The sequence below is a fragment of the Ewingella allii genome, assembly GCF_044430645.1.
Lineage (GTDB): Bacteria > Pseudomonadota > Gammaproteobacteria > Enterobacterales > Enterobacteriaceae > Ewingella > Ewingella allii.
This window is the reverse complement of record NZ_JAWUDN010000007.1, coordinates 113,346-171,016: the sequence shown is the minus strand read 5'-3', so window position 1 is coordinate 171,016 and position 57,671 is coordinate 113,346. Positions and strand designations below refer to the sequence as shown.

Below are 57,671 nucleotides of genomic sequence, written 5' to 3'. Positions count from 1 at the left end.
CAGTCCAGAGTTATCAACAGGAAATTGCTCCACATAAGTAAGATCATGATATCCCTAAAGTTATCCACAGGAAATTACTCCACATGGAACAGGAAAAGGATCCACATTCAACAGGAATGATCTCCACATGAAGCATGAAATCACTCCACATATAGGCGCGTAACTGGTTGATACTAAAAATGAAAAAGGCGCTCTAAAGAGAAAGGTTTAAAGTTAAAAAGAAACAAAAGAGTTATTAGATCTTTGGATCCTTCCCTTAAAACAGGCGTCTGGCGGGGGTTTGGCAAAAAGCGGGAAGATCATGCTGACCATCGCTGATCAGCATGCAGACCGAAGATTAAACGCGTTCGTTGTGGATCAACCAGCCTTCGATAAGCTCTGTTAGAACATCTTTCATTTCACGATCCTGCAAAAAGCAGCTGGTCTTAAAGCGCTTATGCAGATCTTCGTCGATATTGGTTTGCAGTTTTTTGACGCTTGATGGCGGTTTAGATACAGCTTCCAGAGCCGTATTGAGTTGTCGATGCTGGCCTAATTTCATTTTCATTTCAGCAACTCCATGATCTCTTTGGTCATAATTTCAATCTCCCCTTTCGCATTCCCGTCAGTAGTATCAAATACCGTGCCGCCATCCATCATGGTGCGGACATAAACTTGACGCTGAGAGGTGCCTGTTCTGAGTGCTGGAACGCCAGTATCTGCAATCGACTCTTTCAACACTTCTAACATTTTAGCGGAAGCGACCTTCTTGGTGATCAGAAAACGCGCAATCACGGGTTGCAGGTTTTCACGCGCTTCTACGACCGCCAGGATAGCGCCACAGGCCGCAAAGTCCAAAGGTGAGGGAGTAACCGGAATTAACACCAAATCGCTTACCATGACCGCTGCGGAGGAAATAGCCGATATGGCGGCAGCTCCGTCGATCACTACGTAGTCATATTCCTTCAGCTGTTTTCTGACGGTGTAGACTTCTTTCTCCGACGCCGCTTCTGCAAGGTCGAACTGGCACTTGCTTTCGTCATACCAGTTGCTGATGCTGCCCTGAGGGTCTGTATCGACCATCACAACTTTGTGTCCTTGTCTGGCGAGACAGGTTGCGATGTTAATGGACGTTGTGGTCTTCCCTACCCCGCCCTTCCCGTTCAGGAAGGAAATTATTTTCGCTGCCATTGCAACCTCTTAGTGATGGATTATGGAATCATAAGATTTCACCATCTTTGAATCCTAGGATTATAAGATTATCCAAGTATGGCATCGTATAATCTCAGGATTCTGTGATTATAAAATCCACGAATCTCATGAGTATGGGATACTATAATGTCCAACACCTAGGATTTCAATATCTCAGGATTTGTAAATCATATAATTCCCTAATCCTAGGATTCTGAGATTGCCACGTCTGATGTTCCCATTATCTTAGGATTGTGGAATCTTGGGATGACTGAATCTTTGAATCTTGGGTGGTTAGGATTTGAGGATTGCATCATCATGTTCACCTCGCAGTGCTAGGATTCTATAATCTCAAAATCTCATGATTCCACTATTACTTGGATAGTGAATGGAGTTTTCCATTTGAGGAAAGCCAAGAGGCGTGGCACCGTTGCCGCGGCGTTATATTCATAATCCTAGGATTTAAAAATCCTGAAATCCTGAGATATTGTTTATTGTAATCCTGAGATTTTGTGATTACAGGATGCAGAAATCTCCAAACGTAACTTGCCAAATCCTATCATTACAAAATCCTGAGATCCCATAATTCCATAATCATATAATTTTAATCAATGAGTTACATATTATGGTGGGACCACTTAACGACGGGGGAGGGGAGTGCCAGGTTTTATCTAAAGGGGATTCTAAATCTTAGAATCCTATGATTTTGTGCCTCTAGTATCTCGGGATTCTATAATCTTGTAATCCCATAATCTTAAATTAGTGGATCCTAAAACGCGTAGTTAGAAGATTAAAATCATGGGATTGTGCAATCCTGTGGTTATGGGATTTAACAATCCTCTGCTTGCCACTGACGCAGCCTATTTATTTCTCTGCATAAAGTTTGCCCATTAACTGCCGATAAGTTGTTCTCTGGGCCGTGACATCATGGGGGTTCACGATGTCGATAGTCTGCGGATTCATTGCTTTTATCTTTGGTTATGGAGTGAGTTATGCGATTCACCATTCGCGCGCGACTGATAGGCATCGTCGGTTTGTTGTGCATTTTGCTAGCAATCACCACAGGTTGGGGGATCATCGGATTACGCGCAGCCGACCAGAGAGCCATATCTACTTACCGCACTGAACTGCTTCCTCTACAGCACTCCGCCAAACTTTATCGACTGACCCAACTTCAGTCCGCCACGCTTTTTGAAACATTGCGCTATTGGACTGACAGCGACGAAGTGAGCCAGCGGATGCAGCAAATCGACACTTACCGCAAACAAATCGTCGCTGAACAACAAGCCTATCAGGCGACGTCCATAGTTTCAGGCAGTGCTGCTTTGCGCCAGAATTTCCTCAATGATTTAGCAAAATATCAGGTCGCGCTGCGTGACGCCGGTTCTTTACTGGCATCGGGTAACCCTTCAGGAGCCTTAGTCATTATTGAAACTCGCCTTCGTTCCGGCAGTCTTGCTCTACAAAAAGATATCGACGCCTTGGATAACCTGATGCGTCAGCAGGCTGAAGCCAACTACAGCGCCAGTTCTAATGCTTTTAATATTATGCGTAACAGCATGTTAGGCATTCTCGCCGCCGGCATTTTCATCGCGCTGATTGCCGGGGGCCTGCTTATTCGCTCTTTAACTGCGGCTATCAGTCGGGCAAAACGTCTGGCCGAATCCATATCAGCGGGTGGCTTGAATCATCACATCGGCGATATTCCAAGGGATGAGATGGGGGGATTGATGCAAGCGCTGGCACAAATGGACGCGCGGCTGTCATCCATCGTTCGCGATGTTGGCGAAAGTGCCAAGGCTTTAAGCCAGGCGGCGGAGAAAATGGCAGATGGCAATAATGATTTAGCTGCGCGCACTCACTCTCAGGCAAGCTCCCTCGAACAGACCGCCGCCAGCATGGAACAGATGACGGCCACCGTGAAATTCAATGCGGACAACGCCTCGCAGGCCAGCCAACTGGTGCAAACCGTGCGACAGCATGCGCAAAAGGGAAGTTCAGTGCTAAGTGACGCTGTCACGGCAATGCAAGATATTGAACAGTCGAGTAAGAAGATTGGCGATATCAACCGCGTCATTGATGAGATTGCCTTCCAGACAAACCTACTGGCGCTCAATGCGGCGGTCGAAGCGGCTCGCGCAGGCGAGCAGGGCAGGGGGTTTGCCGTGGTCGCTGCTGAAGTTCGACAGTTGGCGCAGCGCTCAGCTAAAGCGGCGCAGGAGATCAAGACCCTGATTCAGGCTAGCGTCAGCAAGGTAGATGTGGGCAGCAAACTGGTTCTGCGTTCCGGTGAAACCCTCAATGTAATCAACGAGGGTTTGGTGAAAGTGGTGGATTTTGTGGCTGAGATAGCCGTTGCCAGCAACCAGCAGTCGAGCGGTATTACTCAGGTTAATGCTGCAATCGTGCAGATGGAGAGCGCGATTCAGCAAAACGAGGGGTTGGTTGAAGAAGCCACCGCTGCCAGCCAGACGGTAAATGCCCACGCCGGTAAATTGGTGGAGAGAATGGCCTTCTTCCATTTGAAAAAAACACCGCCTGCCGCTGCTGACAAAGTAACTAAGCAACCCGTGGCAGAAGCCTATCAGCCCGCGACGGCTTCAACGCTGGAGCCGGTTAATGTCTGATTTAAAAGGACTAAAATGGCTTTTTCCTGTGGCGATGGCGGCGTTAAGCCTGAATGCTCATGCCGTGACCACCTTGAAGATTGCCACCATCGCGAATGGCGATATGACCATTATGCAGCAGCTTTCCACCAGTTATGAACAGGCTCACCCTGATATCAAACTCGAGTGGCAAGTAATGGATGATGGCGAACTGCGCAAGCAGGTTCTCAGTGATATGAGCAGCGGAAAAACGAACTTCGACGTCATCACCGTAGGCACTTATGAAGTCCCGCTGTGGGGCCAAAAAGGCTGGCTCACGCCGCTGGATAATCTGCCGGCTGACTATCAGGTTGATGACTTGCTGAAACCCATTCGTAGTGCTCTTTCCTGGCAGAACAAGCTCTATGCTTTACCTTTCTATGGTGAAAGCAGCATGACTTATTATCGCAAAGACCTGTTCGCTGCTAAGCACCTGACAATGCCAGAAAACCCAAGCTGGGATGAAATCAAAAATCTTGCCGCTGAACTGACTGATAAGTCGCAGGGGATTTACGGTCTCTGCCTGCGTGGGTTAGCTGGCTGGGGTGACAACGTCGCGTTAGTCACCACCATGGCCAATGCGTATGGGGCCGAATGGTTCGACGCCGACTGGAAGCCTCATTTGGACAGCGACGAATGGCGTAACGTCTTAAAAGATTATGTGTTTATGCTGCAAAACTATGGGCCGCCGGACGCAAAATCGAACAGTTTTGGGCAAAACCTCAAGCTCTTCTCCCAAGGTAAATGTGCAATGTGGGTCGATAGCACGGTGGCGGCTGGGATGGTGACTAATCCGCAGATCTCGATGGTGGCGGACAAGGTTGACTTTGCGCCAGCGCCGGTAGCCATTTCCTCTAACGGATCGCACTGGCTTTGGGCCTGGTCACTCGCTGTGCCGCGAAGTAGCAGTCAAAAGGCTCAGGCACAGGCTTTTATCACCTGGGCGACGTCGCCGGCCTATATCCAGCAAGTTGCGCAGACAGTAGGCTGGGGCGCAATTCCTCCCGGCAGCCGCTATTCCTCTTATGCTGAACCTCATTATCAGAAGCTGGCGCCTTACGCGGCGCGGGTGAAACAGGCATTAGAAACCGCCACGCCCGAGCAGCCAACGCTGTTCCCTGTGCCTTATCAGGGCGTGCAGTATGTCAGTATTCCGGGCTTTGACCAGATGGGTGACGCCGTGGGTAAAAATATCTCTGCACTTCTGGACGGTAAGATGACGTTGGAGGAGGTGTTGAGTGCTAACCAGCAGGCCGTGACGACCCTGTATCAGTCGGGGAATCATTGAATCTTTAGGTTTTATGATTCAGTGATTTCATGATTTTGAAATCCCATAATCCTGTGATTGTATAATTATTGGATTATGGGATTAATCGATATGTTTTTAGCTATCAGCGACTTGCAGAATAACCTGCCAGTCCAGAGCTAATTTTAACAATAAGCAGGCGGAGCAAACGAAGATGATGGTTTTGTACATTGGTGCTTCATAAGTGTGATGGATGTCTCATTTTATCAGTCAGCTAAAAATTTAGAACAACCATTTTCTGATTTTTGTCCTGCTTTGGTGAAAAGCGCATTTATTGCTTTCCAGCCTGTCGCCAGTGCCAACTTGCTCGGCACAGGAAAATGCAAACTCAGCGAATCCCCACCCCAGCAACAACCTTAGCCGTAGTAAGCCATTTGTGCGTTTATCGCTCGATGCCACGAAAGCGCCAACTTGTCATCCTTTAGCCTGAATTAACAATGACTACTGTATAGAAGTTATGCGTGCCTTTGGGGTAAAAACGTCTGAAACATAGTCTATCTGTGCGCTCCGAGGGTGCTGAACTTCAATATTGCAGCAGTGTTTGTTATATTATTGTCCAATTGACGTTCAGGATTTTGGCGTATTTCACTAAAGCCAATATACTTTTAGAACTTCGTCGCTCAGGACAATGACATGTTAGATTTTCGCTTTCCGACTGCAATGCAAATGGTACTCAGCGTCGCCGTGGCCGAAAAAACCGGCGTACGTGCAACCAGTGCGGTTTTGGCTAAGGTTCTGGAAGCTAACCCAAGTTTTATTCGTAAGTTGATGGTTCCGCTGACGCGTAACGGCATTATTGTGTCTACGCTTGGCCGAACAGGCTGCATTACGCTCGGCCGCCCGACAGATCAAATCACGCTGCGTGACATTTACACCGCGGTGATTGATGACAAACGTATTTGGGCGTCGCGCCCCGAGGTGGAAGCCAAGTGTCTGGTCAGCGCTAACGCCTGCTGGTATTTCAAATCGGTCGTTAGCGAAGCTGAAGAAGCCTCGCTGGCCGTGCTCGCTCGCCACACCGTGGCTGATGCGTTAAGTGAGTTTGAATGTAATGACACCCGCACCTGGTGCAGCGATAAGAAAAACGCCTGCACGGAACAGGATGAAGAAACTTCCGCCGAGAAATAAGCACAAGACAGCTTTCATTTAGAACCAGTGCTTAGTGTTGATTGAAACTGAGCCATAAAAAAGGCCGGGTTATTAACCCGGCCTTTTTGCTTTCCGCTACTTACGGTTAGACCGCCACGGTTTCCTGACGCTCTTTACGCGTCACCAGTCGGCGCAACGCCACGTAGAACACCGGCGTGAGGAACAGGCCGAACAGCGTTACCCCCAGCATGCCGGAGAACACCGTAATACCGGTGACGCCGCGTACTTCGGCACCCGCGCCGTGGCCTAGAATCAGCGGGATAGTCCCGGCGATAAAGGCAATCGACGTCATAACGATAGGGCGCAGACGCAGGCGACATGCCTCGAGCGCGGCTTCAACAATCCCTCTGCCTTGCATTTCCAGTTCACGAGCGAACTCGACGATAAGAATGGCGTTCTTACAAGCCAGCCCCATCAGCACCACCAGCCCGACCTGCACGAAGACGTTGTTATCCCCGCCGGTGAGCCACACCCCGAACAGCGCGGAGAGCATAGTCATCGGCACGATAAGAATGACCGCCAGTGGCAATGTCCAGCTTTCATACAGCGCCGCCAGCACCAGGAATGCCAACAGAATGGCCACCGGGAAGACGATCAGCGCCGCGTGGCCCTGAGTTGATTGCTGATAGCTCAGGTCAGTCCACTGGATATTCATGCCGTTCGGCAAGACTTTATCCGCCAGCTCGCTCACCTTGGTCATAGCCTCGGTCGAAGACAACATGCGCGGATCGGCATCACCAATGATGTCCGCCGCCGGGAAGCCGTTATAACGAATTACCGGGTCTGGACCGTAGGTGGTGGTGATGTTCACCATACTGCCAATCGGCACCATCTCGCCTTTATCGTTGCGGGTTCTCAGATTGGAGATATCTTCAATGGTTTGACGATAGGGGCCATCGGCCTGTGCCATGACTTTATAAGTACGGCCGTAACGGTTGAAATCGTTAACGTAGGTCGAACCGAGATAGGTCTGCAGCGTGCTGAATAAATCATCCAGCGACACGCCCTGGGCCTTGGCTTTATCGCGATCGATCTTGGCATCAAGCTGTGGCACGTTGGCCTGATAAGATGAAATCGGGAAGCCCATGCCCGGGGTCTGCATGATGCCGCCGGACATGGTGTTGATCGCGGTTTGCAATGCGCCGTAGCCCAGACCCGCGCGGTCCTGAATATACAGCGAATAGCCGGAACCCTGACCTAAACCAAGGATTGGCGGTGGCATGATTGAGAAGGCAAAACCTTCCTGCAGCTGTGAAATCTTGGCGTTGATTTCCGCATTGATCGCCGCCGCGGTGCGGGTACGCTCATTCAGCGGTTTTAGGGCAAAGAACACCGTGCCGGTATTCGGCGTATTGGTGAATTGCAGCGCGTTCAGGCCGGGGAAGGCAACGGAATCACTTACGCCGTCCACGCTCAACCCAATCTCACTCATCTTGCGGATCATCGCATCCGTACGTTCAAGGGAGGCACCTTCTGGCATCTTCACGCCGCCAATCAGGTACATCTTGTCTTGGGTCGGAATAAAACCACCCGGCACCAGTTTGAACATAAAGGCTGCGCCACAAAGCAGCAGCAGATAGACCACGAACACTGACCCACGGCGGTGGAGAGTGCGTGAAACCGCCCCCTGATAGCGTTCAGAACTTTTGTGGAAGAAACGGTTAAACGGGCGGAACAGCCAGCCGAACAGGCGATCGATGATTCGCGTCGGAATATCTTTCTTTGCGCCGTGCGGTTTAAGCAACAGCGCCGCCAACGCCGGGGAGAGCGTCAGGGAGTTGATAGCTGAAATCACGGTTGAAATGGCAATGGTGACCGCAAACTGCTTGTAGAACTGGCCGGTTACGCCGGACAAGAAGGCCATCGGCACGAATACCGCGCAGAGCACCAGAGCAATGGCGATAATCGGCCCAGACACTTCGCGCATCGCCTGATGGGCAGCCGCCAGCGGGGTGAGTCCTTCCTCTATGTTCCTCTCGACGTTTTCCACCACCACAATGGCATCATCCACCACAATCCCTATCGCCAACACCAGCCCGAATAGGCTTAGCGTGTTGAGCGAGAAACCGAGTAAATAGAGCACGCTAAAGGTGCCGACTACCGAAATCGGCACCGCCAGCAGTGGGATGATCGACGCACGCCAGGTTTGCAGGAACAGAATAACCACCAGCACTACCAGCAGAACGGCTTCCAGCAGCGTATGGACGACGGCGCTGATGGAGTCACGCACGAACACGGTTGGGTCGTAAGGCGCTTTCCAGGTCATACCTTCCGGGAAACGGGTTGCCAGCTCGGCCATTTTGTCGCGAACGGCGTCAGACAGGTTGATCGCATTGGCGCCCGGCGCCTGGAAGATACCAATACCTACCGCGTCTTTGTTGTTCAACTGGGAGCGCAGCGCGTAGTTACCTGACCCCATCTCGATACGGGCCACGTCGCGCAGGCGCACCACGGTGCCGTCATCGCTGGTTTTCAGGATGATATTGCCGAACTCTTCTTCGTTTTGCAGGCGGCCTTGGGCGTTAATCGACAGCAGATAGTCGCTTTTGGTCGGCATCGGCTCTGCGCCAAGCTGACCGGCAGAGACCTGAACGTTCTGCTCGCGCATCGCGTTAACCACGTCAGACGCCGTTAAGCCGCGCGACGCCACTTTGTTCGGGTCAAGCCAGACGCGCATCGCGTACTCACCGGCACCGAAAATTTGCACCTGACCGACGCCTGGCAAACGCGCCAGCTCGTCTTTCACTTTCAGCGTGGCGTAGTTACTCAGATACAGCGAGTCGTACTTGCCGGAAGGGGAGAACAGATGCACCACCAGAGTCAGCGTTGGAGACTGTTTCTGGGTGGTGATCCCTTGGCGAATAACGTCCTGCGGCAATCTGGCTTGCGCCTGAGACACGCGGTTTTGCACCTGAACCTGCGCCTGATCCGGGTCAGTACCCGGGCGGAAAGTCACGGTGGTGACCAGCACGCCGTCAGACCCAGCAACAGATTTCATGTACATCATGTTTTCAACGCCGTTGATCGACTCTTCCAGTGGCGTAGCCACGGTGTCAGCGATCACCTTCGGGTTGGCACCCGGATAAACGGCGCGTACCTGCACGCTCGGCGGTACCACGTCCGGGTATTCGCTGATCGGCAGAAGCGGGATGGAGATTAAGCCACCAACAAAAATCAGGATCGACAGCACCGCGGCAAAAATCGGTCTGTCGATGAAAAAGCGGGAAAAGTCCATAATTCAGGATTCTCTTTCAGGGCTTAGTTAGAAGCGACAGTTGAAGCCATATCAATCGTCTTGGCATTCACCGGCATGCCCGGCATAAATACCTTCTGCACACCATCGATGATGACTTTGTCACCGCTGACTAAACCTTTTTGCACAATACGCAGACCTGAATATTGACGGCCTAATTCGATATCGCGACGCTGCGCCTTGCCTTCTTTATCAAGCACATAGACAAACTTGCGGTCTTGGTCAGTCAGCACGGCTTTATCGTTGATCAGCACCGCGTCGAAGCGTGGGCTGCCCGGCATTTGCACGCGAGCAAACAGGCCTGGCGTGAAGCGGCGTTCGCTGTTATCGAGCACGGCGCGCATACGAATAGTCCCGGTACCGGAGTTCAGCTGGTTGTCGGTGAAATCGACATAGCCGGTGTGCGGATAACCCTGCTCACCCGCCAGACCGACATTGACCTGCAACTTGGTGCCAGGCGCGGCAATGTGCTGGCCATCGCGAGCAAGTGACTGATAACGCAGGAAAGTGGCTTCATCTACATCAAAGTAAACGTAGACTTTGTCGAGAGACACCAGCGTGGTGAGAACGCTCGCGCTGTCACCGGCTGTCACCAGATTACCCACGGTTATCATGGCGCGACTGGCGCGACCGTCGATGGGCGCCGTGACCTGAGTGAAGTCGAGGTTTAACTGAGCCACATCCAGCTGAGCCTGCGCGGCAAGAACGTCGGACTGCGCTTGCGACGCGGCGGCTTTACGCTGTTCCCAGATCTCGGTTGAGACGGCCTGAGTGCCAATCAATTTCTCAGTACGGCCTGACTCGCTGCGGGTCAGATTCGCCTGATTGCGTGCATGAACCAGCTCGGCCTGAGCCTGCTCGCGGGCGGCGCGATAGGTGCGGTCATCGATGGTGAACAGAACCTGGCCTTTTTTAACTTCCTGACCTTCGGTGTAGTTCACTTTATCGATATAACCGGAAACGCGCGGGCGCAGTTGCACGCTCTGTACGGCTTCAATGCGGCCGTTAAAATCATCCCATTGGTTAATCTGTTTGACGACGACATCCGCTACGCTGACGCCCGGAGGCGGTGGCGGGCCATTTTTTGCTGCGCTGTTGTCGCAAGCACTGAGCACGGTGACCAAGATCGCAACCAAAGAGAGTTGCAAAGCGAGTAGAGGCGCGCGAAGTGAGCGGCCCCGTTTAACCATTGGGTTTTGCAGACTTGCCATTATTTTTATTTCCAGTGAGTAAGCTCAGTCAGGCAATACAACCGGATCCTGTCATCCGGGTAACGTCCTTTGCCTGAGCGGGCTTTTGTCCGATTTGCGTCGTTCAATGACACAATTTTGTAGCGAGAAAAGAGGTGTTGCTAAATTTAAAGTATCAATGAAAGATACATTAATTCGAGGGGATTGTAGGGACGTCCTTAACAAAGAGCAAGAATTACTGTTGCACTTTATGTGCTGTTTTCAAAACCGCATAACTGTGAAGTAGGTCACGGAGTAAAACCTAAGATTTAATGCAACAATAATACTTGCATTTATCCGCAAATCCGGTCAGTCTAAAAACAGACCAGAAACTATATTTCGTCAGAGAGACGGGAGAAATAACATGAAAACGGCTGATTTTATTCACGATTTAACTGACTGGATCGACAAGAATCTGGAAGAGCGACTGGATATCAACACCGTCGCCGAGCGAGCAGGGTACTCAAAATGGTATTTGCAACGGATGTTTAAAGAGCATACCGGCTCGGCGTTGGGCGAATATATTCGTGCGAAAAAATTAAATATTTCTGCCGAGCGACTGGCAAACAGCGGCGAGCCAATCGTCAATGTTGCGATCTCTCTGGGCTTCGATTCCCAGCAGTCTTTCAACCGCAGTTTCAAACGCCAATTCGGCCAAACTCCGGGCGACTGGCGCAAAACACTCCACAAACAGCCAGAACGCAGCGGCTGCATGTGTAGCTAATTTTTACTCCAGATTAAGACTCCGCGTAACGACGCCCGGCCTTCCATGACCGGGCGTGTTAGTATTAGGAGCAAATTTATGGCAGGGGATCATTTCAGCAGTGTAGTTAATAGCGATTTTGAGATAGGCACCAACCCAACTTGCAGGCCAAACGGCTTGAACAATTTGTTGATGATGTCAGAGGTATAATTCCCTTTATCGTTCTCGACGTCTGACAAGGTTTTCCTTGAGACAGAAACCAGTTTTGCATAAGCATCCTGCTTTAGGTTCAACACCTCGATCCGCAACTTTTTCAATGCACCGCCCTGTGTTAACTCGCCCAGTAGCAGCTGTTTGATGATGCCATGCATCACGGCTTGCCTGTCTTGAGTGCTTACGGCTGATGAGCTTTTAGATACTCTTTGCCGAGAAGGCGTGTGCCCAGAACTCTCTTCTATTGCCGCTGGCCTTTCGACAGACGATTCAGAGGCATTTTGCAAAAGCTTCTGCCTTTCCCGAATTTTGCGAATGGTCTCTTTAGCTGATACCGGGGCCGATTCATGATCCTTCATAGCAGCCCCCAACGACGCAGTTTTTCAGCAATAAAGTCAAAGCCGATCCCCGGCATGTTAATAATCTGTTCAGGCACGCCCCTGTCCACCAACCTTGCTTTAAGGCCGAGGAGCTGTTGAGCCGTTTTTCTCAAAGCCTCTAATAGCGTTTCCGCCGGAACAAGGTCATTAAGCGCTGCAGCTATACCTGCAAAATCATACTCGCCACCGATTTCTAATGGCGCACTCCATTTAGTGGTTCTGGCTATCCCTTCCGGGTCAGCCTTCATTGGTGCGAAGTCGTATATCGGCGCCAGACGAATGCTGCGTTCATCCTTGAGCAGTGAGGTATTGCGCCCATGGTTATCACTATTACCAAAGATAATATTGAGCAAATCGCGGCGCACCCATTCAATCACAAAGGCTGGAATATCAAAGTCAAATCCCTGTTCAATCACGGTGTCGCTGTGTGTGATTTTATTGATAAGCGCCCTGATGGCTTCCTCATGAAACAGCGTCGTGCCGGGGGCTTTTTTTAATGCTGAATAGACTGATTCCATGCCAAAGCGTTTGATCTGGTTATCATCCACGAAACAAATATCAAATCTCGGTAGCCATAAAGAAGGGTAGGTTAGACCTTCCTCAAGATGCATATGTTGAGTTGGGATGGTATCAAAACCCATTGCCGCGAGTTCGTGATAGAAATGGAACTCAGCCCGCAGAATATTGCAGTCAACCTCACTGCGGCCTCCACGCGGGAACTTCACCAGATAGTGGGTATCTCGATTGAGTGAATCGTTCTGGTAGGTATCAATCCAAATTCGCCCTTCCTGACTGCATCTTAGTAAGAGTTTTGGTGCTTCGCCGCCCGCGCCAGTAGCGCCTCCGGCGGCAGCTCCGCGCTGCTGGGCATAATCCAGAAAATCCGAAGCTCTATTTTTCACATCGTCGAGGGTAAAAAATAGCTGTTCAGCCAGAGGGTGATATTCGGGGAGTGACTCTTTAATCCTTAAATTGCCGACCGGCGACATGGTGCCGTGGCGCAGTAATACAAAATCCTGCTGGTCGGCCGCCATGCCCTCAAGATCCAGATAGTTTGCCCAATAGCGCCTGCTGGCCCCGCTCGGAATAATATCATCAAGAAATTTCAGCCAGCCGCGTGGGCCTTCGTTCTCAAAAAATAGAGAAACAGGGTGATTCAGTGACACCGCGTGATTATCATCGCGGCCGAGATTTTCAATGGCATAGTCTGAATCATAATGGAGTTCAGTGATTCGAAAAGCGTTGTTTTCACTTTCTGGGAAGGTGATGTGCGCCATATCCACCCATTGATTTTGCAGGAAAGCTTGTAGCGTTAAATATTCCATACGGATCTCCAGAAAGTCTTATGAGTAGTATAGTGCTCTTTAACTGAGGAAAACTCAAGTTTTGTCACTTATAAGACTCATTAATTGCAATGTAGGATTATATTGTTACCTATAGCACTCATTGTCTATCTTCAAGGATCGGCCAATACGTATGTAAGCTCGGTTATCAACGTCAGCGCCAGCAGGTGATCATGTCACTCGCGTTAATAATGAAAAAAGGCCTGCTTGGTGAAAGCAGGCCTTTTGTCTATCTGGTGGCAGGCTACTCGCTGCGGATTTGCTGCAAAATCTCTCCCAACCTCTCGCGCTGTGCTAGCGGAATTTCGCGCCCTGCGGAATATCCGGCGTTTTGGATAATCACGTCATTCAGCGCCACTAACCAGTCATAGATATAGAACGCGGTGTTATTGGCCGGGGTCAGCGTCAGCTTGGTTAGACGTTGGGAGGTGCTCCAGTTTTTCGCTGGCTTGGCGAAGATCTTGTGGCCACGGTTAATGCGGCTTTCCGGGCGCTGCGACTCCTCAATCTGCAAGAAGCCCAGCCAGGCCACAAAGTCACCCATCACCGTCAGCACGCGTGACACCTGACGATCGGCCTGACTTTCGCTGGCGGCGGCGGATTGCTGAGTCTCTTCCAGCACGCCGGACAGCATGCCCGCGACGTCCATCCGCACCCCGGCGGTGATCACCTCTTCCACCAGCATTTCGACCCCCGGCTTGCCAATGCCGAGCAAATCCACCAGCGGCGCATTGTCCGGCAGGCCGCGCAGGTGGTTAATCCAGTAATGCTGGGTTTGGCGCGCAAAGTCGGTTTCGGCCACTGGCGGCTGGGCGGCGTGCTGATCCTCGACCGGCGCATCCAGCGGTTCGTCACTGAACAGGTCTATGCTGATCCCAATACCAAAGGTTTCCGTCAGAACAGGGGCAGTCGCGCCGCCGGTAATGCTGGCGGCGGGCTGGATGTCGAACTGCTGCAAGTAGAGGCGGCGTAGGTCTTCGCGGGCGGGCAGCAGGCGCTCGAGCAGTTCGCCATGAACGCCCGCGCGGGTTTGCAGCGCTTTGAGTAAGCTTTCGGCAATTTTCTGCTTCTGCGCTAACTCTTGCTCATTGGAAGAGGGCAGCCAGCTTCCCAGCAGGTTGTCGGTCAGCACGCGGCGCAGTTCGTCGCGCTGCTCGCCTAGGCGCGCCAGTTTGTTGGCCGGAGTCACCTCGGCGGTGAGCCAGCTCGCCATGCGCTCAATGCCGCGTTTGTCCATCGCCAGCATGGTGCCCCAGGCATCGCCGGGGGTGCCAACGTGGCGCTGCACTGTTTCATCGAAATGCTCGCTGTGAGTGATGCGCTGGTCGAATGGCGTCAGCGCCCAAATCAGGCCCGGCTTGCGCTGGCTGCGGATCTGCGCGTTTTCGCCTTGGGTCTGTTTCACCCAGTTATCCAGCGCCTTGCTGACGCCTTTCACCGCGCCACGGTTCCCGGCGGCGGTGCAGACTAATAGCGAATTGACCTGCTGATTTTCCGTATATCGCTCCAGCAGTCCGGCGTTTTTGGCGTGCAACAGGCCCGGCGACAGCAGACTGTGGGTGGTTCCCAACTCGCGGGCATCGGCCTGAGTGGGGAAAAGCAGCAGATCGACCTGTTCAAACAGCGCTTCCTGCGGCGCAGACATCAAAGGCAGCAGCAGTTCGGCGGTCAACACCGTCAATTCCACCAGTGAAATCTCAACCGGCTGCCCGGCCACGCCCTGGTGCACGGGGCGAACCGACAGGCTCTGACCCCTTGATTCCGTCTCAAAGTCGGCGGTTAGGGTGATCGGACTCATTATCCCATCGGCGGGTAGCAGGTGGTCATCCACCAGCACGCTTAGAGGTGCCAGAACCTGCGTCGCACCCTCCAGCTGTTGCAAAACGTGGGCGAAATGGCGGTAAAACGCCGTGGCGTGACTGGCTTCATTCCACAGAATGGAAAACAGGCGGGCGCGATCGTCAATGCCCAGATAAGGCGCCAGTTCCACCGCCGCAGGCCAGAAGTGCAGGGCGCGCAGCCGGTCGGCTTTAGCATCCGTGCGCGCCAACATGTCCCAGATAGCCACCACGTCATCGCCGGTCAGGCCGTCAATGGCGTCGGGCTGACGATGCAAAGAGAGGCTGTGCAGGTGAGTCAGGATCTGTTGCTGATCCCACTCGGCGTGCGGGCCTTGGGTCGCGGCATCCAGCGCGGCGATTTTTATCAGCTCGGCTTCGCTAAGCAGCGTCAGTTGCACCGGCCACTGCGAGTCCGCGCTCTCTGACAGACGCGTAAAGCGAGTAACCAGCGTGGTGGCCTGACTGCTGGGGTTGATATGGCTGAAGTAGTCGAGAACGCGATCGCCGAGCAGCGTTTCCAGCCTGCCGTTTTCCCGGGCGGTGAGAGCATTCAGCAGGTAAGATTTTCCCGCATGCGAGTAGCCATAAAGCCCAATCCCAGGATTCTGTGATGCTGAGATGGCAAGATTCTCGGCCTTGTGGCGCTGGCGGCGCAGCTTCAGCTTCAGGCGGTCAGCTTCCATATTCAGGCGCGGCGACTGCTGGCGGTTACTCTCAATCCACTGTATGGCCTGAGTGACGCCGCTGGCGATCTGGGTCAGCTGGCTGTTGAGAAGTTCGGTGTGGGTTGAAGTCATTTCTTAAATACGCTCCCGCTGTCGATCCAGTAGTGAGTGGCACCTGAGCCACTGGCCGCCAGGGTATTCAATTTCAGTCGCAGATGGTCGGTTGGCACCGGCGTGCCGTCCTGAAGTGCCGCTTGGGCGATTTCCACTTGCTCGGGGCTGTCGCCATCGCCTTGCTTGCTCACTTTTAGCTTCAGGGTCAGCACGTTATCTCCGGCGATGCGTCGCGCCAGTTTGTGATCGTTTATCGACAAGGTATAGAGCGGCGACGCGGGCCAGCGGTCATTGTCCAACTGGCGGAAACCCAGGCACAGCGGGCCGCGCATCTGGAAACTCACCTCTTGGCTGAGTTGGAAATCCGGCTGGTCGAGGTCGATATCGCTGTAATAGACGTTCTCCCCGGTCAGCGCGTTATTGCTGTCGAGCATACCGAGATAGCGAATAGTCGAGTACGGCTGGAAGTCGCCCGCCTTGAAATAGAAGCTGTTCAGGCGCAGGTCCAGCGATAGCAGGCAGAGCATCGCGCCGACGGCGGCGGTGGATTTCGGGTTATCGATTCGGCCTAACTTGTTAAACGGATACCAATCGCTGGTGTGATAACCATCAAGGGACAAAATGCGGTTGGCCGGTAAAGGCTGGAGCAGGCGGAACAGCGCCTGAATGCCCGGGAAGCGGGAAGGGCGGCCGGTCAGCAGCAGCACGTCGCAAGAGTAGAGCGCCACGACTTCGCACAGCGAGCGCAACTGCTGGGTGATGTGCATGCGTGGCGATAAGAACTCGGCGTGCAGCTTGCTCAGATTGAGGATTAACGGCACTTGGAGAATGTCGAACGGCGCGGCGTCGTTGCGCAGCTCGCGCTGAACTTCGCTATTAATGTGGTCACGGACTTTTGGCGTCGGCAACTGCTCGAGCAGATCGCTGAAGCACGTTTCGATTTCGGCGCTGGTGTCTAACGGGTCGAAACTTTCATAGGCTTCGAGGATCGCGCGGCCGACCGGCATGAAGATCTGTAAAGTGACCTGCTGGCGCAGAATCGACAGGCCGTCCATCCGGCCTTCATGACCAAACAGCTTGTCCATTAGCGGCTCGGGGTTGGCGATGCCGGCCTTCTTTAGTGCGCCTTGCAACGCAGGCAGCACGTAGAGCTGGATCACGTCGAGCAGGATGTCATCTCCCGCCACCTTAAAGCCCTCGCGGAACAGCAAACGTGGAAGGATTTTCACGTTATTGCCCACGCCGTCGTCCAGCCAATACTGGGTGATAGCCAAGTCGGTGGTGCCGCCGCCAATATCTATCGAGGCGATGCGCAGGGTTTTGCCTACGGTTTCCCCTTCGGCCAACTCTTTGTCCGGGCGAGCCATGCTGGCAAAGAATGCCTCGGTACGCCCGGCAAAATTCACCTGAGATTCATTATACAGGTAGACCATTTGGCCGCAGGTGGCTTCGTCCCACTCCATCTGCACCTCTGGCACCGGAACCTGGCTTAACGCGCGTTGAGCCGCCGTGGTGAACTCTTCATCAACCGGGTGCCAGCCCATGGCTTTCCACACCACGCCTATCGCCTCAAGCATGCGGCGACGGAAAATTTCGCGTTCGGGTTTCGGCATCGCCGAAGGCAGCGTCAGGATGATATTGCGCAGCCGACGCGGCGCGGCAGAGTGGATCATCTTCATACGCTGCGCGGCGCTGTTGATTTGCATCAGCGCCTGCGCCAGCAGCTCGGAAAGCATAAAGGTCATGATCGAGCTGCGGCTGTAGTGGGGCGAGAACACCGGTAGGCGCTCGTCCAACGGCACGGTGAACAGCGGCTGGCCTTCGTCATTGAACAGGAAAGTTTGCGGCAGCGCGGTGGCCGCCGGTTCCTGCGCGGAACGCCCGCTACTCTGGCTGAATCGCCAGCCCGGCGCGTAACTCTCTTCATCCCACAGGTAGCGGCGCGGGCTGGAAAGCCCGGTGGAGCCGTCGGTGCCCTGACGAGTTAGCGCCATGCGGCTGGCTTCGCGCCCGACGCGGACGATAGAAGGCCAGATGAAGGCGTCGTCGCGGCCACTTTCCACCGAGAAGTTTTGCTTGCCAAAATGCGCCTCGGCGAACTCAATCCGGCTTTCAAACAGTTCGTTATATTGTAGATGCGGCTGACTTAAATCGCGGATTTGCAGCTCGTAAGTCTGCTTCAGGCCGTTGCTTTCGTCAGGGCTTTCTTCCACTAAAATACCGCAGGTGTGGGAGTTGCCGACATCCAGAATCAGATCCACGTTGATCGCCGGCTCTTGCAGCGTGCTGGTGCTGATTTTGATTTCAGGGATCGACAGCTGGGTACCCAGCATTTCCAACAAATTCAGGTAGTGCGCCTGATATTCAAATTCGCGCAGGGCGGTTTTGATATCACGCGGATTGCGGTTTTCGCGCTGAATCGCCTGCTGGCTGAATGCTTCGCGCAACCAGCCGTCCACCCAGGTCAGGTCGAGGAAGTCACTCAGCTCATCATTGTAAAAAGCCAAGGCGAAACTGGCGCCGGTCTTGATGTCATTGTCATTTGGCGTCAGCTGCTCGGGCTGTTGGCCCTCTTCCAATTCAGCGGCGTCAGCATAAACCTTGGTATCAAATGCCAAAATAATGCGATGGGTGTGGCCTTCGTTATCCGGCTTATTCAGCGCAATCACCTGCATCCGCGCCCAGTTATCCGGGCCGCCGGAGAAGTTGCGCGGCGGCGTAAAACGCAGGAACGGCAGCGGCAGCCAGATTTTCTCCAGCAGCGCGAGGGACTGGGCCAGCGAAATACTGGATTCAGGGCGCACCACTTCAACCTGCGCACCCGGCACCGGCAGGGAGTATTTGCCGGTCAGCGGATCGTGGTCGAGGCGCAGCAGCGGGCCGTTGGCACTTTTGCGGACGAATTTGGACGGCAGATCTTCATCAATCTGCGGCGTCAGGGCGAAGTCCAGAAACTGGATGCCGCTGTTCTTAATCAGCGTAATACGCTGTTTATAATCAGGAATAGATGCCAGCATCGGTTATTTACTCTCGCGCTTCATGGTCATCGGGATGACGGTGTTGGCGTCGTAGCGGCCTTTACAATCGGCGGTGCCGTTCAGAGGTTGGGTACAGACGATCTCTGGCATTTGATACCTCGAACCATCGCTGCATTTGGCTTTAAATCGACTGTTAATCACCAGATTTCCTGAACTCATCAGCCCGGCGCTGATGTCTGCTTTGCAGCTCATGCCATCGCCATATTGGATTTTTGCCGTGCCTTTACCGTTTTTGATTTGGTATTTCAGGCTCGGCGGCTTGCCGGTGACCGGAGTTTTAATGTCCAGCACCACGCGCCAGTTGCCATTAAGGAACTTGGTAGAGCCGACTTTGACGGCATCCGGCGGCATGGTCAGCGCGGTTTTATCTTCCGGCGCTGTCGGCGTGGCTGCCACTGGGGCAGGAGCCGGAGCGGGTTCCGCCACTGGCGGTGTGGCGACGGCGGGAGCCAATGGCAGCTCGGTGGTTTTAGCAGGAGTGACTTCCGGCGCGGGCGTCGCGGCCACGGCAGCCGGTTTATCTTCCACTTTATCTTCAACGACAGGTTTTGGCTCGATGGCTTTGGCCGTGACCACCGGCGCATCGCTGGCAGGCAGGGCGCGCTTCTCGACAACTGCCGGTGCCACCGGGGCCGGGTGCTCGGCGGGGGCAAATGCGCCGGTAAATTGCATCACCAGCGTGGCGGCCAGCGCCGCGCCCGGGATCAGCCACCAAAAACGCAGCCAGCCGCGATTGGCCGGGCTTTTCACGGCGGCGGCAGGCGCGGTTTCTGGCTGCGGTTTGACTTCAACCTGAGGTTTAGGCTCCACCAACGGCGGCAGTGGCTCAGTGCGTTTGACGGTCGGTAACGGCAGATCAACCAGCGAGCTTTCCGGTTTAAACACCGGCGGGCGCAGGCAATCAAGGGCATCGATACGGGATTTTTTATCCAGATGAACAAAGCCCCAGAAGGTCAGAACGGGCCTGCCATTCACCAGATAAACGTGGTTTTGGTCAGGAAACTGGATGGCTTTCGCCAACAAGGTGCCAAACAGCTGCTGGCCCGGCTTGCTAGATTTCAGCGCCGCCTGACACAGGGTTTGCACCACGGCGCGGCACTGCTCGAGCTGGGTAATGGCCGAGGCGCGCTCGCTGTCGCTGGCGGATAACCACGAGGTGACTTTGCCCGCGATAGGGGAATACCAGTCAATGCGGTCGCCCGCTTCGTTGAGTTGGGGAATGGCCAGCACGTCGGCAATCGACTGCTGCTTGCGAAGACGTAATGTTTCGCGGATTTGCAGCGCAGAGGCGTAAACCGGCTGGCCGTTTTCACCAAGTGCCTGAATATCGTCCAAACTTCCACTGCGTAAAAATGATTTTGCCACGCAAAAATTGCCCCGTATTGGAGGTGCTTGAAGAGGTGCCAGCGGCAGAAAATAATGCTCTATCGGCGATTGTGGTGATTTTACCTTCAGCCGCTGGCAATCAAACGCAGGAATAAGGGGGTAAAGCGGGTTTTGTTTAAGGCAAATGAGCCATTATGCGCAGAGTGATTCGGCGCGCTGAGGCGCGGCGACCACTTTCTGACCAAGCTTTTTGGCTAAGGCTAAGTTTGCCTCGAAATCTGCAGGGTTGGCCGTGTGAATCAGTTCAGAGGTCAGAACCGGCGCGCCGCAATAGTCAAAAATCCCGTGGTCAATCTGGGTTTTCATCGAGCCAAAGTAGCCGTGCCGCGCGAAAGTGCGCATATCTGCGCCGCCCAACGCCACCAAATGCACCTTCAGGTGAAGCAACTTTTTCACCACTTTGCCCGAGCCATCGTCTTCGTAGGCCCAGCCGTTGGCAAAGACCCGATCGATCCAACCTTTCAACTGGCCCGGCATTGACCACCAGTAAATCGGATAAACCAAGATGAGCGCATCTGCCCGGTCAACGCGGGCTTGTTCATCCAGCACGTCCTGCGGCAAGGCGGATTTGCCATTGAAAGCATTCATATCAGTCGCGGTGAAGCGAGGATCAAAATCTTCAGCGGCAAGGTCGGCGATTTCGACGCTGTGACCTCCCTCTGCGCCAGTGATCCCCGCGGCAATCTGCTTGGCGATAGCGTGGGTCAAAGAGTCGGCAATCGGGTGTGAAACAACAATAAGAGTGTGCATGGTGCAAATTCCTTCTTGTAGAGGGTCTGGGTGAGCTGTAAAATAATATACTATTGGTAAGTTACCTTTGGTATATAAGCATGTCAAGCGACGAAAACAGGAGAGAAGTGGCCTCATCACGCCCACGCATTCGGCTGTCCAGAGAGGACCGCTATCTGCAATTGGTCAGCGTGGCATGGGCAATTATTCGCGAAGAGGGTACCGAGGCACTGACTCTCGGCTATCTGGCAGAGCGAGCGGGCGTGACCAAACCGGTAGTTTATGACCATTTTGGCACCCGCTCCGGCCTGCTGGCGGTGCTGTATCAGGACTACGATCACCGTCAGGCGGTGGTGATGGACAAGGCATTGGCGGAGAGCGGCGAGCAGCTGGCAGATAAAGCGGCGGTGATTGCCAACTCTTATGTGGAGTGTGTATTGAACCAAGGGAGCGAAATCCCCGGCATTGTCTCAGCACTTAACGGCACGCCCGAGCTGGAAACAATCAAATGTGAATATGAATGCGGCTTTATCGAGAAGTGCCGGGGGATTTTAAGCCCCTACGCTACGCAAGGCGCGATCTCCATCGCCGGACTCTGGGCAATGCTCGGCGCCGCCGAAGCCCTGTCCAACGCCGCAGTGCGCCAACAAATCAGCGCCGAAGAAGCTAAGAATGAGTTAGTAGAGACGATTTTGGGGCTGGTGGGTCGGGCAGGGTAAGGAGAAAGCGGTGCACAACGCACATGACTGAAAACAAGGAGAAATATAATGCGCACTCTATTGGTTTCCAAAAAAGGTAATAACCTCGAGACTGAGTTAAAAAATGCACCAAATGATGAGGTCCTGCTCCCGCAACCTGCTAAGCCAAGCTGGACCTCACTTTCAAATCATGAAAAGGCAGAAGGGGATTTTCTGATTGAGCGCCAAGATGTGATTGAATGACTGGCATTAAGTCTACAAGAAAGACGCATTATTAAGTCTTTTCTGTAGAGATAACTTCCTCCTTATTCCCATCTCGAAGTCAGACCGCCTCCCTGCGGCCCTCCGTTTACGCCAAATCTAACAACTGATTTAACTGCTCGATTTGCTATTGCTCTTCCCGCTGTAGGGCGGGTCACCGCGTATTCCAATATATTCGTGAATGTAGACTATGAAGTGCTTGTAGAAGATGCGACAGCTGCCGCGGATGCCGGTGATTTCGCGCCATACCTCGGAGCCGACCATGTCCATGAGACACACACGACTCAATGGCATATTGTCACCAAGTCTGTGGCCATGTCCCTTATCCTATGAGTTTAAAAGCGCTCTCAGGGCGCCTTGGAGTGCAGTCAATAGTTCAGACAGGACTCGGGCAGAGTTTGCCCCTACACCTTCTGAGTACGCCTCTGGGTGATGAAATTAGTTGAGAGTGAAAACGTGCGGCGGGATGACCTGACTTTGCTTAGGTGCTGGGAGAGGCTGTAAGACGACAATCGCCATCAATAAATCATCAGCAACAAAGTTATAATCCGTCGAAACCGCGTGAACTTGCTCCATTGGCGCGATTAACAATGCAAGAACGAACCAGAAAGCCGAAAATTAGCCGTGATTTAGTTCTACATGGCATTCACTCAAAACTCTAGAAGCTAGAAATATTAGCTCGAGGCGTAAACATATATTTTTACGGTAAGAGATTTTTTATCCGACAGATAAAGAATTATTCAGACTTTTATGATAAATCTATTAATCATAGGTTTTATAATGATATTTAGTACGCGCTTGTATATGAGACATAAGTCTTGTGGGAAAAATGTAATCTATACAAGTTGTGAGTGAAAGATTAAGATGATACAGGCTAATATTTAAGGTGTTTAACGGAGGCGATAATGTTAGATGAGAAAGAAAATGGGAGCAATATACATCCAATTATAAGGGCTCTTGATTTGGCTTGGGAGTTTTCACTGTTTTCAAAGTTTATTTTCTATTTTTTGTTTATAGATTTGGCTTGTTTTCAAGTTATAGGATACGGATTGTGGTCAGTAAAAATCCAGGATCTAGGTAACCTTAGCATAGGAAATATTGGTGGAGTTTTTATATTTTGGGTGTTAATGCTGGCAATATTGGATTTTATTAGGGTAACCATTAGATTATGCCTTCCATATAGAGGAGATTTCAAAAGAAAACATGGGCGTGTTTCACCAAGTGAATTATTTACAGAAGCAGTAAAAACGGACTCTTCTGTTTTTTATAATATTCATTTAAAAGCGCGTTCCGCTCAAGAAAATAGAATCAAATTACGTCGAAGATTAGAGATTACATGTATTGGCGTTTTACTGTTGATAATACTTGAGTGGGTAAAAGTAATTCAGAGTGAGGGAGGGGGATTATTTGTTGAATGGGTTGCGCATATTTTGAAGTCCTTTTCGCAAGATCCTATTTCACAAGGATGGGTGGCATTTATAATGTGCTTTTTATCTTTCCTCTCTGTTGTAGTTGTATATGCAGGCAGATTAGATTTCACCGCCGATTACGTAGATTGCCCGTCGCTGTATTATAAGTTAAAGAGTAAATAAAAATTAACGAATCAGCAAGGTGAGAGATAGCATTAGCTATTATATAGTTAATGGGATTATGGTGAGGCGGATAGATGATGGTTATTTTAATATAATAATTTCTATAACCACATTTAAATTAAAGGGGCATGAAGTGCCCCTAGGGAGTTAGTTGTATTGATTAATATCTTCAATAACCTTTGACATATTCCTAAAGCCTTCCTCTGTAAATATTACTGTTCCGTTGGAGTTGACTTCTATAATTTCCACTTGCGGTATCATACCTATTGATAATTTGGCTTTCTCAATAGAAAAATTGGCTTGGTCAAAAAAAACTTTTATTTCATCTAATGCATCAAGTGATGACTCTATTTCAAGATCCCCAGATGTCTGTTTGCTAAATGTCAATCCTTTAAGTTTTGCCTTAAATACTTTGACATCAGAGAAGCGGGATCTAATTATTTTAATAAAGTCCTCAACCTTAATATTTAGGTTGGAAACATTAAAATCTGAAGCTATAACTGCTCTCATATTTGCAATAAAACCTTTGATAGAGCGAGGAGCTGATTCTATAGCAAGTAAATAGTTGTTTCCATTCTCTTTTTTTAACCAAAAGTTAAACTGTATAAACTTAAAGTATTCAATTAAGGTTTCATTACCAAATGGATCTGTAATGGTTTCCTTCATCTCCATACGTTCAATATATTTAGCAGATAAAGCATCATCTTCATAATTGTTGATGCTGAACCCCCATCCACGGTCTTCTCTGAAAGGGGTTTGTATGATGGATTTATAAATATCATCATATGACTTTTGGATATTTGCATTAAACCATTTAGTCTTCATAGCACCCTCCAATTATTTGGCTTTGACCTTTAGGGAGTTCCTTTCAACAATTTCATCTGAAATCCTGCGTGCTGAGTCCTCCATAAGTGCTAATAGTAGCACTTCTTTTTCTTTTTCGACATTCTGTCTATGTGTATAGTCGCCAAGAGATTTAAATTTATATTGTCCCCTGACAAGATATGAGAACAACTTACAGTTGTCTGTATCAAAAAATTGTGCTTCAAATTCAAATCTATTTGAATCGACGAATCCGGCAACAACAGAAACCCACACAATTTTTGTTATATAGAAACCTTTCGCAAGAAGATCATTTAATTCTTTTGATTCTAAAACTCCCCTTCCTTTTAATGATGCTTTAGAAATATGACATCCTAAATCTACAGCAATATCATCGGCGTCATCATCACTATTCTCATCAGTACTTTCTTTTTTATTTTCTTCTAAAATAGGATGAGTAACATAAACATCCGTAACGTCTACACAATTATAATTTGGTATGTTGTCAATAAGTCGCTTAAAGAAATTAGTTCTCTCTGAATGCTCCTTAACACTTTCTAGGGTTATTTCATCCAGAGACACGTTTGCATTATCGTTTTCAGATTTTATTTTCTTTACAAGCTTTTCAGTAAACTCTCTAGATTTTGAGTTTTGAGGGAATCTTGCTATAAACTCGCCTTTCTCATTTTCCTCTACAAGAATAACTGCTTCTCTGGTAGAGGACTGTCTAAATTCATTCATTTTATAGTCAAGTTTGACATATTTTATCTTTATTTCAATACCTGTTTCAGTATAAACAAAATCGGTCTGGTCACCTTCTTTTTGTAAATCCTCGCACACAAGTTTAATAGCAGCTTCTATGTCATTTTTTTCAATGTCTGCATTAATAATATTGATCGAGCTCTTCTCCTTTCGTCCAATAGAACCCAGGATCTCAGAAAGCTTATTATAATCATCAAAACCATGGAAATAGCGAGAAAAATCTAAGGCAAGCGCTTTTCTCTTAGTATCTTTTGAAACGATAGTTCCTCTTTTAAAAAAAAGAGATTTCATATCATCATTTGTTACCTTTGTTTGATTTAAAGCATCAAATAAAGCTTTGTCGGTAACACTATATAGGCCAATTTTCATTTGTTATCGCTCCCAACCAATTTCAACTGAGCTAAAGCTTGGTTTAGTAAAATCAACCAGATCAAATTCAATAGATTCAATTATAGAGCGTTTGTATTTATCAAAGCCCCATTCGCGTGAGTAAGTTTCAATGGCAGTATTATATATTCCACGCACGTCTTTGAAAATATTAGGGTAAATTAGCCTAATTCTTATTTTTTCATTTCCGTCAAGGAGCTGATATTTTGATAATGTATCAAATATATAGATGAATTCATATTGATCTTTACCCTCTCCATTATAGTAAATTACATATCCATGCTCGTAAGTTTTCTCAATATTTCCAGTGCTCTCATTAAGACGTTTAACATCGTTATGTTTAATGATAAAAAATGGTCCAGTTAAAGACTCAATTGTAGCTGGTAACTCCTCTGGAATACCACTAACTTTATGTAGGGTTAGATCTGGGTAATAAAATTGATAGTTGGAGCCATTAGGGAAAGTGCCCAAGTGGCTAAGTTTAGTTAAGTCTGTAATGACAGACTGAAGGTAATTAATTGTTCTAGGTTCAATGATGTGTATTTTTTGCCCTTGTTTTAATGGCAAGTTATCAAGGTTCATACCTTTTTTACCCTTTACATCTTTCGTTTCTTTAATAGCATGGAATACATCATAAAATAACTGGTCAAAGTTGCCATCATGATTATAAGCGAATAGTAGGCCTCTAACTTCTGATGATCCACTAATATAAGAGTATCTATCCTTCCATTCTTTACTTCCCTCAGCGCAATCTATAGAATTCGCAAGAGATGATAGGGCATTTCTCATTGCAGTTGCCGTCATTGAGGTTTTGGCGTAGCTTTTAAGATCTGTATTGAAGAAAACAGTTCTATTAAGATATGGATCGTGATATTTAAAAACAACATCGTTTGGATGAGTTCCACTTTTGTTTGTATGCTCATCTTTTTTTAAGCAATCAAAATTCTCATTGGAACTACCTACTTGTTCCCATTTAAACCATTTAAATAATTCGGCTGTAACTTTATCAGCCATTAAAGATATGTTGTGGGTCTCACCAGCCATGTGTAATCACCTCAAAATACTGAATAAATGCGGTCAATTTATAGAAAAATATGCCTATCAGAGGTAGTGCTAGACTATCGGGCTGATTTTTATCATATTCGCGGGATTGATGCATTAGTTTGCATTCATTTGTTTAACATTTTCTTACACCTATTATTATACGTACGTAGTACGTAATCTGGATTAGATACTGACAGGAAACTGCGATACCTAAAGCGGGCAGGTGTGGTGGGGATAGCATTGCGCGCTGGGCTGTTTTTAGGGATTTATTCACACGCCTGAGCGCACCGTGGTGAGGTTTCCGAATCTCTGCCCAATGTCGGCGCTCGTTCAGGATTTATAAAACGTAGTCATTGAAGCGGTTCACCTCCTGACAAACCTAATCGTTTTTCACCCATTCCTGTACCGCATCAAGCTGGCACAACATGAAAAGGGATTAGGATTAATCGCTAAGATGTGTTTGTTAAATGCCGTTAAGTCCACAGAAAAGTCACATTTTTGTATCTTTCTTATAGAGATAAATTTCTCCTTCTTCCCATCTTAAAGTCAGGCCGCATCCCTGCGGCCCTCCCTTTACGCCAAATCTAACAACTGATTCAACTGCTCGATTTGCTGTTGCCATTCCCGCTGTAGGGCGGGTTTTTGATGTTTGGGTTTGCGGGCCAAATCCTCGGCCAGCTTGGTTTCGAGTTCGACTAGGGTGGCGAACAGGCGCTCTTCCTCGCTGTCTGGTTTGAGAGGTGTCGCCTCTAGTTTTTCATCGCAACTCGCACTTGTTACAGGCACCGGCTTGTCGGCCAAGATGGCGTAGACAGGGGCCAGATCGTGCCACTCCTCTAGACGCTGCTGGTGAATAAGCCAGAAACGGTTGCAGCTCTGCTCAATCAAGGTGCGGTCGTGGGAAACCAGTAGCACCGCGCCCTCGAAGGTTTTCAGCGTTTCGGCCAGCTCCTCTTTGCCTTCCATATCCAGATGGTTAGTCGGCTCATCGAGCAACAGCAGCGAGTAGTTTGCCAGCGTCAGGCCGATAAACAGCAGGCGCGAACGCTCGCCGCCGCTGAGGGTACTGACCTTTTGCTGGTGGCGAAGATAAGGGAAACCCGCGCCAATTAGCGCCATTTTTCGCTGGTCCTCGGTCAGCGGGGCGAAAGGAGCCAGCGCGTCACTCAGCGAGTCGTCGTCACGCAGCTGGTGCAGGCTCTGGTCGTAATAACCCATCTGCACCTTGGGGTGGAAGACTATTCCCGGCTGCGGGCTTTCAGGCTGTTCGAAGGCTTGCCACAGGCTGCGGAGCAGGGAGGACTTCCCGCAGCCGTTGCGGCCCACCAGCGCCACGCGATCGCCACTTTTTACGCGGATTTCGTCCAGTTCGAATAGCACCGGCGCATCGTGGTCCGGGCGAACTTTCAGGTCGGTTAGCGCCAAAACCCGGTCGGCGGGCAGGGCTTCACCCGTCAACTTCAACTGCCATTGATTGCCCGCGGTGAGCTGAGTCTGCTCATCCTTCATCCGATCAACCTGTTTCTCCATCTGCTTGGCCTTGCGCGCCAGCTTCTCGTTGTCATACACGCTGCCCCAGATGGCTAACCGTTTGGCGCTTTTCGCCACCCGGTCAATCTCCTTCTGTTCAGCCTGATGGCGATGAACATCGGCGGCGTCTTTCTCTTCAAGGGCCTGGCGTGCCTGAGTGCAGGGTAAGCGTATAAATTGCAGAGTTTTGTCGCGCAGGATCCAGGTGCAGTTGGTGACGCTGTCTAGCAGGCTGCGGTCATGGGAAACCAGCACAAAGCTGCCACCCCAGTTTTGCAGAAACTGCTCGAGCCACAGCAGGGTGGGCAGGTCCAAGTGGTTGCTCGGCTCATCCAGCAGCAGTAAATCCGGCTGGCGGATCAGCGCGCGAGCCAGCATCAGGCGAGTATGCTGCCCGCCGCTGAGGGTTCCCGCCGTCAGTTCCCACGCCGATTCATCAAAGCCTAGCGTGGCGAGCAGCACTTCGGCCTGCCAGCGCTCGGGTTGATGCAAGCCGTCCGGCAGATGATTAAGTACCGCCTCAAGCAGTGTGGAGTGCTGCAAGGTGGCGGGCAAGTGCTGCTCGACGGTGGCCATCAAACAGTGATTGGCAAGGGTGATGCTGCCAGAGCTGGCGGGAAGTGCGCCGCTGAGGATCTTCAGCAGGGTGCTTTTGCCGCAGCCGTTGTGACCAATCAGGCCGATGCGGTCGCCTTTTTTTAGGCTAAAGGTGATCTCAGCCAGCAATGGGCCGAAGGAATTGTCGTAGCCGACAGATTGTGCGGAAAGTAGTGTGCTCATGATGCTTACTCAGATTTTTAGGCATAGAAATGCCTATCGTCAAAAATCGCTGACGATAACCGGTAAGCCGGAGGGAAGTTCTCAGATTGTCAGTTAGCTTCGCTCAAGCAGGTTATCGCAGCACGATACCGGTAACGCTTGAGCAGTGACGATCGCTAAGGACGAGCGAAATGAAAAACATTTCACGGGTCAGCATGGCAATCCTCCTTATATAACGTTGGTTTATGAATAATCTGATTATATTGAGGAATCTGTTATTTAGTCTAACCTTTTTGTATCCCCTTCAAATTTCAAAAATTTCACTCAACCCCGCTTTTACTGGAGGAGTCCATGAGTTTTCTAGGATGGACAGCGGCCGTGGGTGGACTGCTGTTGCTAATGTCATTGGCATCGGGCTGGATCCATCGCAGCCCGGTGACCACCTTTGGTCTGTACCTTGCCGCTGGCGTGGCCTGTGGCCCGTGGGTGCTGGATTTGCTGCACGTGGATATGGTGGCGCATTCAGAACTCACCGGCCGACTGACCGAAATCGCTATGGCGGCGTCGCTATTTATTACCGGCTTGAAGCTGCGCATGCCGTTTCGCAATCACGGTTGGAGAATGGGTGTCAGGCTGGCGTTCCCCGGTATGTTGATAACCGTTGCGGGCGTGATGCTGGTGGCGCACTACCTGTTTGGCCTGTCTTGGCCGATAGCTCTGGCGCTCGGGGCCATCGTCGCGCCTACTGACCCGGTGCTGGCGAGCCTGATTTCAGTCAATAACGCCAGCGATGACGACAATCTGCGCGTTTCGTTGTCCAGCGAGGCGGGCATGAATGACGGTTCAGCCCTGCCGATTTTGATGCTGGCGCTACTCATTATGAATTCCCCCGAGCCGCTGAGCTGGTTGCAAATCGGCCACTGGGCCTTGGTGGACGTACTGTGGGCGCTGCTCGGCGGTTTGGGTATTGGCTATCTGCTGGGGCGCTTGATTGGTCTGCTCGCCACGCGCCTGAGAAGCGTGCAGGGCGATATCGCGCCGAGTGACTTTATCGCGCTGTCTTTAATTGCCCTGAGCTATGCCGCAGCGCAAAGTGTCGACGCCTCGGGCTTCCTCGCCGCCTTCGCCGCCGGTGTTGGGCTGCGCGCCGCCGAGCTGCGCATTGTGAACCTGCATCCGCCGGAAAATATGGATGAAGACCAGCGTTATCGCCCGGCCGAAGAGTTGGTGAACCCGCACATACGCCACGCCTTCTCTGATAGCGGCCCGGCCAAGTCGGTAGGGCTGATGGTGGGCGATGCGCTCTCCTTCGGCGATACCATCGAGCGGCTGTTCGCCGCCGCTATTATCGTGGTGCTGGGTATCACTCTCTCCCAGCATTGGGACCCGTCAGGGCTGCTGATGGCGGCGATTTTATTTGTGGTGATCCGCCCATTGTCGGTTTATCTGGCGACTATCGGCAGCGGCGCGCCGCGCGCCCGGCGGCTGATGATTGGCTGGCTGGGGATCCGCGGTATTGGCAGTATCAACTACATCGCCTATGCCTACACCCACGGCATTGGTGGCCTGGAGGCGGAGCGCATGGGTGATATCGCCTTCACCCTGATTGTTGCCAGCGTGCTGGTGCACGGATTGACCGTCACCCCGCTGCTGAACTGGCGTCAGGGGCGGCAGCTCGCCCGAGCCGAACGTGCTAAACAGCAGGATGAGCCATAGCGTCGGCGAGTACATGTGATAATTTATTAGGCTGATTTTCCCGCAGGGCGCGGGCTAGCTTCCACAGGTACATAAGGCATGATGGCGATTAAGTGGGTTCCCCTGTGCATTGTCTGCATCCTCTTTCTGTCGTTGGGATGCAGTTACGTTAAAAGCTCGCAGAGCAAAGAGCAGCAGGCCGTGGGCGGCGATTGGTCAACTGCCCGCCGTGATTCAGCGGGCATTGCTCCCAATCCGGTAACGCTGAAAAGTACCGCCATTGTCCAGATTTACGCCGCGCCGACCTATGGCTGGCGCGGGCTGGTGGCGGTGCATCCGTGGATCATCTACAAACGGGCGGGAGACACCCAGTTCACTCGTTATGATGTGGTGAGCTGGGGAAGTAACAATGTGGTTCGCCGCGATTACGCCATTCCCGACGGCTACTGGTTTGGTTCCAAACCTAAGCTGCTGGCGGACCGCCGTGGCGAGCTGGCCGAGACGCTGATCCCGCAGATTGAGGCGGCGATAAAAAGCTATCCTTATCCGCACACCTATCACGCGTGGCCGGGGCCAAACAGCAACACATTCATGGCGCATATTGGCCGCGAAGTGCCGGGGCTTAAGCTGGATATGCCGTCTAACGCCATCGGCAAGGACTACCGTGGGCTGACTAACCCGATTGGCTTGCCGCCGTCGGGGCGCGGCCTACAGGTCTCGGTGCTCGGCGTGCTCGGCTTTACGCTGGGCGTCGAAGAGGGGGTTGAAGTCAATCTACTGGGGCTGAACCTCGGCGTGGACATCAAATCTCCGGCGCTGCGCCTGCCGTTTGTCGGGCGGGTTGGCTTTGATAACCCCGGCGCCGCCGAGCTGTAAAAGCCACAAAATTGACCGGGAGATTTGACAGCCGAAAACCGGCTGTTTTATAGTCACCCGGTCTTTTCACATCTCAATGAGGTATTCGTCCAATGCGCAATTAATGCCCACCGCCACCCTCGGCGGCTCTCTTGCAACTCCTCCATGGCGTTGTTTTGGTGCATTAATTTTAAGGTTATCGCATGACGAATCCTATTCTGACGCTGGACCGCGTCTCTTTGGTTTTACCCAACGGCACGCCGCTGTTCACTGAACTCACCGAGCAATTTGATGGTCGCCATACCGGGCTGGTGGGGCGTAATGGCGTGGGTAAAAGCCTGCTGGCACAGCTGTTGGCCGGGCTGCTCGTGCCTTCCTCCGGCCAGTGCAATAGCTCCGGTAAAGTCAGGTATCTGGCGCAACATCTTACCCCTGAAAAATATCCCCACGTTGCGGCGCTGGCGGGCTTTGAGAACACCCTTGCCGCTTTACTGCGTATTGAGACGGGAAGCGTCGATCCAGCCGATTTCGAGCAGGTCGGCGATGACTGGGATATCCGCCAGCGGCTACATACCCAGCTGGAATCCGCCGGATTGGGCTATCTTTCGCCAGAGTCGTCGGTCAGCCAACTTAGCGGCGGCGAAGCGATGCGCGTGGCGCTGATTGGGGCGACGCTCTCAGACGCCGATTTCCTCATTCTTGATGAGCCGACCAACCACCTCGACGGCCCTAGCCGACGGGCACTGATGCAGCAGTTGCAGCGCTGGAGTGGCGGCTTATTGGTCATCAGTCACGACCGCGCGCTGCTGCAACAGATGGCGCGGATTGTGGAATTGTCCTCACTGGGTTTGCGCAGCTATGGTGGTAATTATGCCTTCTACCAGCAGGCAAAGACGCAAGAAACCACCGCCGCAGCCCAAAAGTTGGAAAGGCTCAAAGTCGAGCGCAAACGTGAAGAGCAGGCATTGCGCGAGCAGCGCGAAAAACACGAAAAGCGGCAGTCTCGCGGCGAACGTCGTGGTAAAGAGGCTAATCAAGCCAATATATTGCTGGGGCGGCAAAAAGGGCGCAGCGAAGCTTCGGCGGGTAAGTTGCAAAAGCAGCAACTTGAAGCGCGGGCGCAGCTCAGCCAGCAGGTCCAAGAGGCAGCGAAGCATATCGAGACGGCGGCGCATATCGCCATGCACTCCGGCTCACTCACGACCACTACTGCTCAAAAAGTGGCGGCGCTGAAGGATGTCACGCTGCCCTTTGCTGCGCCGCCTTTCAACCAGATAACCTTGGACATTAGCGGCGGTCAGCGAATTGGCGTGGTTGGCCCGAATGGCTGTGGTAAATCGACCCTGCTGAAAGTATTGGCAGGCCTGCTGCCGCCGATATCCGGCCTGCGCGAAGCATGGGTCAACATGGCTTATCTTGACCAGCGGCTCTCCTGCCTTGATCCACAACGGACGGTGCTCGAGCAGCTGCTCGAGGTGAACTCCGTCACTGGGGAGTCCCAGCTGCGTATGCAGCTTGCTCAGCTTGGATTAGACGCCAGTCGCGCGCTGCTCCCCTGCGCGCGACTCAGCGGTGGCGAACAGCTCAAAGCCGCGCTGGCAAAGGTGATTTATGCCAGCTCGCCCGCCGATTGCCTGCTGCTCGACGAGCCGAGCAACCATCTGGATCTTCCTTCGCTGGCGGCGCTGGAAGCTTTGCTCAATCAGTATCAGGGAACACTGCTGGTGGTGTCGCACGACGAGGCGTTTCTGGCGCAGATTGGGTTAACCCATTGGCTGGTGGCGGGGGAGAAAGGCTGGGAGCTCATTCATCATCTAAATCCCGTATGACATTCATATTTATACGCAATTTGACTGATACATTTATGGCGAGATAGTTTTTAATGATAACTAAACCAAAATCTATTGGAGTCGTGAATGAGCAATATCAGCGTTGAGTATGTCGATTATCAGGTTGCAGGGCAGGATTTACAGGGCTGTGTGGTGTTCCCAAAAGGGGCAAAAAACCAGCCGGGCGTTCTGTTAGCCCCAAACTGGATGGGCGTGGCCGACGTGGCAATCAACACCGCGAAATCCGTGGCTGAAAAAGGCTATGTGGTGTTCGTCGCTGACCTGTACGGCGCGAAGGTTCGCCCAACCAATGGTGATGAAGCGGCCGCGGCGATGATGGCGGTGAAAGACCAGCCCGCCGAGCGTCAACGCATGCAAGGCGCGCTTGACACGCTGCTGGCCCAACAGCACGCGCCAGTTAACGTCGCAAAAGTGGCGGCTATTGGTTTCTGCTTCGGCGGCCACTGCGTGCTCGAACTGGCCCGCAGCGGCGCTAAACTCAACGCCTTCGTGACTTTCCACGGCGGGTTAGACACCAAAGACACCGACGGCGCGAAGAACATCAGCGGCTCCGTGCTGGTGTTGAACGGCGCAGAAGATCCATTGATTCCAGCAGAGCAAATTTCTGGCTTTGTTGAAGAGATGAAAGGTCACCACGTTGATTGGCAGCTCATTAACTACGGCGGCGCGGTTCACTCCTTCACCGACCCAACCGCCAACGTTCCCGGCATGAGCCAGTACAATGAGAAAGTCACCCACCGCGCCTTCGCTCAAATGTACCAACTGTTTGCTGACGTGCTGTAAGGTTTGATTCGGCCCCATTTTGGGGCTGTTTCTAATGTGCCGTCTGAGCCTGAGTGTGGGACGACGGCACAACGCTTGAAAGATCGACTCTTTCCCGAGCTTTGCTGAGGTCATACGTTGCCTGCATTGCCAGCCAAAGGCGGGCCGCGATACCTAGACCCACTTCGAGCCGTAATGCCATTTCAGGAGTAATTGCTGTCTTACCCGCAGCGGCCTTGCTCAAGGCTGAGGGAGATACGCCCAAATCTTTCGCCAATGAGCGAAGCGAGATCCCGTAATCTTCAAGATATTCAGTGATCAAGCCGCCCGGATGCGGAGGGGTGAGCATAGCCATTAGTGATAATCCTCTAAATTTAATATGTAGGCGTCACCGTCTTTGAATTCGAATGTTATTCGCCAGTTAGCGCGAACCGTTATCGAGTAAAGGTTTTGTTTGTCGCCTTTCAGTGAGTGAAATTTAAAGCTAGGATAAAATTTGAACTCTTCTACCGTTACTGCTTCATCAAGTACCAGTAACCGAAGTTTTATACGTTCTGCATCCTTGGCTTGTACTCCACTAGCGTCGTCTTTCTGGTAGAGCTTTTGCAGCCCCTTGTACTTCCAGCTTTTAATCACGTGACCTTCCCTGTTTCCCGTAAAGAAACATCATATCACCTGTTTCCCAAAAAGAAACACTTTCTACCAAATTGCTATCTTCTCCATCAATCCACAAAAAAACCCGCCGAAGCGGGTTTTTACTTTTAAGACTCAGTACAACCTACTTGCCAATTTCTGACATGACTTTCACGTCGGTCTGGGCGATTTGGCGCTCTTTCCCCCAGGCATCCTTGTACTTGATTAGCCCGGTATCCCGGTCAACTCTTGGTTTGCCTTCGCTGACTATCGTTCGCCCATCGTTGGTTTGAATGGCGTAATTGCTAGAACAGCCTGCGAGTAAGGCGGTAAGAACTAACGCTGATGCAACTAGATAACGTCTCTTCATAACTCACTCCTTGTTGTTAAGTCTGTATAAGGTTTAGCACAGCTTAAGAAATGAGCCAGATAATCGGGCGATTTATCCTGAAGTTTTCGACACCGCGCCAGAGAACTGGCTAAACGCCGAGGGTGGCTGACCGAGCATTTTGCGGAACATGGTTGAGAAAGCCGCCGGGCTGTCATAACCCATGTCTAGCGCAATAGTGGTAATGGGTACTCCCGCGGCGAGCCTGGAAAGAGCCAGCACCACGCAGACCCTCTGTCGCCATTGCAGGAAAGACATACCGGTTTCGGCCCGAAACTGGCGGCTGAAGGTTCGCTCGCTGATATGCAGCAACTGCGCCCAGCCGTCCGGATATGTATGGATATTGGGCTGCTGCATAAATCCCTGACACAGCTTAGCCAGAGCCGGTTGGCTGGGGAAAGGGATATGCAGCGGCAGGGTGGGCGCACGAGTGATCTCATGCATCATCAGGTTGACCAGCGCACCGTCCCGGCCAGAGGTGGCGTATTCCAACGGCATATCCACGGCATCCAATAGCAGCTGGCGCAAAAGCGGGGGAATAGCGATCACTTCGCACTGCTCGCCGTTTCTGGGGGTGGCGGAAGGTTCGATATACAGACTCCGCGTGCTAACGCCGAGCATCACCACTTTGTGTGGCGTTTCGGCGGGTATCCACACCGCGCTTTGCTGGGGCACCACCCAGCTGCCGTGCTGCGTAGACACCTCCATCACGCCCGGCGCGCCGTAGAGCAGCTGAGCCCGCCTATGGCTGTGCCAGGCCAGTTGAGTGCCGTAGGCGTAGTCTGTGCGGATGGCAACCACCGGGCGCGGAGTGGCATCCAGCTGATTAATCGAAACGTTGTGCACGCAGAGTTCTCATATTGGCTGAAACAAAAACATTATTGACTGAGTAACGAAAGCAGGACAAGACTCGACTGCTTAAAGTAAGGCCTGTTTATCAACTTCGGGCTTATCCTCATGTTCACCTTGTACTTCACGCTGGCGCTGTTCGGCTTTCTGGCCGGGATCACCACGCTATTATTTGGTTTTGGCGGTGGTTTCATCATCGTGCCGCTGCTGTATCGCACCTTGCTTACCCTCTACGGCCCAGATAGCCCGATAGGCCACGCAGCAATGCACATTGCGGTGGCGACCTCGACCTGCGTGATGATTGTCACCTCGGCGATGGCAACCCGCCGCCACTGGCGCAGGGGCAATTTGATTCTCGGCTTGGCGTGGCCGCTGGCGGGCTATATCGCCCTTGGCGCGGTGGCCGGGTCTTTACTAGCCAATGCCACCAACGGCGGGGTGATTCGCTGGCTCTTTGTGGCCTATCTGGCGCTGACTATTGCCGACGGTTTGTTGCGAAAAGGGTTTATTTCTCAACAAGCTAGGACAGTTCTCCATCAGCCAACGGCGGGGAAAACTGCGCTAATCGGGGTGGTCATTGGCGCGATCGCCACTTTTCTTGGCGTGGGGGGAAGCGTGATGACGGTGCCAATGATGCGTCGCCGAGGACTAAGTATGAATATCGCGACGGCAATGGCGAACCCTCTGAGTATGCCGGTGGCGATAGTCGGCACCTTGACCTACATGATAGCCGCGCCGGGCGCTGCTTCGCTGCCGGGACACTGGTATTGGGGTTATGTCGACATGCTGGCGTTTGTGGTGCTACTCGCGGGGTCATGGCTGGGAATGCAGACGGCGACGCCGTGGGTGGGGCGCATTCCCGACAAGCTGCACGCCAGAATTTATCTGGTGCTGTTGACGCTGGTTTTGCTCACCATGGCATTTTAACAATGAAAAAGAGAGGATATTGCTATCCTCTCTCTGGGTTGGTTTACCAGCGATATAAAGCCATTATCTCAATGGACGTTGATCGCTAAACACGGCGCGTGGCTGAGTGCGGCGGCCCAGAGCACCCATGGCACCGGCAAGCACGGCCTCAACAATCAGTAAGAAGAAGGCGAACCAGCTGGCTTTTGCGGTGGCAGCAGCGGCTTTATCGGCTGCTTCACGGGCTTTTTGCTCGGCTTGCTGTTTCAACTCTTCATATTTCGCACGGGCTTGTTGATAGCTTTTCTCGGTCTGAGCGACAATCTGTTCAACTTCCTGATCGCTTTTCCCTGTACGCGCTTTAATGATATTTTTCAACGCCTCACGGTCAGCAGCCTGGAATGTACTTTCGTTGCGCTGAACTAAACCTTTAATAAAGTTTACGACGTCTGTGTCGGCTGTTTGTGGATGATTAGCCGTATTTGCAGCTTGATTTTGGGCATTGTTAACTTCGCCCTCAGCTTTATTTTGCAAATTCTCAGGTTGTAATTCCGGCTTGCCGGTTTGGCGCAGGGTCGTCTCCAGTTCATTCTGCAAACTGTCGAGATTAATATTATTTTCTCCCAGTTTGTCTTTCACCATCTGAGTGACCGGCGGTGCGGCGGCGGATATTCCACTGCCCAAGGTTTGCAGCCCACTGCCTACCACGCTGGCTGCGCCGCTCACTGCGCTATTAACCACAACAACCAGGAACCAGAGGCTGATTAATGTATTGACCCCAAACATTAATACCCCGTGCAAAGCCCCTTCGCGCTGCGCCAGTCGGCCACTGGCGTAACCCCCGGCAGCAATGGAAATCAGCATGCTGAGGCCGGTCCAAATAAGGGCTCCGGTACCAATGCCGTCCAACGGATTTTGCTCTTTCAGTGGGTCAATGGTGCTGGCCCCCACTGCAGTACCTAAAATAGATAACAGTAAATAAACCACAATAGAAATAATGACGCCGGCGAAAATAGCGCTCCACGAAATACGTTTTAATGGCACACCATTTACCGGTTCTACATAAGCTTCATTGTAATGAGCCGATGTAGGAGCAGAATGATCGTTCATAGACTCTCTCCCTTTATTGCCGTACTTTTCATCTTTGAATGTTCGAGCGCGCATTCACTGTTCGTGCGCCATGTCACTAATTCCACGTCAAGCGATCACGTTGTATTAGCTGACTTAATGTTAGTCAGAGATTGAGAATTGCACCAACAAATCTTTACTTAAGCAAAATTAGAAGAATATGTTTCGATAACTCTATGAATTCATGCCCAAATAGAACTAACAGATAAAGTGTGGATATCAATGAAATCCTGCTGCTGGCTAATTAGGACAATAAAATTCAATAAATAAAGTCTGTTTTGCTGAGTTGGGATTTTTGTTATTGCAGGGCATAATCGCGACATTCTCAGCAAAGGAGTGCGGTAAACATGAGGGAGAAAGTCAGGACACTCAGCCTGATATTTTGCAGCGCGCTGATATTCAGCGGCTGCACGCCGCCGCCTTTTTCTCAGGCACTGCGCGATTTCTCTCGCCTATTGGACAATGCCCCTGTTCAGGGGCAGGTTTCGCTCAACCCGCTGCGCCAGCTCGATCCTCTACTATTGCGGCCTGCCTCTCTGTATCCGCAATTCAGCGAGATGCCCGTGCCAGCGCTCTCGACGCTTTACCATTACAGCCAGCACTGTTCGGGCACTTTCGCAGGGATTCCGCCAGCTTTTCAACAATTTGAACGCGCGCAGTGCCAGCAAACCGAATTGCCGGAGCAGTGGTTTGCGGCTCACCCGATCTATCCACTGGGGGGCAGCAGCGCGTGGCACTATCTTCAGCGCCATCCGTCCGAGTCGGGGCGAATGCAAGCCTACCTGCACGTGCGTGAAAGACCTCAGGCATTGGGCGGCGTGGGGCAGTTATCGGATGACAACCTCGACGCGCTGGCGAATGGGCAAAACTGGCTGATGCAGGATGGCATTTTATGGCGGCAGCAGCCCCAGCGCTGGGTGCGCTATGCGCCTGACGTGTGGCAGCCGCTGGCTAAGCAGGCAGGCATTTCGCTGGTGGAAGCCGGAGGGCGATGCGATGTGGCGCTGGGCACGCTTTGTGCCAATCCGGTGAGCAGCTATGCCAGGAGTTGGCGTGTTTTGCTGGCCTTCGCTCTGCTTCTGGCGCTGTTGGCGTTAGGTTGGACAGGCTGGCAGCGGCGGCTTTTACAGCAGCGTCAGCGGTTTATTGTGCAAATGCTCACCCACGAATTACGCACCCCGATCAGCCAATTGGGTAATGTGGTGGAGCACTTCCGCCGCGACTTTGACACCCTGTCACCCGATGCGCAGGCCAGATTCGGCGAGCTGGCCGATAGCGTACAGCGCATGCGCCAGATGGCTGAAGCCAGCCGGCATTATCTTGCCGGGGACGGCGTGCGCGACCTGCTGGAAGCGCCATCAAAAATAGCCTTAAGCGATTGGCTGTGGCATATCGCTCAGGCACATCCTGACCTGATATTTTGCCTTGATAGCGACCTTGAGGTTGAACTGCCGCTGTATTGGTCCAGCCTGTGCCTGAACAACTTGCTCGATAACGCATTTCGCCACGGCAAACCGCCGGTGCGCCTTTGCGCCAATTGCCGCAACGGCCGGTTGATTCTCGAGGTAAGCGACGCCGGAAATCTTGGCGTTAATAGTTTGCCGCAGCTGCGCCGTCAGCTCTCTTCCCGCGCGGGAATGGGGCTGGGTCTGAGCATTGTTCAGCGCGTGGCTCGCAGATTACGCGGAAAACTGACCCTCAGCGGCCCACCGACTACCTTCACCCTGGAGCTGCCTTGTGAACAGTAAATGCCACGACCAACTGCTGCTTATCGAAGACGATCCCGCGCTGGGGCAGGGGTTGCAAGCCTTTTTGCAGCAGGAAGGCTTTAGCTGCCAGTGGCTGAGTGAGATAAGTCAGGTAGAGCATCACTGGCATCTGGCTGACCTGGTGATCCTTGACCGGCAATTTCCCGACGGCGACAGTCTGAGATTTTTACCCAACTGGCTGGCGAAAAAAGCGCTGCCGGTGATTGTGCTGACCGCCCGCGTCAATGTGGAAGACCGGGTTGCCGGTCTGGAAGCCGGGGCGCGAGATTACCTCAGCAAGCCTTTTGCCCACGTCGAGCTGTTGGCGCGAATTCGCGCACAGCTACGGCCACTGGGGGAAGGGCAACTGGGCAGCGGCGAGCTGCTGCTTTTTCCTTCTCGGCAATCGGCCAGCTGGCAGCAAAACGAGGTGGCGCTCACCGCCACCGAGTTCGCCCTGCTGGCGATGCTGGTGCAGATGACCGGGCGCGTCTTTACCCGCGATGAGCTACTCAATCAGGTGTGGGGCTATCAGCATTTTCCCTCGACTCGCACGGTAGATACTCATATTTTGCAACTGCGCCAAAAGCTGCCCGGCATTGCTATTAGCAGCGTGCGCGGCGTGGGTTATCGTTTGGATAAATCATCATGACGCCGAAAATTCTTACTGCCCTGTTGCTTACGCTGGCGATGGCTCCTCCCGTAAAGAGCGCGCTACCCGCGACGCCTCTTGAGCCGGTGTATCACGCCTTGTTCAGCCAGCAAGATGATCAGGCGTGGCAGCAACTGATTAACCTTTGGCCGCAGATGAGCAGCGCCGCGCAGCGCGACGCGTGGCGGCAGGCGCTGGACGCCGTGGTGTCCCGCCAATGCGGCAATGACCTGCCGATAGCCGCGCCTTCTTGGTTGGATCACCCGACACTGGTGCTGATACAGCGCGATATTCCTCTCAATCGTATTTACCGCGTGCAGTTCAGTGGCAAAAGTTTGCGTCACGACCTGCAAATCTCACTGACTTTGCCCAATGGTGAGGAGGTAATGAACCAAGCCAATGCCGAATATGACCCAGACCAGCAATTTCGGCTGGACAGCCAGGAACGCGGCGAGCCATTCCCCGCCGGAATTTATAGGTTAACCGTCCGTTCGGGCAGTGAGGTGTGGCAGCAAACGCTGGCCTTACAGGGCAGCGGCGGGCTGAACTGGGTCCAGCGACAGGGGCAAAAAATCACCCTGAGGCCACCGACGGTGCCAGCGGCCTGCCCGCCGGTATGGCTGGAACAAACGTTGCTGCGCCGCAGCGACTTCCAACAAATCTGGTGGCAGCGCAGCGATAATCTTCAGCCCAAGACGTGGCCGCAGCGCGCGGACGCCGACGCCATCTGGGCTAATATGTCGGTCATTCGGGTGGAGGCGCGGGGTGGCTTGACCCTGCGGCTGGAGCATCGCTTCGCCGGGCCGCTGCTGAGCCTGCAAAATTAGTTTTACATCCTGACATTGCTCTGACAATTGACCTCGGGGCTATCGCCATACTGTTATTCCTATCTCAGTGGAAATAAGGTTTCAGGTATGCGATTCATCATTATGTTTATTCTGTTTGCCCTGTTATTTGCCAGCGCGGTACAGGCCGCCACGCCACAAAATTACCTTTTTATCGAGTCCGACGAATTAGAAAATATTCGCCCGCTATTGCAGCGCGATGATATTCAGGGCGTGCAGATTGTCTATTCCTGGAAGCAGTTAGAGAAAGCAAAGGGGCAGTATGATTTTTCGGCCATTGAAAAGGATTTAGCATTCACCCATAAACTGCATAAGAAACTGTTTATTCAACTGCAAGATCGCTTCTTTGAGCCGCAACATAAAAATATCCCGAGTTATCTCCAGCAAGAGCCGCAGTATCTCGGCGGCTTATTAGAACAGACGGATAACCCAGGAGAAGGCAAACCGGTGGGTTCTGGCTGGGTAGCGATGCAGTGGAATCCTGCACTAAGACAGCAATATCAACAGCTTTTGGCTGCGCTAGCCAAGAGCTTTGATGGCAGAATTGCCGGGATCAACTTGCCGGAAACCTCTATAGATATTGATGAGAAACAGGCCGCAAAACGCGGTTTTACCTGTGAGCGTTATTTCGCCGCCACGCAAGAAAATATGCTGTTTGCCAAGATGGTGTTTAAGAAATCCTACGTGGTGCAGTATGTCAATTTTTGGCCCTGCGAATGGAATAACGACCATGGATATATGTCGCGGCTATTTGAAACGGCGCAGGCCAATGGCATTGGGCTAGGCGGCCCGGATATTGTGCCTTATAAAAAGGGCCAAATGAAAAATGCTTACCCGTTTTTTCATCACTATAAAGGCAAGCTGAATCTGGTGGCGATGGCGGTGCAACAACCTACGCTGACCTATACCAATCCTAAAACCCATAAGAAATTCACCGAGCAGGAATTTATCCAGTTCGCCGAGAACTACCTTGGGGCGAATATTATATTCTGGACCACCGCCGCCCCTTGGCTGCGCCAGTAAGCGCTCTGATTATCTTATATTGTAGAAAGCTCATGCCTTTTTCTTGGTAGCCAATAAAAAGCCCCGCGCCCTATTTTATAGCTTTGGCTTACCAAAGAAGGGAATACCGTGGCTGGAAACAACAGAAGACGCTTAAAAACGCTGGTGGGGGCGGGAAGTTACCTCTATGCCGCCAACGACACTCGGCCATTACCGGGCATAAAACGCGCCGTTGAGCTGGCGCGTAAGGCCGAAGCGCAGAAAATTACCGGGCTGTTTACCGCCGACTTACTGCAAGCCGATCCCGCCGGTTTGGCGGGGTCTACCGGCAGTCAGGACCCGCTGATCACGCTGGCCGCGCTCAGTCAGGTCACCGAGCATATTGGTCTGGTCGCCACGGTGTCGACCACCTATCAGCACCCTTATAATCTGGCCCGGCTGGTAGCGACGCTTGACCATGTCAGCGGCGGTCGCGCCGCGTGGAACGCCGTCACCTCCTCGGTAGGCGAAGAGAATTTCGGCGGAGCTAATCTGCCAGACCCTTCCCAACGCTACGCCCGCGCGGCAGAGTTTATTGCCGTGCTGAACGCATTGTTTGACGCCAACGAGGCCAGCGCGGTGCAGCGCACGGCGTCCGGCGGCACCAAGATTGATCCATTAAAGCTGCATCCGGTGAATTTCCACGGCGATTTCTTCCGCGTGCAAGGGCCGTTAAACGTGCCGGTTCCGCCCCAGCGGCGGCCAGTGCAGTTTCAGGCCGGCCAGTCGGAAGAGGGGGTTTCCGTCGGCGCGCGCTATGCCGAAGTGATTTATACCTCGCAGCCAACCTTCGAGGACGCCGTGGCCTTCGTCGAGCAGTTGCACCAGCGGGCGCGGGCCTATGGCCGACACGAAAATCTGCCGTTTGTGATGAACTCTTTCCATTCGGTTATTGGCGAAAGCGATGCCGACGTGGCGCGCCGACTGCGCGAAAAGCATGAACGCATCGACTACCAGCAGGGGCGGCTCAAGCTGGCCGATATGCTGGGAGGCGAGATTGATTTGAGCGACGTGTCGCTCGACCAGCCTCTGCCCGCCAGCCTGTTGCCCGACGTGGCGCAGGTCAATCGCCGTCGCGGCCGTGCGGAGATTTTCAAACGCTTCGCCCAGCAAGGTTTAACCGTGCGCGAATTGATCATTCAGGCGCAGGAAACTGGCCACTGGTTTAACGCTGGGACGCCGGAACAGCTGGCCGACGCCATTGAAAAACGCTATCACGCCGGGGTACTGGATGTGATTTCCCTCCACGGTTTAGGCCAGCCCGATCAGGAAGATTTGCTGCTCAACGGCCTGCTGCCCGAGTTGCGAAAACGCCATCTGCTTGACGAGGATTATCTCGGCTATACCTTCCGCGAGAACCTCGAACTGCCGCCGCTTACGCTTTCTTAGCACTTGGCGCAGAGTTCCCGCGGTTCATTGCTGAAACTTTACATTCCAAATAATTTGCAAATATTCCCCGATAATGGCGCGCGATAGAAAAGTGGTAAAGTCGCGCGATAATCACCCAGCCTGCCATTGCAGAGGGTGACACCATGAAGGGAATACCATGAAAAAATTCATTATCGCTGGGCTATTGGCAACCTTACTGGCGGGCTGCGCCACCAACTCTCCGTGCCCGCCGATGTACGACTCCGAAGGCCGTTTGGTTCACACCAACACCTGTATGAAAGGCACCACGCAGGACAACTGGGATACCGCAGGCGCCGTCGCCGGTGGTGTTGCCGCCGTCGCCGCCGTGACCTTGGGTATCGTTGCCTTAACCAAGTAACCCGAGATCTCGCTCTGCATCACGCCCGCTTATTGCGGGCGTTTTTGTTGGTGCAATAGTTATTTTCAATCTGGCAATAATGAGAGTAAAAGCGCTAAGCTGGGTAAAAGGACTTAGGAGGAAGTTACTATGGCTCGCTTGGTGATTGATCTATCTGAGAAGGAACTTCAACGGTTAGATGAGTTGGGAACCTTGTTACAGGTTCCCCGAGATGAAGTTATACGAAAAGCTATTACCGTATTAGCGCACACCAGTGGCCTGATTCAAAGCGACTCAGCTTTTGGACTCTGGGCAAACCAGCCGGTCGAAGGCGTTGCCTTTGAAAACCAGAGTCGTGACGAGTGGCGATAATTACTTTGTCTGACTAGGTTAACCAAAACTCCCCGCTACCAAAGAATCTCTACTGATATCGGCGATGGTCTTTGCACCGGTCAGGGTCATGGCGACGCGCATCTCTTTTTCGATCAATTCCAATAAGTTTATCACCCCGGCTTCGCCCGCGGCGGCGAGGGCGTAGACGAAAGCGCGGCCCAGCAGCACGCTGTCGGCACCGAGGGCAATCATGCGTACCACGTCCAGACCCGTGCGGATGCCGGAGTCGGCCAAGATCGTGATATCCCCTTTCACCGCGTCGGCGATGGCGGGCAGGGCGCGAGTGGTGGAGAGCACGCCGTCCAGCTGGCGGCCGCCGTGGTTAGAAACGATGATGCCGTCTGCGCCAAATCTCACCGCGTCTTTTGCGTCTTCCGGGTCAAGAATGCCTTTGATGATCATTGGCCCTTTCCAAAATTCGCGGATCCACTCCAAATCCTTCCATGAAATCGACGGGTCGAAGTTGGCTCCCAGCCAGCCGATATAGTCCTCAAGGGTGGTGGGTTTGCCGCGATAAGCCGAGACATTGCCCAAGTCGTGCGGCTTGCCGTTCAGGCCGACATCCCACGCCCACTGCGGGTGCGTCACGGCTTGTAGGATGCGGCGTGCAGCGGCATTTGGGCCACTCATGCCGGAGTGAGCGTCACGGTAGCGCGCCCCCGGCACTGGCATATCGACGGTGAACACCAGCGTCTTGACGCCTGCCGCCTGCGCGCGCTCCAGCGCATTGCGCATGAATCCACGGTCCTTCAACACATACAGCTGGAACCACATCGGCCGGTCGATAGCTGGCGCCACTTCCTCAATTGGGCAAACCGACACGGTGGACAGCGTGAAAGGGATGCCTTTCTTGGCGGCGGCGCGCGCGGCCTGCACTTCGCCACGGCGGGCGTACATGCCGGTTAACCCCACCGGGGCGAGGATCACCGGCATCGCCAACTGTTCGCCGAACAGCGTGGTGGCGGTGCTCAGCTCGGACATATTATTAAGAATGCGCTGGCGCAGCGCGATATCCGCTAAGTCCGCGGTGTTACGGCGTAACGTATGTTCGTTGTAGGCACCACCGTCAATATAGTGGAATAGGAAGGGCGGCAGCCTGCGCTGCGCGGCCGCCCGATAGTCAGTTGAAGCAGAAATAATCATAATAGTTCAGCATTCCTTTGGATTTCCCGGCAAGCCGATGCGCTTAACGCGCTCTCTGACGTAAACCATAGACTAGCACCACGGCAAAACAAGCCAGCGGCAGGAGATAGGAGACCGCCGTGTCGTAATGGTCAGCGACCGCGCCCATTAGGTAAGGCATGATTGCCCCGCCGACAATCGCCATGATCATCACCGAGCTGGCGCGTTTGGTCTGCTTGCCCATGTCCTTGACGCCCATGGCGAAAATGGTGGGGAACATGATCGACATAAAGAAGAACACCGCCACCAGCGCGATCACCGAGACATTATCAATCCCCGCCACCACGATGCCGCACAGCACAATATTAATGATGGCGTAAATCACCAGCAGGGTAGCCGGGCGCACAAAGCCCATCAGCCAGGTGCTGAAGAAGCGGCCGATCATGAAGCTCACCAGCCCGATAGACAGCAGATAAGAGGCATTCTGGTTCGACAGCGTGTGCCAGTGCTCGGTGGTGTAGTTGATGAAGAACGCGCCGACGCCAACCTGTGCCGCCACGTAGAAGAACTGTGCAATTACGCCGCCGGTGAAGTGGCCGTGCTGCCACAGACCTTTTTCCAAGCCGCTGGCCTGCTGAGATGCAGAGCCACTCTCGCGAATATCTGGCAGCTTGGTGCGGCCAAACAGCAGGGCAATCAGCAGCACCAGTACGGCGATGGCGACATAGGTTATTTTTACCGAATCGAGGCTTTCTGACGCCGGACCTTGGGTGGCGCTAAAGAACAGCGAACCGCCGATGATTGGCCCAACGAACTGGCCCAAGCCATTAAAGGATTGCGCTAAATTCAGGCGGCGTTCGGCCCCCGCAGGCTCACCCAGCACGGTGGCATAAGGGTTGGCGGCGGTTTCCAGACAGCCCAGGCCTAATGCAATCACGAACAGCGCCAGCAAGAACATGGTGAAGCTGCTGGCACCGGCGGCGGGCACAAACAGCAGCGCGCCGAGGGCGTAGAGGCACAGACCCACTAAAATCCCCGCCTTGTAGCCATATCTGTCCATAAAGAAACCGGCGGGCAGGGCGATGACGAAGTAAGCGCCGAAGTAAGCCGCCTGTAGCAGACCGGACTGGGCTTTATTGACGTGCAGCACTTCCTGAAAATGCTTATTCAGCACGTCGAGCAGGCCGTAGGACAAGCCCCAGAGGAAGAACAGCGTGGTGACCAGCATAAAGGCCAGCCGGAATCCGGAGGCCGCTTTTTGCCCTGCATAAGCAGGGTTTTCGGTTTTATTGGCGAGCATGGTTAATTCCTTGATATCTGGTTGCAGGGTTTGTTTCAGCACGGGGCTGGTTTTTTATGTCAGATAACTTGAAAAACAATCTCTTAGGTTACGAGCTAGGGCTGGTCTGAAAGCGCAAAAATTCGCTTCAGCTCGACCCACTTTTCACCTGCGGGCGTCCATGGCGTGGGGCGCTGATACTTCCACATCAGCTGCTCCCATTCGCAGATTTTTGGGTTCTCCTGACTGTGAAGGGCGAACTGCTCGCCGTCGAAGTCATCCGTGGTGTCCATCACCATAAATAGCCGGTTGCCCAGCAGGTAAATCTCCATCTCCACAATGCCGTGCTGGCGCAGATGTTCGGCGACCTCCGGCCAGATGCGCTGATGGTGCTGCTGATATTCGGCGATCAGCTGGGGGTCATCGACCAGATCCAGGGCCTGACAGAAGCGGCGGCTCATGTCAGCGCCCGATCAAGGTGGGTGTAGCCGCCGTCGACCGACAGCCACTGGCCGGTGGTGTGCGAGGCGCGGGACGAGAGCAGGAACACCACGGTATTGGCGATTTCCTGCGGCGTGGTCATGCGCTGGCCGAGGGGGATATGCGACGTAATTTGGCTGAGCTTTTCTTCAGGCTTATCAAAGCTTTTAATCCAGCGCTCATACAGCGGAGTCATCACCTCGGCGGGGATCACCGCGTTGACGCGAATGCCGTCTTTGAGCAGCGCGGCCGCCCATTCGCGGGTCAGCCCCAGCACCCCGCCCTTGGCAGAGGCATAACCGCTGGTGTTGCCTTGCCCGGTCAGCGCCGTTTTGGAGCTGATATTGACGATGGCTCCGCCACTGGCGCGCAGCGCCTCAAGGCTGAGGTGGGCCATCAGGTAGTAGTGGATCAGGTTCTGCTCCAGCGAGCGCACAAAGGCTTCGCGCCCGGCTTCTAGCCCCACGCTGTCATTGGCTCCGGCGTTGTTCACCAGGCCGTCGATGCTGCCGTAGCGGGTTAACACCTCTTTCACCGCCCGCGTGCAGCTGGCTTCGTCGCGCAGCTCGGTGAGTACAAAGCCTGCCCGCGGCTGAAGCTGTTGCAGCTGATGCATCAGCTCGTTGGCCGGTTCGGTATTGCTGATGATCACCGGAATGGCCCCTTCTTCGGCCAGAGTCAGCGAAATGGCGGACCCAATGCCGGAGCCACCGCCGGTGACGATCACCACTTTGTTATCGAGATGCAGGTTCATGGTTACTCCAAAAATGCGTTTTGCAGGTTGTACAGGCGGTAAGCGTTACCACCGAAAATGGCGTCCTGCTGGTCACGACTTAGCACGGCGGTGGCCCGTTGGCACAGGGTTAGCGCGTCTTCGTAGCTCCCCGCGAGCAGGCAGACCGGCCAGTCGGAGCCAAACAGCAGGCGCTCGGGGCCGAAGGCGTCCAGCGCCACCTCAAAATAGGGCAGTAGGTCGTTGGCCGTCATGCCCGCCGGGCGCGGCTCGGTTAACAGGCCGGAGAGCTTACAGCTGACGTGCTCCAGCTTGGCGAAAGGAGCAATCTGCTGCGCCCAGTGGCCCGCGCCTCGGCTGAGATCAGGCTTACCGAAATGGTCCAGAATCACTGGGTGCTGGTCATGGCGCGCCGCGAACTGCGCGCCTTCATGCAGATGGCGATGGGTCACTAGCAGCTCATACACATAGCCGTGCTGTTGCAACTGGCGAAGACCGCGATTCACCGCGCCGTCGCGCAGCCACGCCGCCGGGTCGGCTTCGTCCTGCACCTGATGGCGAATGCCGCGCAGGAGGGGATGGGCCAGCTGTTCGAGCTGTGCTTCCAGCTTTGGAGAAGCAATATCTACCCAGCCAACCACGCCTTTCACGAAAGCCGCGTGCTCGGCAACCTCCAGCAGCCAGCGCGTTTCCTCGAGGCTTGAACAGGCCTGAACCACCACCGAACCCTGAATAGCGTGACGTTGTAACGCCGGTGCCAGCTGCTCAGGCAATAAATCCTGCTTCAGCTCCGCCATGTCGTCGCTTATCCAGCGATAATCTCGCGGCGTGTAGCGCCAAAAGTGCTGGTGGGCATCGATTTTCGGCTGGCTCATCGCGTCTGCTCCTAAAGCTATGCCATCAGGCGTGGTGGCGATATTGGTCGATAGACGCCTGATGCATCTCGATAGAGAAGCCCGGCGCTTGCGGCGGCATATAGGCCGCGCCCCTGATGTCGCAAGGGTGGACAAAGTGCTCGTGCAGGTGATCAACGTACTCAATCACCCGGCCCTCGTGGGTTCCGGCGATGCAGAGATAGTCGATCATCGATAAATGCTGCACGTATTCGCACAGTCCGACGCCGCCCGCGTGTGGGCATACCGGCAGGTTGTACTTGGCCGCCATCAGCATCACCGCCAGCACCTCGTTGACGCCGCCCATGCGGCAGGCGTCAATCTGCACCACGTCGATGGCTTCGCGCATAATGAACTGTTTAAACATGATGCGGTTCTGGCACATTTCGCCGGTGGCGACTTTCACCGGAGCCACGCCTTGGCGAATTTTGCGATGTCCCTCGATGTCATCCGGGCTGGTGGGTTCTTCGATAAACCACGGCTTGGCGAAGGCCAGCGCGTTGACCCACGGAATGGCGTCGTTGGTTTCCCACACCTGATTGGCGTCAATCATCAGCTTGCGGTCTGGGCCGATCACTTCACGGGCGATACGTACGCGGCGAATGTCGTCTTCTAAATCGCGGCCGACTTTCAGCTTCAGATAATCAAAACCGGCGTCCACGGCTTCTTGGCACAGGCGGCGCAGCTTGTCGTCGGGATAGCCCAGCCAGCCTGCCGAGGTGGTGTAGCACGGGTAACCTTCGGCCAGCAGCTTCTCGACGCGCTGCGCCTTGTTGTCGGCGCGCTGTTGCAGCAGCGTCAGGGCTTCCTGCGGCGTGATGCAGTCCGTGATGTAGCGGAAGTCGATGCAGCGCACCAGCTCTTCTGGCGACATGTCGGCCACCAGTTTCCACAGCGGTTTGCCTTCGGCTTTGCTCCACAGATCCCACACCGCGTTGACTACCGCGCCAGTCGCCAGATGAATCGCCCCCTTGTCTGGCCCAATCCAGCGAAGTTGGCTGTCGCTGGTGAATTCACGCCAGAAAGCCCCCATATTGGCGGTGATTGAAGCCAGATCGCGGCCAATCACCAAATGCTGCAACGCGTTGATGGCGGCGCAGCAGATTTCATTGCCGCGCCCGATGGTAAAGGTCAGGCCGTGCCCGGTCAGCGACGGGTTATCGGTCTCTAAAATGACGTAAGCCGCCGAGTAGTCCGGGTCCGGGTTCATAGCGTCCGAGCCGTCGAGTGCCAGCGAAGTCGGGAAGCGAATGTCTTCAACACGTAATGCAGTGATGGTGGTCATGAGTGACAACTCCTTAAAATTTACGCTTGCACCGTTTTCTGGCGCTGCTCGCCGAGGCCTTCGATCCCCAAATGCATCACTTGTCCGGCTTTCAGGTAGACCGGCGGTTTTTGACCTAATCCTACGCCCGGCGGGGTGCCGGTAGAGATAATGTCGCCCGGCTGTAAACTCATGAAACGGCTTAGGTAACTGACAATTTCCGGCACTTTGAAAATCATGGTACGGGTGTTGCCGTTTTGGTATCGCTTGCCGTCCACTTCCAGCCACAGGTTGAGCTGGTGCGGGTCGGGTATTTCGTCGGCGGTCACCAGCCACGGGCCAATCGGGCCGAAGGTGTCGCAACCTTTACCTTTGTCCCAGGTGCCGCCGCGCTCAATTTGGAATTCACGCTCGGAAACGTCGTTAATCACGCAATAGCCCGCCACGTGGGACAGGGCGTCGGCCTCGCTGATGTAGCGGCCGCCTTTGCCAATCACCACGCCCAGCTCCACTTCCCAGTCGGTTTTTACCGAGTCGCGGGGAATTTCTACATCGTCGTTTGGCCCGACAATTGAGCTGGTCCACTTGTTGAAAATCACCGGCTCTTTGGGGATTTCTGCGCCAGTTTCAGCGGCGTGGTCGGCATAGTTGAGGCCGATGCAGATGAACTTGCCGACGCTGCCAATGCAGGCACCGAGCCGCGGATTGCCGTCAACCAAGGGCAGGCTGTTAATGTCCAGATGGCGCAGCTTATCGAGTGAGGCGGGCAGCAGGGCGTCGCCGCCGATGTCGCTCACCTGAGCCGATAAATCGCGGATCTTGCCGTTGTTGTCCAGAATGGCCGGGCGCTCTTTGCCTGCCGGGCCGTAGCGTAATAATTTCATACCAAAATCCTTCTAATTGAATGTGTTACCAAGGCGCGAAGATCAGTTGCTCCAGCCGCCATCAATGATTTGCACCGTGCCGGTGGTGTAGGAACTGGCATCCGAGGCCAGATACAGCGCCAGTTGGGCGATCTCTTCGGTTTTGCCGATGCGGCCAATCGGCTGGCGCGCCACAAAGGCTTGGTAGACCTCTTCCTCGCTGCGCCCTTCGGCTTCGGCCTGAGCGGCAATGCGCTGGCGCAGAGAAGGGGATTCGACGGTGCCGGGGCAGATAGCGTTACAGCGAATGCCCTGCGTGACGTAGTCGGCGGCGACCGAGCGCGTCAGGCCAATCACCGCGGCCTTGGTGGCGCTGTAGGCAAAACGGTTTGGCACGCCCTTGATGCTGGAGGCCACGGAGGACATGTTGATGATTGAGCCTGCTTTGCGCTCGAGCATGGCGGGCAGGAAGGCGCGGATCATGTGGAACATGGCGCTGACGTTGAGGTCCAGTGCGAACTGCCAATCGCGTTCGGTGCAGCTGAGAATGTCGCCGCTGTGTACCACGCCCGCGCAGTTGAACAGCACGTCCACTGGGCCGATTTTTTTGGCAATCTGGCTGATGGCCTGTGGGTTGGTCACGTCGAGGAGGTGTGGCTCAATCCCACGGATGCCGTGAAGCTGGTCGATATTGATATCGGTGGCGAAAACCTGCGCCCCCTGTTTGGCAAAAAGGTTGGCAGTGGTGAAGCCAATCCCCTGTCCCGCTGCGGTGATCAGCACTTTTTTCCCGGTCAGATCCATGATTTCTCCGAAGACGATGTGGTGAATTTAGGTCTAATGGTCAGGCCATTGAAGGCGAAAAAAACGGGTCAAGTCAGGCTCTTTTTGCTATCTTTTTGCTAAAATACCAGCCAGAGTGCAACTTAAAACGCCTTTTCATTTAACTAGTTTTTTACATGCATAAAACAATTCAGCAAGATTTTTGTCCCATAAATGTTAGCTGAATCACTTAATTTAAAATGACTTCAGGTGTCCGATGCCGATAAAAAAATTAGAAAATCCTCGTATTTACAGGCAGATAGCTGATCAACTGAAAACCTTAATTGATAATAAAGAATTTCCACCCGGCAGCCGCCTGCCCGCCGAGCGCGAACTGGCCAGCCAGTTACAGGTCAGCCGCGCCTCGGTGCGTGAAGCGCTGATCGCGCTGGAAGTGATCGGTTTGGTGGACGTTAAGGTGGGAAATGGCGTGATCGTCCGCGAACAGCCGGCATTTGTGCAACAATCTACCCAAGAGCCGGTAATGGCTCAGGCGGGGCGCAACCAGTGGGCGGATGTCGACGATGAGCTGAATATCAAGCTGGATTTCACCGCCGAACTGCCGCCATTTTCACTGTTACAGACCAGAAGATTGATCGAACCTGAAACAGCCGCGCTGGCGGCAAGATACGCGTCTGATGAGGAGTTGGCGGGTATCAGGCAGGCATATGAGCAGAACTGCCGCGATAATCGCCAAGGTTCAGCGACCCATCCCGGTGACCGTTTGTTTCATATTCGCATCGCGCAGGCTAGCGGAAACCCGGCCTATGCTTTTATCATTGCTCATCTGCTCGGACATCGTTATGGCACCATGTTCCGCGGGCTACAGTTGCACTATACGCCGCAGGATATGCCGCATCGTTCGGAAGTCGAGCATCTGGCTATTCTGACGGCTCTTGAAGCGCGCGATACTCGCGCCGCGAAAAAGGCGATGAAAGAACATCTGGACGCGGTGATCGCCATTTTTGGTCGCGGCTAACAGACTTACTGGAGCACAGCATGCGCGGCAATCCCCCTTATATTCAGCCCGGTGACCGGATAGTGATTTTCGACGGCACCTGCAAATTGTGCATCGGCTGGGTCAATTTCCTGATTCGCCATGACCGACACCGTACGGTGCGCATGGTGCCGGTGCAGTCGGAAAAGGGCAAAGCGCTGTTTGTCTGGTCCGGGCTGCCGGCCGACAAGATCAACACCATCGTGTTGATTGATAAGGGGGAAGTGTTCCTGCGCTCTGAGGCAATTTTCCGCGCCATGAGTGGTTTACCCGCGCCCGGGCGCTGGATGGGAATATTGCGCATTTTCCCGCAATCCTTCCGCGACATGTGTTACAACCGCATTGCTATCAACCGTTACCGGCTGTTTGGCCGTTACGATGCAGTACAGAAACTCGATGCTGACCACGCTCAGCGCTTTTTGGATTAGGGATACCGGCGGTTCTACATGGCGGGTTATCAGCCACCCGCGTGAAATGGCGGTACAAATGTCGATAGAAAAGTCGCCGTACCGTAGAACGTAATGTTAAAGTCCTGCAAGAAAAGGGGCTGTTGACCCGCGTTGGCCCGACCAAGAACGACGTGTGGCGCGTGGTTAATCCCTTTTAGTTCAACGAATTAATTTCCATCCTGCTTACTCCCGGTTTATGAGGCGTTATGAATACCCCAGTTACCCGCACAACTCGCGAAATCAAAAAACACAACGTGGTGCTGGTGATTAATGCCTTAAAAGCGCTGACGTCGGCGACCAAGGCCGAGTTGGCAGCGCACACTGGGTTAAGCATTGCCACCTGTGGCACGGTGCTCAATGAACTCTGCCTGACGGGAGAGGTGATGGCGCTGGCGCAGGACGTTTCCAGCGGCGGGCGTCCGGCCCAGCGTTTCGCCTGTGACCCAAGCTTCTTCTCATTGCTCAGCCTGTACGTCGAAGGCACGACCGAGCAGAGCCGCATCGTGGTGTCCGTTTGCTCGGCTTTGGGCGAGGTGCTGGATCAGTGGGATAAGCACTTTGAATTCCTCACATTGGCGCAGTTCACTGACACCATTAGCGAGGCGATTGGCCGCCACCCGGCGATCCGCGCGATGGGCATTGGCCTGCCCGGCGTTGTCTCCCAAGGCGAAGTATTAGCCTGCGATATTCCGCTGTTCGAAGGGGTGAAGCTTACCGAGCAGCTGCGCCAGCAGTTCGGCATTTTTGTCGAGGCGGCAAATGACATGAACTACAGCGCCTGGGGCTTTTACCGCAACAGTTGCCCGCATGAGCAAGCGCCGCTGGCCTATATTCTGCAACCTGAGCAGCACTGTACCGGCTGCGGGGTGGTGATTAATGGACAGGTGTTGCAGGGGGCCAGCCACTTTGCCGGAGAAGTTTCCTTCTTGCCGGTGCCGCAGGGCAATGACGTGCCGATTATCACCAAAATGGTCAATCTGGTCAGGTCGCTGGTGGCGGTGATTAACCCCGCAACGATTGCGATTTCCGGCGCGCAAATCTCTCCCGAGGTGATTACTGAAGTCGGCCGCCAATGCCTGCTGACTATCCCTCCACAGCACATGCCCCAGCTGGTGTATCGCCAATCGATTCAGTCAGATTACCTAACCGGCATTGCCGAACTGACGCTGGCGAACTTTCAGCGGCAGCGCATCTTCGCTGACTAATTTCATTTCTTTACCTTCACGGTAGTTGACAATATTTCAGCATAGCCTGTAGATTAACCACTTATTAAAAGACTTTTAATAAGTGGTGGTGATTTCTTTTTCGCGCCCTATTTTCCCTCTGAATACACGTGAGTAACGCTTGATGTCACTGCAAATTGCGACTTCCATTACTGACTCTCCCGTTAATCGTCTGGCGACGCGGGCTATCTTCTTTGTTACCGGTTTGGCGATGGGCCTGTGGGCCGCGCTGGTGCCTTATGCCCAAGTGCGCACGCAAGCGGAGGCGGGAGATCTCGGCCTGCTGCTGCTCTGTTTGGGCAGTGGTTCCCTGCTGGCGATGTTCGGCTCCGGGCGACTGATTGGCCGTTTTGGCTGCCGCTCGATGATTGTGATTGGCATTGCGCTGTTTTGCCTGATGCTGCCGCCGCTGGCGGTTCTGAGCGACATCCGCCTGCTGGCGCTGTCGCTGTTTATCTTCGGCATGGGCATCGGCCTGACCGACGTGGCGATGAACGTGCAGGGTACGCTGATTGAGCAGGCGTCCGACAAACCATTGATGTCTGGTTTCCACTGCCTGTACAGCGTCGGCGGCATTGCCGGGGCGGGCGGCGGCGCGCTATTGCTCAGTGTCGGGCTGCCGCCGTTGCACAGCACGGGCTATGCCGTGGCTTTGGTGGTGCTGATCACCGCCTTCTTCTTCAACCGACTGCTGCCCACCGGTGGCAACGAAGACGCCTCTCATGAACCGGGGCGCAAGGCGCGACCTAACTTCCGCCTGATCCTAATGGCGCTGATGGCGATGATCTGCTTTATGGGCGAAGGCGCGGTGCTCGACTGGGGCGGAGTGTTTCTGACTCAGGACCGCGCGCTGGCGCTGGAGCACGCCGGCTGGGGCTACGCCATCTTTGCTATCACCATGTCGATTATGCGTTTAACCGGCGACGCGGTGGTGAAGAAGCTCGGCCGCAAAAAGGTGCTGGTGTTTGGCGCACTGCTGGGCATCGCGGGTTATTTGCTAGTGGTGCTCGCGCCGGGCTGGAGTAACGCACTGATTGGCTTCGCGCTGGTAGGGATTGGCGTCGCCAACATTGTGCCAGTGCTTATCACGCTGGCCGGGCAAGAGAAGGTGATGCCGGTCAATATGTCGGTCGCAATGGTTGCTACGCTGGGTTATCTCGGGGTGCTGGCCGGTCCAGCATTTATCGGCTTCGTGGCCCACCTTTCCAGTCTGACCGCGGCTTTCGCCATGATGGCGGCGCTGTTTATCGTCATCAGTCTTGGGGCTTATAAACTGAAATACTGATTTTTTCTGAGTGGCATGGTGCCAGCCAGTACGAGGGTACTGGCTTTTTTTTCACAAACTTGGGGAGTTAACATGGCAGTTAAGCTTATCGCCGTCGATATGGACGGGACCTTTTTGAATGAACATGGCGACTATAATCGCCCGCGCTTTGCCCAGCAGTACGCCGAGTTGCAGAGCAGGGGGATCAAGTTTGTGGTCGCCAGCGGCAACCAGTATTACCAGTTAAAAACCTTCTTCGATGAGCTGGATAAAGATATCGCCTATGTCGCCGAAAACGGTGCCTACGTGGTGGACAAACAGCAGCAGATTTACTGCGGGCAGATGCCTCAAGAGCAGATAACGCGGGTGCTAGATTTCATCAGCCAGATTGATTACCTGCAAGTGGTGGTGTGCGGCAGAAGCGGCGCGTACATGCTCAATTCCTTTGGCGATGCCTTCTTCAAGAAGATGAGCCGCTACTACTTCCGCCTGAACCGCATCAGCGATTACGGGCAGATTGACGACGTGATTTTCAAGTTCGCCTTAGAAATGTCGCAAGACCATTTGCCGCAGCTAATGGCAGAGGTGCAGCAGGCGCTGGGCGACATCGTCACGCCGGTTTCCAGCGGCCACGGCTCGGTGGATTTGATTATTCCCGGCAACCACAAGGCCAACGGTTTGAAGCGGATCCAGGCGATTTATGGCGTAGAAGATGCCGAAGTGATGGCCTTTGGTGACGGCGGCAATGATTTAGAAATGCTGAAAAGCGCCGGTTATGGCTTCGCGATGCAAAACGGCCAGCCTGCGGTGTTTACTCATGCCAAGTATCGCGCGGGTTTGCACAGTGAGGAAGCCGTGTTGCAGGTGATTGATGATTGTCTGGAAGGGCGCGGGGTGTTTGCCGGTTAATCCGGCGGGTTGCGCGGTGTATGAAATATTCTGTAGTAATCAAGTCAGAATTAGCCTCTTGTTTCCAAGCTAATTTTGTTGATATACAACGGGCTCCTTTTGTACCAATAAGGTAGTTCAGGTGAAAATTTCAAAATATAAAACCGCAGACGACATCGCTGTAACACTTCATGCACCCCAAACCGGTGAAAATTTACCCGCCATTCTTCTTTGCCACGGCTTTTGCGGTATTCAGGAAATCCTCTTGCCTGCATTCGTGAAAGCCTTTGTTGACGCGGGCTTTGCCGCCGTCACCTTCGACTATCGCGGCTTTGGCGCCAGCGGCGGCGAGAAAGGCCGTTTAGTGCCTGAGATGCAGATCGCGGATATCCTCACCGTACTGGGCACGCTGCAAGATGAAAGCATCATCGACAGCCAGCGCATCGGCCTGTGGGGCACCAGCTTCGGCGGCTGTCACGTGATGGCTGCTGCCGCGCAGGCGGGCGACCGTGTGAAAGCCGTGGTGAGCCAGCTGGGCTTCGCCGACGGTGAAAACGTGGTGACCGGGACGATGTCGCCGGAAGATAAGGCGGGCTTTATCGCCACGCTGGAAAAAATGAATGATAAGAAGTTGGCCACCGGCAAAGAGATGATGGTTTCCATCACCAAAGTGCTAAGCGACGACGAGTCCAAAGCCTTCTTCGAAGAGAATAAAACCCAATATCCAGCGATGGATATCAAGATCCCATTCCTTACCGTGCGCGAAACCCTGCGCTACAAACCCGCCGACCACGCCGCCAAAGTCACCTGTCCGGTGCTGGTGATGGTTGCCGAGCAGGACAAGGTTAACCCGCCGGAGCAGGGCATCGACCTGTACCACGCG

The 57,671-nt window shown here is 53.4% G+C and carries 52 protein-coding genes (1 of these 52 only partly in view); 25 read left to right on the top strand and 27 right to left on the bottom strand.

What is annotated here, in order from left to right; genetic code table 11:
- Positions 1–337 precede the first annotated feature (337 nt).
- Both SBO83_RS16010 and parA read right to left on the bottom strand, forming a co-directional pair.
- Positions 338–547, bottom strand: coding sequence for a plasmid partition protein ParG (locus SBO83_RS16010; RefSeq protein ID WP_154147395.1), 210 nt, complete (start codon positions 545–547; stop codon positions 338–340).
- Positions 544–1,170, bottom strand: a complete 627-nt coding sequence (gene parA, locus SBO83_RS16005) for a ParA family partition ATPase (RefSeq protein ID WP_034796139.1) — start codon at positions 1,168–1,170, stop codon at positions 544–546. Before parA ends, SBO83_RS16010 begins: the two co-directional genes overlap by 4 nt.
- Positions 1,171–2,162: 992 nt before the next feature.
- Between parA and SBO83_RS16000 the strand changes: the two genes are divergently transcribed.
- The 3 genes from SBO83_RS16000 (at position 2,163) to SBO83_RS15990 (ending at position 6,249) form a co-directional block, all read left to right on the top strand.
- Complete coding sequence (locus tag SBO83_RS16000; protein ID WP_396132221.1) at positions 2,163–3,797, top strand: methyl-accepting chemotaxis protein; 1,635 nt, start codon at positions 2,163–2,165, stop codon at positions 3,795–3,797.
- Positions 3,790–5,103, top strand: coding sequence for an extracellular solute-binding protein (locus SBO83_RS15995; protein ID WP_396132220.1), 1,314 nt, complete (start codon positions 3,790–3,792; stop codon positions 5,101–5,103). The genes SBO83_RS16000 and SBO83_RS15995 overlap by 8 nt, the downstream gene beginning before the upstream one ends.
- A gap of 651 nt (positions 5,104–5,754) precedes the next feature.
- A complete protein-coding gene (locus SBO83_RS15990; protein ID WP_396132219.1) occupies positions 5,755–6,249 on the top strand; it encodes an Rrf2 family transcriptional regulator in 495 nt (164 codons plus the stop codon).
- 106 nt (positions 6,250–6,355) lie between these two features.
- Here the strand turns inward: SBO83_RS15990 and SBO83_RS15985 are convergent, their stop codons facing one another.
- Both SBO83_RS15985 and SBO83_RS15980 read right to left on the bottom strand, forming a co-directional pair.
- The gene (locus SBO83_RS15985; protein WP_353504248.1) at positions 6,356–9,505 is read right to left on the bottom strand and encodes an efflux RND transporter permease subunit; all 3,150 of its coding nucleotides are present in this window, start codon (positions 9,503–9,505) and stop codon (positions 6,356–6,358) included.
- Between the two features lie 23 nt (positions 9,506–9,528).
- Positions 9,529–10,713 carry an efflux RND transporter periplasmic adaptor subunit gene (locus SBO83_RS15980; protein ID WP_396132265.1) on the bottom strand — a complete coding sequence of 395 codons (1,185 nt, stop codon included), beginning with the start codon at positions 10,711–10,713 and terminating at the stop codon, positions 9,529–9,531.
- Between the two features lie 403 nt (positions 10,714–11,116).
- Here SBO83_RS15980 and SBO83_RS15975 point away from each other — a divergent pair, with 403 nt between their 5' ends.
- A complete protein-coding gene (locus SBO83_RS15975; RefSeq protein ID WP_396132218.1) occupies positions 11,117–11,476 on the top strand; it encodes a helix-turn-helix domain-containing protein in 360 nt (119 codons plus the stop codon).
- A gap of 89 nt (positions 11,477–11,565) precedes the next feature.
- Here the strand turns inward: SBO83_RS15975 and SBO83_RS15970 are convergent, their stop codons facing one another.
- The 6 genes from SBO83_RS15970 to SBO83_RS15945 all read right to left on the bottom strand — a co-directional run bounded on the left by SBO83_RS15970 (position 11,566) and on the right by SBO83_RS15945 (position 21,185).
- Entirely contained in the window at positions 11,566–12,027 is a 462-nt protein-coding gene (locus SBO83_RS15970) for a helix-turn-helix transcriptional regulator (protein WP_396132217.1), read from the bottom strand.
- A complete protein-coding gene (locus tag SBO83_RS15965; RefSeq protein ID WP_396132216.1) occupies positions 12,024–13,373 on the bottom strand; it encodes a HipA domain-containing protein in 1,350 nt (449 codons plus the stop codon). The genes SBO83_RS15970 and SBO83_RS15965 overlap by 4 nt, the downstream gene beginning before the upstream one ends.
- Before the next feature lie 262 nt (positions 13,374–13,635).
- The gene (locus tag SBO83_RS15960; protein ID WP_396132215.1) at positions 13,636–16,029 is read right to left on the bottom strand and encodes a virulence factor SrfC family protein; all 2,394 of its coding nucleotides are present in this window, start codon (positions 16,027–16,029) and stop codon (positions 13,636–13,638) included.
- Complete coding sequence (locus SBO83_RS15955) at positions 16,026–19,028, bottom strand: virulence factor SrfB (protein WP_396132214.1); 3,003 nt, start codon at positions 19,026–19,028, stop codon at positions 16,026–16,028. The genes SBO83_RS15960 and SBO83_RS15955 overlap by 4 nt, the downstream gene beginning before the upstream one ends.
- A 3-nt stretch (positions 19,029–19,031) precedes the next feature.
- Positions 19,032–20,414, bottom strand: a complete 1,383-nt coding sequence (locus SBO83_RS15950) for an SrfA family protein (protein WP_396132213.1) — start codon at positions 20,412–20,414, stop codon at positions 19,032–19,034.
- Positions 20,415–20,567: 153 nt separating this feature from the next.
- Positions 20,568–21,185, bottom strand: a complete 618-nt coding sequence (locus SBO83_RS15945; RefSeq protein WP_396132212.1) for an NAD(P)H-dependent oxidoreductase — start codon at positions 21,183–21,185, stop codon at positions 20,568–20,570.
- A 107-nt stretch (positions 21,186–21,292) separates the two neighbouring features.
- On the opposite strand from SBO83_RS15945, the gene SBO83_RS15940 reads away from it, so the two are divergent.
- From SBO83_RS15940 to SBO83_RS15930, 3 genes are all read left to right on the top strand, one after another.
- Positions 21,293–21,883, top strand: a complete 591-nt coding sequence (locus tag SBO83_RS15940) for a TetR family transcriptional regulator (RefSeq protein WP_396132211.1) — start codon at positions 21,293–21,295, stop codon at positions 21,881–21,883.
- Positions 21,884–21,931: 48 nt separating this feature from the next.
- Positions 21,932–22,105, top strand: coding sequence for an AbrB/MazE/SpoVT family DNA-binding domain-containing protein (locus SBO83_RS15935; protein WP_185690480.1), 174 nt, complete (start codon positions 21,932–21,934; stop codon positions 22,103–22,105).
- 923 nt (positions 22,106–23,028) lie between these two features.
- Positions 23,029–23,715 (top strand): hypothetical protein, encoded by a 687-nt coding sequence (locus SBO83_RS15930; RefSeq protein WP_396132210.1) that lies wholly within the window; start codon positions 23,029–23,031, stop codon positions 23,713–23,715.
- Between the two features lie 147 nt (positions 23,716–23,862).
- Here the strand turns inward: SBO83_RS15930 and SBO83_RS15925 are convergent, their stop codons facing one another.
- The 4 genes from SBO83_RS15925 to SBO83_RS15910 all read right to left on the bottom strand — a co-directional run bounded on the left by SBO83_RS15925 (position 23,863) and on the right by SBO83_RS15910 (position 29,040).
- Positions 23,863–24,540 carry a hypothetical protein gene (locus SBO83_RS15925; protein WP_396132209.1) on the bottom strand — a complete coding sequence of 226 codons (678 nt, stop codon included), beginning with the start codon at positions 24,538–24,540 and terminating at the stop codon, positions 23,863–23,865.
- A gap of 12 nt (positions 24,541–24,552) precedes the next feature.
- Positions 24,553–25,668 carry a hypothetical protein gene (locus SBO83_RS15920; RefSeq protein WP_396132208.1) on the bottom strand — a complete coding sequence of 372 codons (1,116 nt, stop codon included), beginning with the start codon at positions 25,666–25,668 and terminating at the stop codon, positions 24,553–24,555.
- Between the two features lie 3 nt (positions 25,669–25,671).
- A complete protein-coding gene (locus SBO83_RS15915) occupies positions 25,672–26,730 on the bottom strand; it encodes a hypothetical protein (protein WP_396132207.1) in 1,059 nt (352 codons plus the stop codon).
- Between the two features lie 573 nt (positions 26,731–27,303).
- Positions 27,304–29,040 (bottom strand): ATP-binding cassette domain-containing protein, encoded by a 1,737-nt coding sequence (locus SBO83_RS15910; RefSeq protein ID WP_396132206.1) that lies wholly within the window; start codon positions 29,038–29,040, stop codon positions 27,304–27,306.
- A gap of 330 nt (positions 29,041–29,370) precedes the next feature.
- Between SBO83_RS15910 and SBO83_RS15905 the strand changes: the two genes are divergently transcribed.
- The 4 genes from SBO83_RS15905 to SBO83_RS15890 all read left to right on the top strand — a co-directional run bounded on the left by SBO83_RS15905 (position 29,371) and on the right by SBO83_RS15890 (position 34,202).
- On the top strand, positions 29,371–30,735 hold the full coding sequence (locus SBO83_RS15905; protein WP_396132205.1) for a cation:proton antiporter domain-containing protein: 1,365 nt from the start codon (positions 29,371–29,373) through the stop codon (positions 30,733–30,735).
- Between the two features lie 78 nt (positions 30,736–30,813).
- Complete coding sequence (locus SBO83_RS15900; protein ID WP_396132204.1) at positions 30,814–31,590, top strand: DUF3750 domain-containing protein; 777 nt, start codon at positions 30,814–30,816, stop codon at positions 31,588–31,590.
- A 182-nt stretch (positions 31,591–31,772) separates the two neighbouring features.
- Entirely contained in the window at positions 31,773–33,398 is a 1,626-nt protein-coding gene (locus tag SBO83_RS15895; RefSeq protein WP_396132203.1) for an ATP-binding cassette domain-containing protein, read from the top strand.
- A gap of 87 nt (positions 33,399–33,485) precedes the next feature.
- Positions 33,486–34,202, top strand: coding sequence for a dienelactone hydrolase family protein (locus SBO83_RS15890; protein WP_396132202.1), 717 nt, complete (start codon positions 33,486–33,488; stop codon positions 34,200–34,202).
- A 31-nt stretch (positions 34,203–34,233) separates the two neighbouring features.
- On the opposite strand, the gene SBO83_RS15885 is transcribed toward SBO83_RS15890, so the two are convergent.
- The 4 genes from SBO83_RS15885 to SBO83_RS15870 form a co-directional block, all read right to left on the bottom strand.
- Positions 34,234–34,536, bottom strand: a complete 303-nt coding sequence (locus SBO83_RS15885; RefSeq protein ID WP_278879672.1) for a HigA family addiction module antitoxin — start codon at positions 34,534–34,536, stop codon at positions 34,234–34,236.
- Positions 34,536–34,817: a type II toxin-antitoxin system RelE/ParE family toxin gene (locus SBO83_RS15880; RefSeq protein WP_396132201.1), complete on the bottom strand. Its 282-nt coding sequence runs from the start codon at positions 34,815–34,817 to the stop codon at positions 34,536–34,538. The genes SBO83_RS15885 and SBO83_RS15880 overlap by 1 nt, the downstream gene beginning before the upstream one ends.
- 142 nt (positions 34,818–34,959) lie before the next feature.
- Positions 34,960–35,184 (bottom strand): YgdI/YgdR family lipoprotein, encoded by a 225-nt coding sequence (locus tag SBO83_RS15875; RefSeq protein WP_353504264.1) that lies wholly within the window; start codon positions 35,182–35,184, stop codon positions 34,960–34,962.
- Positions 35,185–35,256: 72 nt separating this feature from the next.
- Positions 35,257–36,048: a helix-turn-helix domain-containing protein gene (locus SBO83_RS15870; protein ID WP_396132200.1), complete on the bottom strand. Its 792-nt coding sequence runs from the start codon at positions 36,046–36,048 to the stop codon at positions 35,257–35,259.
- A 111-nt stretch (positions 36,049–36,159) separates the two neighbouring features.
- On the opposite strand from SBO83_RS15870, the gene SBO83_RS15865 reads away from it, so the two are divergent.
- The gene (locus tag SBO83_RS15865) at positions 36,160–36,978 is read left to right on the top strand and encodes a TSUP family transporter (protein ID WP_396132199.1); all 819 of its coding nucleotides are present in this window, start codon (positions 36,160–36,162) and stop codon (positions 36,976–36,978) included.
- 63 nt (positions 36,979–37,041) lie between these two features.
- On the opposite strand, the gene SBO83_RS15860 is transcribed toward SBO83_RS15865, so the two are convergent.
- Positions 37,042–38,067 (bottom strand): hypothetical protein, encoded by a 1,026-nt coding sequence (locus tag SBO83_RS15860; protein ID WP_353504267.1) that lies wholly within the window; start codon positions 38,065–38,067, stop codon positions 37,042–37,044.
- A 365-nt stretch (positions 38,068–38,432) separates the two neighbouring features.
- On the opposite strand from SBO83_RS15860, the gene SBO83_RS15855 reads away from it, so the two are divergent.
- The 7 genes from SBO83_RS15855 to SBO83_RS15825 all read left to right on the top strand — a co-directional run bounded on the left by SBO83_RS15855 (position 38,433) and on the right by SBO83_RS15825 (position 44,490).
- Positions 38,433–39,833, top strand: coding sequence for an ATP-binding protein (locus SBO83_RS15855; RefSeq protein ID WP_396132198.1), 1,401 nt, complete (start codon positions 38,433–38,435; stop codon positions 39,831–39,833).
- Entirely contained in the window at positions 39,823–40,485 is a 663-nt protein-coding gene (locus SBO83_RS15850; protein WP_396132197.1) for a winged helix-turn-helix domain-containing protein, read from the top strand. Before SBO83_RS15855 ends, SBO83_RS15850 begins: the two co-directional genes overlap by 11 nt.
- On the top strand, positions 40,482–41,312 hold the full coding sequence (locus SBO83_RS15845) for a DUF2861 family protein (RefSeq protein WP_396132196.1): 831 nt from the start codon (positions 40,482–40,484) through the stop codon (positions 41,310–41,312). The genes SBO83_RS15850 and SBO83_RS15845 overlap by 4 nt, the downstream gene beginning before the upstream one ends.
- A gap of 87 nt (positions 41,313–41,399) precedes the next feature.
- Positions 41,400–42,353: a hypothetical protein gene (locus SBO83_RS15840; RefSeq protein ID WP_396132195.1), complete on the top strand. Its 954-nt coding sequence runs from the start codon at positions 41,400–41,402 to the stop codon at positions 42,351–42,353.
- Positions 42,354–42,461: 108 nt separating this feature from the next.
- Positions 42,462–43,760 (top strand): NtaA/DmoA family FMN-dependent monooxygenase, encoded by a 1,299-nt coding sequence (locus SBO83_RS15835; protein ID WP_396132194.1) that lies wholly within the window; start codon positions 42,462–42,464, stop codon positions 43,758–43,760.
- A gap of 157 nt (positions 43,761–43,917) precedes the next feature.
- Positions 43,918–44,139, top strand: coding sequence for a putative periplasmic lipoprotein (locus SBO83_RS15830; protein WP_034796191.1), 222 nt, complete (start codon positions 43,918–43,920; stop codon positions 44,137–44,139).
- Between the two features lie 129 nt (positions 44,140–44,268).
- Positions 44,269–44,490, top strand: a complete 222-nt coding sequence (locus SBO83_RS15825) for a hypothetical protein (protein WP_396132193.1) — start codon at positions 44,269–44,271, stop codon at positions 44,488–44,490.
- 18 nt (positions 44,491–44,508) lie between these two features.
- Here SBO83_RS15825 and lldD read toward each other — a convergent pair whose 3' ends face one another.
- The 8 genes from lldD to SBO83_RS15785 all read right to left on the bottom strand — a co-directional run bounded on the left by lldD (position 44,509) and on the right by SBO83_RS15785 (position 51,949).
- Positions 44,509–45,654 carry an FMN-dependent L-lactate dehydrogenase LldD gene (lldD, locus tag SBO83_RS15820; RefSeq protein WP_353504057.1) on the bottom strand — a complete coding sequence of 382 codons (1,146 nt, stop codon included), beginning with the start codon at positions 45,652–45,654 and terminating at the stop codon, positions 44,509–44,511.
- Between the two features lie 43 nt (positions 45,655–45,697).
- Positions 45,698–46,933: an L-fucose:H+ symporter permease gene (fucP, locus tag SBO83_RS15815; protein ID WP_396132192.1), complete on the bottom strand. Its 1,236-nt coding sequence runs from the start codon at positions 46,931–46,933 to the stop codon at positions 45,698–45,700.
- Between the two features lie 95 nt (positions 46,934–47,028).
- Positions 47,029–47,373 (bottom strand): L-rhamnose mutarotase, encoded by a 345-nt coding sequence (locus tag SBO83_RS15810; protein WP_396132191.1) that lies wholly within the window; start codon positions 47,371–47,373, stop codon positions 47,029–47,031.
- Positions 47,370–48,146, bottom strand: coding sequence for an L-fucose dehydrogenase (locus tag SBO83_RS15805; protein WP_396132190.1), 777 nt, complete (start codon positions 48,144–48,146; stop codon positions 47,370–47,372). The genes SBO83_RS15810 and SBO83_RS15805 overlap by 4 nt, the downstream gene beginning before the upstream one ends.
- A 2-nt stretch (positions 48,147–48,148) precedes the next feature.
- Positions 48,149–49,000 carry an amidohydrolase family protein gene (locus tag SBO83_RS15800; RefSeq protein WP_396132189.1) on the bottom strand — a complete coding sequence of 284 codons (852 nt, stop codon included), beginning with the start codon at positions 48,998–49,000 and terminating at the stop codon, positions 48,149–48,151.
- A gap of 25 nt (positions 49,001–49,025) precedes the next feature.
- Entirely contained in the window at positions 49,026–50,303 is a 1,278-nt protein-coding gene (locus tag SBO83_RS15795) for an L-fuconate dehydratase (protein WP_396132188.1), read from the bottom strand.
- A 20-nt stretch (positions 50,304–50,323) separates the two neighbouring features.
- Positions 50,324–51,166, bottom strand: coding sequence for a fumarylacetoacetate hydrolase family protein (locus tag SBO83_RS15790; RefSeq protein WP_396132187.1), 843 nt, complete (start codon positions 51,164–51,166; stop codon positions 50,324–50,326).
- 42 nt (positions 51,167–51,208) lie between these two features.
- Positions 51,209–51,949 carry an SDR family oxidoreductase gene (locus SBO83_RS15785; protein WP_396132186.1) on the bottom strand — a complete coding sequence of 247 codons (741 nt, stop codon included), beginning with the start codon at positions 51,947–51,949 and terminating at the stop codon, positions 51,209–51,211.
- A gap of 235 nt (positions 51,950–52,184) precedes the next feature.
- On the opposite strand from SBO83_RS15785, the gene SBO83_RS15780 reads away from it, so the two are divergent.
- The 6 genes from SBO83_RS15780 to uilS form a co-directional block, all read left to right on the top strand.
- Positions 52,185–52,946, top strand: a complete 762-nt coding sequence (locus SBO83_RS15780; protein ID WP_396132185.1) for an FCD domain-containing protein — start codon at positions 52,185–52,187, stop codon at positions 52,944–52,946.
- Positions 52,947–52,966: 20 nt separating this feature from the next.
- The gene (locus SBO83_RS15775; protein ID WP_396132184.1) at positions 52,967–53,392 is read left to right on the top strand and encodes a DCC1-like thiol-disulfide oxidoreductase family protein; all 426 of its coding nucleotides are present in this window, start codon (positions 52,967–52,969) and stop codon (positions 53,390–53,392) included.
- Between the two features lie 227 nt (positions 53,393–53,619).
- A complete protein-coding gene (locus tag SBO83_RS15770; protein WP_396132183.1) occupies positions 53,620–54,618 on the top strand; it encodes an ROK family protein in 999 nt (332 codons plus the stop codon).
- A 142-nt stretch (positions 54,619–54,760) separates the two neighbouring features.
- The gene (locus SBO83_RS15765) at positions 54,761–55,921 is read left to right on the top strand and encodes an MFS transporter (RefSeq protein ID WP_396132182.1); all 1,161 of its coding nucleotides are present in this window, start codon (positions 54,761–54,763) and stop codon (positions 55,919–55,921) included.
- A 72-nt stretch (positions 55,922–55,993) separates the two neighbouring features.
- The gene (locus tag SBO83_RS15760; protein ID WP_396132181.1) at positions 55,994–56,809 is read left to right on the top strand and encodes a Cof-type HAD-IIB family hydrolase; all 816 of its coding nucleotides are present in this window, start codon (positions 55,994–55,996) and stop codon (positions 56,807–56,809) included.
- A 121-nt stretch (positions 56,810–56,930) separates the two neighbouring features.
- Positions 56,931–57,671, top strand: partial view of a UilS family quorum-quenching N-acyl-homoserine lactonase gene (gene uilS, locus SBO83_RS15755; protein WP_353504069.1) — the 5' portion only. Its footprint extends 123 nt past the window's final position; the window shows 741 of its 864 coding nt (coding positions 1–741); the start codon lies at positions 56,931–56,933; its stop codon lies beyond the right edge, outside the window.

Excerpts from the sequence above, each read along its gene's own strand:
- SBO83_RS15885 (WP_278879672.1), bottom strand. The coding sequence starts at position 34,536 with ATGGCTATGCTCACCCCTCCGCATCCGGGCGGCTTGATCACTGAATAT.
- SBO83_RS15760 (WP_396132181.1), top strand. The coding sequence starts at position 55,994 with ATGGCAGTTAAGCTTATCGCCGTCGATATGGACGGGACCTTTTTGAAT.
- SBO83_RS15840 (WP_396132195.1), top strand. The coding sequence starts at position 41,400 with ATGCGATTCATCATTATGTTTATTCTGTTTGCCCTGTTATTTGCCAGC.
- SBO83_RS15770 (WP_396132183.1), top strand. The coding sequence starts at position 53,620 with ATGAATACCCCAGTTACCCGCACAACTCGCGAAATCAAAAAACACAAC.
- SBO83_RS15960 (WP_396132215.1), bottom strand. The coding sequence starts at position 16,029 with ATGACTTCAACCCACACCGAACTTCTCAACAGCCAGCTGACCCAGATC.
- SBO83_RS15825 (WP_396132193.1), top strand. The coding sequence starts at position 44,269 with ATGGCTCGCTTGGTGATTGATCTATCTGAGAAGGAACTTCAACGGTTA.
- SBO83_RS15945 (WP_396132212.1), bottom strand. The coding sequence starts at position 21,185 with ATGCACACTCTTATTGTTGTTTCACACCCGATTGCCGACTCTTTGACC.
- SBO83_RS15890 (WP_396132202.1), top strand. The coding sequence starts at position 33,486 with ATGAGCAATATCAGCGTTGAGTATGTCGATTATCAGGTTGCAGGGCAG.
- SBO83_RS15895 (WP_396132203.1), top strand. The coding sequence starts at position 31,773 with ATGACGAATCCTATTCTGACGCTGGACCGCGTCTCTTTGGTTTTACCC.
- SBO83_RS15995 (WP_396132220.1), top strand. The coding sequence starts at position 3,790 with ATGTCTGATTTAAAAGGACTAAAATGGCTTTTTCCTGTGGCGATGGCG.
- SBO83_RS15955 (WP_396132214.1), bottom strand. The coding sequence starts at position 19,028 with ATGCTGGCATCTATTCCTGATTATAAACAGCGTATTACGCTGATTAAG.
- SBO83_RS15980 (WP_396132265.1), bottom strand. The coding sequence starts at position 10,713 with ATGGTTAAACGGGGCCGCTCACTTCGCGCGCCTCTACTCGCTTTGCAA.
- SBO83_RS15975 (WP_396132218.1), top strand. The coding sequence starts at position 11,117 with ATGAAAACGGCTGATTTTATTCACGATTTAACTGACTGGATCGACAAG.
- SBO83_RS15935 (WP_185690480.1), top strand. The coding sequence starts at position 21,932 with ATGCGCACTCTATTGGTTTCCAAAAAAGGTAATAACCTCGAGACTGAG.
- SBO83_RS15795 (WP_396132188.1), bottom strand. The coding sequence starts at position 50,303 with ATGACCACCATCACTGCATTACGTGTTGAAGACATTCGCTTCCCGACT.
- SBO83_RS15780 (WP_396132185.1), top strand. The coding sequence starts at position 52,185 with ATGCCGATAAAAAAATTAGAAAATCCTCGTATTTACAGGCAGATAGCT.
- SBO83_RS15785 (WP_396132186.1), bottom strand. The coding sequence starts at position 51,949 with ATGGATCTGACCGGGAAAAAAGTGCTGATCACCGCAGCGGGACAGGGG.
- fucP (WP_396132192.1), bottom strand. The coding sequence starts at position 46,933 with ATGCTCGCCAATAAAACCGAAAACCCTGCTTATGCAGGGCAAAAAGCG.
- SBO83_RS15930 (WP_396132210.1), top strand. The coding sequence starts at position 23,029 with ATGTTAGATGAGAAAGAAAATGGGAGCAATATACATCCAATTATAAGG.
- SBO83_RS15765 (WP_396132182.1), top strand. The coding sequence starts at position 54,761 with ATGTCACTGCAAATTGCGACTTCCATTACTGACTCTCCCGTTAATCGT.
- SBO83_RS15775 (WP_396132184.1), top strand. The coding sequence starts at position 52,967 with ATGCGCGGCAATCCCCCTTATATTCAGCCCGGTGACCGGATAGTGATT.
- SBO83_RS15875 (WP_353504264.1), bottom strand. The coding sequence starts at position 35,184 with ATGAAGAGACGTTATCTAGTTGCATCAGCGTTAGTTCTTACCGCCTTA.
- SBO83_RS15970 (WP_396132217.1), bottom strand. The coding sequence starts at position 12,027 with ATGAAGGATCATGAATCGGCCCCGGTATCAGCTAAAGAGACCATTCGC.
- SBO83_RS15910 (WP_396132206.1), bottom strand. The coding sequence starts at position 29,040 with ATGAGCACACTACTTTCCGCACAATCTGTCGGCTACGACAATTCCTTC.
- SBO83_RS15985 (WP_353504248.1), bottom strand. The coding sequence starts at position 9,505 with ATGGACTTTTCCCGCTTTTTCATCGACAGACCGATTTTTGCCGCGGTG.
- SBO83_RS15900 (WP_396132204.1), top strand. The coding sequence starts at position 30,814 with ATGATGGCGATTAAGTGGGTTCCCCTGTGCATTGTCTGCATCCTCTTT.
- SBO83_RS15800 (WP_396132189.1), bottom strand. The coding sequence starts at position 49,000 with ATGAGCCAGCCGAAAATCGATGCCCACCAGCACTTTTGGCGCTACACG.
- SBO83_RS15810 (WP_396132191.1), bottom strand. The coding sequence starts at position 47,373 with ATGAGCCGCCGCTTCTGTCAGGCCCTGGATCTGGTCGATGACCCCCAG.
- SBO83_RS15990 (WP_396132219.1), top strand. The coding sequence starts at position 5,755 with ATGTTAGATTTTCGCTTTCCGACTGCAATGCAAATGGTACTCAGCGTC.
- SBO83_RS15920 (WP_396132208.1), bottom strand. The coding sequence starts at position 25,668 with ATGAAAATTGGCCTATATAGTGTTACCGACAAAGCTTTATTTGATGCT.
- SBO83_RS15860 (WP_353504267.1), bottom strand. The coding sequence starts at position 38,067 with ATGAACGATCATTCTGCTCCTACATCGGCTCATTACAATGAAGCTTAT.
- SBO83_RS15925 (WP_396132209.1), bottom strand. The coding sequence starts at position 24,540 with ATGAAGACTAAATGGTTTAATGCAAATATCCAAAAGTCATATGATGAT.
- SBO83_RS15965 (WP_396132216.1), bottom strand. The coding sequence starts at position 13,373 with ATGGAATATTTAACGCTACAAGCTTTCCTGCAAAATCAATGGGTGGAT.
- SBO83_RS16000 (WP_396132221.1), top strand. The coding sequence starts at position 2,163 with ATGCGATTCACCATTCGCGCGCGACTGATAGGCATCGTCGGTTTGTTG.
- SBO83_RS15830 (WP_034796191.1), top strand. The coding sequence starts at position 43,918 with ATGAAAAAATTCATTATCGCTGGGCTATTGGCAACCTTACTGGCGGGC.
- SBO83_RS15805 (WP_396132190.1), bottom strand. The coding sequence starts at position 48,146 with ATGAACCTGCATCTCGATAACAAAGTGGTGATCGTCACCGGCGGTGGC.
- parA (WP_034796139.1), bottom strand. The coding sequence starts at position 1,170 with ATGGCAGCGAAAATAATTTCCTTCCTGAACGGGAAGGGCGGGGTAGGG.
- SBO83_RS15855 (WP_396132198.1), top strand. The coding sequence starts at position 38,433 with ATGAGGGAGAAAGTCAGGACACTCAGCCTGATATTTTGCAGCGCGCTG.
- SBO83_RS15790 (WP_396132187.1), bottom strand. The coding sequence starts at position 51,166 with ATGAAATTATTACGCTACGGCCCGGCAGGCAAAGAGCGCCCGGCCATT.
- SBO83_RS15865 (WP_396132199.1), top strand. The coding sequence starts at position 36,160 with ATGTTCACCTTGTACTTCACGCTGGCGCTGTTCGGCTTTCTGGCCGGG.
- lldD (WP_353504057.1), bottom strand. The coding sequence starts at position 45,654 with ATGATTATTTCTGCTTCAACTGACTATCGGGCGGCCGCGCAGCGCAGG.
- SBO83_RS15915 (WP_396132207.1), bottom strand. The coding sequence starts at position 26,730 with ATGGCTGGTGAGACCCACAACATATCTTTAATGGCTGATAAAGTTACA.
- SBO83_RS15905 (WP_396132205.1), top strand. The coding sequence starts at position 29,371 with ATGAGTTTTCTAGGATGGACAGCGGCCGTGGGTGGACTGCTGTTGCTA.
- SBO83_RS16010 (WP_154147395.1), bottom strand. The coding sequence starts at position 547 with ATGAAAATGAAATTAGGCCAGCATCGACAACTCAATACGGCTCTGGAA.
- SBO83_RS15845 (WP_396132196.1), top strand. The coding sequence starts at position 40,482 with ATGACGCCGAAAATTCTTACTGCCCTGTTGCTTACGCTGGCGATGGCT.